The 57,671-nt window shown below is 69.9% G+C and carries 48 protein-coding genes, 2 tRNA genes and 1 pseudogene (1 of these 51 running past the window's edge); 32 read left to right on the top strand and 19 right to left on the bottom strand.

What is annotated here, in order from left to right; all coding sequences use genetic code 11:
* From ABTY98_RS21575 to ABTY98_RS21545, 7 genes are all read left to right on the top strand, one after another.
* Positions 1-1,313, top strand: partial view of a hypothetical protein gene (locus ABTY98_RS21575; RefSeq protein ID WP_352222538.1) — the 3' portion only. The gene continues 769 nt to the left of window position 1, outside the view; the window shows 1,313 of its 2,082 coding nt (coding positions 770-2,082); its start codon lies beyond the left edge, outside the window; the stop codon is at positions 1,311-1,313.
* A 190-nt stretch (positions 1,314-1,503) separates the two neighbouring features.
* Positions 1,504-2,025 (top strand): hypothetical protein, encoded by a 522-nt coding sequence (locus ABTY98_RS21570; protein WP_352222537.1) that lies wholly within the window; start codon positions 1,504-1,506, stop codon positions 2,023-2,025.
* A 166-nt stretch (positions 2,026-2,191) separates the two neighbouring features.
* Positions 2,192-2,995, top strand: a complete 804-nt coding sequence (locus tag ABTY98_RS21565) for a deazapurine DNA modification protein DpdA family protein (protein ID WP_352222536.1) — start codon at positions 2,192-2,194, stop codon at positions 2,993-2,995.
* Entirely contained in the window at positions 2,992-3,816 is an 825-nt protein-coding gene (locus tag ABTY98_RS21560; RefSeq protein WP_352222535.1) for a bifunctional DNA primase/polymerase, read from the top strand. The genes ABTY98_RS21565 and ABTY98_RS21560 overlap by 4 nt, the downstream gene beginning before the upstream one ends.
* Before the next feature lie 2 nt (positions 3,817-3,818).
* The gene (locus ABTY98_RS21555) at positions 3,819-5,294 is read left to right on the top strand and encodes an AICE element replication initiation protein (protein WP_352222534.1); all 1,476 of its coding nucleotides are present in this window, start codon (positions 3,819-3,821) and stop codon (positions 5,292-5,294) included.
* 449 nt (positions 5,295-5,743) lie between these two features.
* Complete coding sequence (locus ABTY98_RS21550; RefSeq protein WP_352222533.1) at positions 5,744-5,932, top strand: helix-turn-helix transcriptional regulator; 189 nt, start codon at positions 5,744-5,746, stop codon at positions 5,930-5,932.
* Positions 5,933-5,992: 60 nt separating this feature from the next.
* Positions 5,993-7,408: a tyrosine-type recombinase/integrase gene (locus ABTY98_RS21545; RefSeq protein ID WP_352222532.1), complete on the top strand. Its 1,416-nt coding sequence runs from the start codon at positions 5,993-5,995 to the stop codon at positions 7,406-7,408.
* Between the two features lie 137 nt (positions 7,409-7,545).
* Here the strand turns inward: ABTY98_RS21545 and ABTY98_RS21540 are convergent.
* Positions 7,546-7,630, bottom strand: a tRNA-Ser gene (locus ABTY98_RS21540).
* Positions 7,631-7,690: 60 nt separating this feature from the next.
* Complete coding sequence (locus tag ABTY98_RS21535) at positions 7,691-9,196, bottom strand: S1C family serine protease (protein WP_352222531.1); 1,506 nt, start codon at positions 9,194-9,196, stop codon at positions 7,691-7,693.
* 257 nt (positions 9,197-9,453) lie between these two features.
* Between ABTY98_RS21535 and ABTY98_RS21530 the strand changes: the two genes are divergently transcribed.
* The 3 genes from ABTY98_RS21530 (at position 9,454) to ABTY98_RS21520 (ending at position 12,458) form a co-directional block, all read left to right on the top strand.
* Complete coding sequence (locus ABTY98_RS21530) at positions 9,454-10,305, top strand: glycerophosphodiester phosphodiesterase (protein WP_352222530.1); 852 nt, start codon at positions 9,454-9,456, stop codon at positions 10,303-10,305.
* 184 nt (positions 10,306-10,489) lie between these two features.
* Positions 10,490-11,131: an ATP-binding protein gene (locus ABTY98_RS21525; protein WP_352222529.1), complete on the top strand. Its 642-nt coding sequence runs from the start codon at positions 10,490-10,492 to the stop codon at positions 11,129-11,131.
* A 337-nt stretch (positions 11,132-11,468) separates the two neighbouring features.
* Entirely contained in the window at positions 11,469-12,458 is a 990-nt protein-coding gene (locus ABTY98_RS21520; RefSeq protein ID WP_352222528.1) for a DUF5926 family protein, read from the top strand.
* Positions 12,459-12,800: 342 nt separating this feature from the next.
* Here the strand turns inward: ABTY98_RS21520 and ABTY98_RS21515 are convergent, their stop codons facing one another.
* Positions 12,801-13,361 carry a hypothetical protein gene (locus ABTY98_RS21515; protein ID WP_352222527.1) on the bottom strand — a complete coding sequence of 187 codons (561 nt, stop codon included), beginning with the start codon at positions 13,359-13,361 and terminating at the stop codon, positions 12,801-12,803.
* 54 nt (positions 13,362-13,415) lie between these two features.
* On the bottom strand, positions 13,416-14,090 hold the full coding sequence (locus tag ABTY98_RS21510) for a bifunctional DNA primase/polymerase (RefSeq protein WP_352222526.1): 675 nt from the start codon (positions 14,088-14,090) through the stop codon (positions 13,416-13,418).
* A gap of 611 nt (positions 14,091-14,701) precedes the next feature.
* On the opposite strand from ABTY98_RS21510, the gene ABTY98_RS21505 reads away from it, so the two are divergent.
* From ABTY98_RS21505 to pdxR, 3 genes are all read left to right on the top strand, one after another.
* A complete protein-coding gene (locus ABTY98_RS21505) occupies positions 14,702-16,087 on the top strand; it encodes a PP2C family protein-serine/threonine phosphatase (RefSeq protein ID WP_352222525.1) in 1,386 nt (461 codons plus the stop codon).
* 104 nt (positions 16,088-16,191) lie between these two features.
* Positions 16,192-17,685, top strand: coding sequence for an aminopeptidase P family protein (locus ABTY98_RS21500; RefSeq protein ID WP_352222524.1), 1,494 nt, complete (start codon positions 16,192-16,194; stop codon positions 17,683-17,685).
* A 122-nt stretch (positions 17,686-17,807) separates the two neighbouring features.
* Complete coding sequence (gene pdxR / locus ABTY98_RS21495; RefSeq protein ID WP_352222523.1) at positions 17,808-19,172, top strand: MocR-like pyridoxine biosynthesis transcription factor PdxR; 1,365 nt, start codon at positions 17,808-17,810, stop codon at positions 19,170-19,172.
* A gap of 1 nt (position 19,173) precedes the next feature.
* Here the strand turns inward: pdxR and ABTY98_RS21490 are convergent, their stop codons facing one another.
* From ABTY98_RS21490 to ABTY98_RS21475, 4 genes are all read right to left on the bottom strand, one after another.
* Positions 19,174-19,989, bottom strand: coding sequence for a triphosphoribosyl-dephospho-CoA synthase (locus ABTY98_RS21490; RefSeq protein ID WP_352222522.1), 816 nt, complete (start codon positions 19,987-19,989; stop codon positions 19,174-19,176).
* Positions 19,990-19,998: 9 nt separating this feature from the next.
* The gene (locus ABTY98_RS21485; protein ID WP_352222521.1) at positions 19,999-20,934 is read right to left on the bottom strand and encodes an intradiol ring-cleavage dioxygenase; all 936 of its coding nucleotides are present in this window, start codon (positions 20,932-20,934) and stop codon (positions 19,999-20,001) included.
* Positions 20,935-21,055: 121 nt separating this feature from the next.
* Positions 21,056-21,631, bottom strand: coding sequence for a GNAT family N-acetyltransferase (locus ABTY98_RS21480; RefSeq protein ID WP_352222520.1), 576 nt, complete (start codon positions 21,629-21,631; stop codon positions 21,056-21,058).
* Positions 21,632-21,669: 38 nt separating this feature from the next.
* Positions 21,670-22,119, bottom strand: coding sequence for an ATP-binding protein (locus tag ABTY98_RS21475; RefSeq protein ID WP_352222519.1), 450 nt, complete (start codon positions 22,117-22,119; stop codon positions 21,670-21,672).
* Positions 22,120-22,358: 239 nt separating this feature from the next.
* On the opposite strand from ABTY98_RS21475, the gene ABTY98_RS21470 reads away from it, so the two are divergent.
* The 9 genes from ABTY98_RS21470 to ABTY98_RS21430 all read left to right on the top strand — a co-directional run bounded on the left by ABTY98_RS21470 (position 22,359) and on the right by ABTY98_RS21430 (position 32,458).
* Positions 22,359-23,216 (top strand): hypothetical protein, encoded by an 858-nt coding sequence (locus tag ABTY98_RS21470; RefSeq protein WP_352222518.1) that lies wholly within the window; start codon positions 22,359-22,361, stop codon positions 23,214-23,216.
* A 144-nt stretch (positions 23,217-23,360) separates the two neighbouring features.
* Positions 23,361-24,095, top strand: a complete 735-nt coding sequence (locus ABTY98_RS21465; protein ID WP_352222517.1) for a YcnI family copper-binding membrane protein — start codon at positions 23,361-23,363, stop codon at positions 24,093-24,095.
* Between the two features lie 127 nt (positions 24,096-24,222).
* Positions 24,223-24,876 (top strand): SCO family protein, encoded by a 654-nt coding sequence (locus tag ABTY98_RS21460; RefSeq protein ID WP_352222516.1) that lies wholly within the window; start codon positions 24,223-24,225, stop codon positions 24,874-24,876.
* 77 nt (positions 24,877-24,953) lie between these two features.
* Positions 24,954-25,391, top strand: coding sequence for a copper chaperone PCu(A)C (locus ABTY98_RS21455; RefSeq protein WP_352222708.1), 438 nt, complete (start codon positions 24,954-24,956; stop codon positions 25,389-25,391).
* A 14-nt stretch (positions 25,392-25,405) separates the two neighbouring features.
* A complete protein-coding gene (locus tag ABTY98_RS21450; RefSeq protein ID WP_352222515.1) occupies positions 25,406-27,436 on the top strand; it encodes a copper resistance CopC/CopD family protein in 2,031 nt (676 codons plus the stop codon).
* Positions 27,437-27,444: 8 nt separating this feature from the next.
* Positions 27,445-28,728, top strand: a complete 1,284-nt coding sequence (gene efeB, locus ABTY98_RS21445) for an iron uptake transporter deferrochelatase/peroxidase subunit (protein ID WP_352222514.1) — start codon at positions 27,445-27,447, stop codon at positions 28,726-28,728.
* Positions 28,729-28,920: 192 nt separating this feature from the next.
* Positions 28,921-29,856, top strand: a complete 936-nt coding sequence (gene pheA, locus ABTY98_RS21440) for a prephenate dehydratase (RefSeq protein ID WP_352222513.1) — start codon at positions 28,921-28,923, stop codon at positions 29,854-29,856.
* 530 nt (positions 29,857-30,386) lie between these two features.
* Positions 30,387-31,664, top strand: a complete 1,278-nt coding sequence (serS, locus tag ABTY98_RS21435; RefSeq protein WP_352222512.1) for a serine--tRNA ligase — start codon at positions 30,387-30,389, stop codon at positions 31,662-31,664.
* On the top strand, positions 31,661-32,458 hold the full coding sequence (locus ABTY98_RS21430; protein WP_352222511.1) for an HAD family hydrolase: 798 nt from the start codon (positions 31,661-31,663) through the stop codon (positions 32,456-32,458). Before serS ends, ABTY98_RS21430 begins: the two co-directional genes overlap by 4 nt.
* A 47-nt stretch (positions 32,459-32,505) precedes the next feature.
* Here the strand turns inward: ABTY98_RS21430 and ABTY98_RS21425 are convergent.
* The 6 genes from ABTY98_RS21425 to ABTY98_RS21400 form a co-directional block, all read right to left on the bottom strand.
* Positions 32,506-32,611, bottom strand: a tRNA-OTHER gene (locus ABTY98_RS21425).
* Between the two features lie 203 nt (positions 32,612-32,814).
* A complete protein-coding gene (locus ABTY98_RS21420; RefSeq protein ID WP_352222510.1) occupies positions 32,815-33,027 on the bottom strand; it encodes an SGM_3592 family protein in 213 nt (70 codons plus the stop codon).
* Positions 33,028-33,106: 79 nt separating this feature from the next.
* A complete protein-coding gene (locus ABTY98_RS21415) occupies positions 33,107-33,826 on the bottom strand; it encodes an ABC transporter permease subunit (protein ID WP_351695747.1) in 720 nt (239 codons plus the stop codon).
* A gap of 10 nt (positions 33,827-33,836) precedes the next feature.
* The gene (locus ABTY98_RS21410) at positions 33,837-34,748 is read right to left on the bottom strand and encodes an ABC transporter ATP-binding protein (RefSeq protein WP_352222509.1); all 912 of its coding nucleotides are present in this window, start codon (positions 34,746-34,748) and stop codon (positions 33,837-33,839) included.
* Positions 34,745-35,653: an ABC transporter permease subunit gene (locus ABTY98_RS21405; RefSeq protein WP_352222508.1), complete on the bottom strand. Its 909-nt coding sequence runs from the start codon at positions 35,651-35,653 to the stop codon at positions 34,745-34,747. Before ABTY98_RS21405 ends, ABTY98_RS21410 begins: the two co-directional genes overlap by 4 nt.
* A complete protein-coding gene (locus ABTY98_RS21400; protein ID WP_352222707.1) occupies positions 35,643-36,608 on the bottom strand; it encodes an ABC transporter ATP-binding protein in 966 nt (321 codons plus the stop codon). The genes ABTY98_RS21405 and ABTY98_RS21400 overlap by 11 nt, the downstream gene beginning before the upstream one ends.
* Positions 36,609-36,835: 227 nt before the next feature.
* Between ABTY98_RS21400 and ABTY98_RS21395 the strand changes: the two genes are divergently transcribed.
* From ABTY98_RS21395 to ABTY98_RS21370, 6 genes are all read left to right on the top strand, one after another.
* Complete coding sequence (locus tag ABTY98_RS21395; protein WP_352222507.1) at positions 36,836-37,687, top strand: M24 family metallopeptidase; 852 nt, start codon at positions 36,836-36,838, stop codon at positions 37,685-37,687.
* Positions 37,688-37,707: 20 nt separating this feature from the next.
* Positions 37,708-39,468 carry an SDR family oxidoreductase gene (locus ABTY98_RS21390; protein ID WP_352222706.1) on the top strand — a complete coding sequence of 587 codons (1,761 nt, stop codon included), beginning with the start codon at positions 37,708-37,710 and terminating at the stop codon, positions 39,466-39,468.
* Entirely contained in the window at positions 39,465-40,415 is a 951-nt protein-coding gene (locus ABTY98_RS21385) for a MerR family transcriptional regulator (protein ID WP_352222506.1), read from the top strand. The genes ABTY98_RS21390 and ABTY98_RS21385 overlap by 4 nt, the downstream gene beginning before the upstream one ends.
* Positions 40,416-40,536: 121 nt before the next feature.
* Entirely contained in the window at positions 40,537-41,124 is a 588-nt protein-coding gene (locus tag ABTY98_RS21380; RefSeq protein ID WP_352222505.1) for an RNA 2'-phosphotransferase, read from the top strand.
* Between the two features lie 128 nt (positions 41,125-41,252).
* Entirely contained in the window at positions 41,253-42,155 is a 903-nt protein-coding gene (locus ABTY98_RS21375; protein WP_352222504.1) for an LLM class flavin-dependent oxidoreductase, read from the top strand.
* A gap of 123 nt (positions 42,156-42,278) precedes the next feature.
* Positions 42,279-43,166 carry an HAD-IIB family hydrolase gene (locus ABTY98_RS21370; protein WP_352222503.1) on the top strand — a complete coding sequence of 296 codons (888 nt, stop codon included), beginning with the start codon at positions 42,279-42,281 and terminating at the stop codon, positions 43,164-43,166.
* Between the two features lie 322 nt (positions 43,167-43,488).
* On the opposite strand, the gene cydD is transcribed toward ABTY98_RS21370, so the two are convergent.
* The 4 genes from cydD to hisC all read right to left on the bottom strand — a co-directional run bounded on the left by cydD (position 43,489) and on the right by hisC (position 50,998).
* Positions 43,489-47,055: a thiol reductant ABC exporter subunit CydD gene (cydD, locus tag ABTY98_RS21365; RefSeq protein ID WP_502994299.1), complete on the bottom strand. Its 3,567-nt coding sequence runs from the start codon at positions 47,053-47,055 to the stop codon at positions 43,489-43,491.
* Between the two features lie 60 nt (positions 47,056-47,115).
* Positions 47,116-48,123: a cytochrome d ubiquinol oxidase subunit II gene (cydB, locus tag ABTY98_RS21360; RefSeq protein ID WP_352222501.1), complete on the bottom strand. Its 1,008-nt coding sequence runs from the start codon at positions 48,121-48,123 to the stop codon at positions 47,116-47,118.
* 18 nt (positions 48,124-48,141) lie between these two features.
* Positions 48,142-49,650 (bottom strand): cytochrome ubiquinol oxidase subunit I, encoded by a 1,509-nt coding sequence (locus ABTY98_RS21355; RefSeq protein ID WP_352222500.1) that lies wholly within the window; start codon positions 49,648-49,650, stop codon positions 48,142-48,144.
* A gap of 268 nt (positions 49,651-49,918) precedes the next feature.
* Complete coding sequence (hisC, locus tag ABTY98_RS21350) at positions 49,919-50,998, bottom strand: histidinol-phosphate transaminase (protein WP_352222499.1); 1,080 nt, start codon at positions 50,996-50,998, stop codon at positions 49,919-49,921.
* Positions 50,999-51,435: 437 nt separating this feature from the next.
* Between hisC and ABTY98_RS21345 the strand changes: the two genes are divergently transcribed.
* From ABTY98_RS21345 to ABTY98_RS21335, 3 genes are all read left to right on the top strand, one after another.
* A complete protein-coding gene (locus ABTY98_RS21345; RefSeq protein ID WP_352222498.1) occupies positions 51,436-52,548 on the top strand; it encodes a LacI family DNA-binding transcriptional regulator in 1,113 nt (370 codons plus the stop codon).
* A gap of 306 nt (positions 52,549-52,854) precedes the next feature.
* Positions 52,855-53,943, top strand: coding sequence for a metallophosphoesterase family protein (locus ABTY98_RS21340; RefSeq protein ID WP_352222497.1), 1,089 nt, complete (start codon positions 52,855-52,857; stop codon positions 53,941-53,943).
* Positions 53,944-54,123: 180 nt separating this feature from the next.
* On the top strand, positions 54,124-54,993 hold the full coding sequence (locus ABTY98_RS21335) for a hypothetical protein (protein ID WP_352222496.1): 870 nt from the start codon (positions 54,124-54,126) through the stop codon (positions 54,991-54,993).
* A 161-nt stretch (positions 54,994-55,154) separates the two neighbouring features.
* Here the strand turns inward: ABTY98_RS21335 and thiC are convergent, their stop codons facing one another.
* Entirely contained in the window at positions 55,155-56,981 is a 1,827-nt protein-coding gene (gene thiC / locus ABTY98_RS21330; protein WP_352222495.1) for a phosphomethylpyrimidine synthase ThiC, read from the bottom strand.
* 241 nt (positions 56,982-57,222) lie between these two features.
* Between thiC and ABTY98_RS21325 the strand changes: the two are divergent.
* Positions 57,223-57,671 (top strand): annotated as a pseudogene (locus ABTY98_RS21325) (YibE/F family protein); the annotation flags it as partial.

Below are 57,671 nucleotides of genomic sequence, written 5' to 3'. Positions count from 1 at the left end.
TGCCGTGGGGGGTGCGTACCAACGGGGAGGTCGTCTGCGCCTACCTGCGCGAGCAGTGCGCGCTGGTGGTCGGGCCGACCGGTTCGGGCAAGACGAACATGGTCCACGACATCCTGGCCAGCTTCGCCCGCGCCGATGACGTCCTCACGTGGGTGATCGACCTCAACGCCGGATCTGCCGGTCTGCCGTGGGTGCTGCCTGCGCTCAACGGGGAGATCGAGACCGCGGACGGCAAGCCGGTCCGCCCCGGCGTCGACTGGCTGGCTGCCTCCCACGAGGAAGCCATGCTGATGCTCGATGCGGCGCTCGCCATCGGGCTGCACCGCAAGAGGGCGTATCAGGACCTGCTCGCCAAGGCGAACACCGACCTGCTGCCCATCAGCGCGAAGATTCCCCAGATCATGCTGGTCATCGATGAGGGCGCGGAGATCCTGGTCAGCACCGACCGGCAGATGAAGCAGCTCGCGAAGAAGATCCTGGAAGTCATCCGGATGCTGCGCGCCATGGGCGTGCGCACCGTGCTCACCGCGCTCGGGGCGACCGGCAGCGTGCTGGGCAACCTGATGATCCGCCGCGAGGGCAAGGTGCGTGTCGCCCTGACCGGTGGCGAGACCGAGGGCATGGACCTGAGCAAGATGTTCCCCGGCCGCCGCGGCCTGCGCGTCGAGCAGGCTCCCTACAAGGGCGCCGGGTTCATGGGCACCCCGGAGTCCCCGGCCGCGCTGTTCAAGGCGTGGCGCATCCTGCCGAACCAGATCCGCGAGATCATCGCCGCCACCTCCGACCGGCACCCGCGCCTGGACGACGTCTCCGCCAAGGCCGCAGGCGCCGCCTATGCCCGGCGCTGGGATGCCGAGCGCACCGCGTGGATGCGGGATCTCCCGGACGTGGACGACGGCTCCACCCCCGATGGGCCCGGACAGGGCCTGAACCTGTCCGCACTGCGCGAGCAGGAGCAGGGCCCGGCATCGCCGGAGGACGAGATGCTGCGTCGCTTCCGTGCGGAGATCGACGCACAGTTCGCCACCGCCCCCGACCCGCACACCCCGCAGCAGGATGACGGGCCGGACCTGCCGGCCGGGCTGAACCTGTCCGCGCTGCGGGGCGAGCAGGGGCCGGGATGGCTGCCCACTGCGCTGGAGGCGATCAAAGCCACCGGGGCGGAGGGCATGAAGCCGTCCGCGGTCGCGGAGATGGTCGGCAAGGACCGCAAGACCGTGCGGGCCGCCCTGCAAGCCGCAGTCGAACGCGGCCAGTTGGCCTACCGCGACAACGGCCCGCACTCGGTCTACGTCCACCCCGATCACGCCTGAGCGCCCGTACACAGCGCTACCGAGTAGTGGGTAGCGGGGAACGCCCCACTACCCGCTAAAGGCCCCTACTGGGGCGCGCAGGGGCTTTGAACAGGCATCCCCCACTGGGGACCCCACTACCCACTACCCAGTACGCCCCACTAGATCAATCACCCAGCGTGACAGTCATCCCGGTTGAAGGGACACCGTTGTGCACCCGACCACCCCCTCCGAGAGCACCCCCGACCCGTTCAACCCGTACGCGCGGATGAGTGACGAGGAGGCCAACGCCGAAGCACGCCGGATCATCGCCGACGCGTACCGGCCCGTCGCACAGATGCCCACCCGCTACCGCGACACCGACCCGGTGCCCGCCTACGGCACCGCCCCGCCCACCCCGCAACCCGACCACCGAATCGTGCCCGCGTGGGCCGCGGGCACCGCCGTGGCCGGTATCGGCGTCGGCGCCACCTGCATCGGCATCGGGTGCGGGATCTGGCTCGCCTGCCAGGGCTTCGCCGCCGTCACCCTGACCAGCGTCCTGTTCGTCACCCTGCCCATCGCCGCCGTGGCCGCGGTCGCCACCGCCATCGGATCCGCCCTCCGAGCCTTCAAGGCCACCCGCACCGAAACCCACCACCACTACGCCGGACCCGTCCGGCAGGAGACCAACCAGATCACCGCCCCCGCGTACGGGCTCATCGCCCGCAACCGCAACGAACTCCACCGCTGACGACGCCAAGGGCGGCCCCTACCTCTCGCCAAAGAACGCGGGGCCGCCCTTGTCCAGCCAGTCACTCATCAAGGAACTGGAGACCTCCAGCATGACCCATCCCGCAAGCCCCGAGCGAGCCTTACCGCCCGCTTCCTCGGCTCCCACACTGGGAGCTCCCGGCGCGATGCGGTTCTACCTGACCACCCACAAACGGCACTGGATCAAGCTCACCGACAAGCCGCTGTTCCTGAAGTCCGAGCACTTCGCGGCCGCCGCCAAGCTCTACCCCGCCCTGGGCCCGTACGCGGTCGACTCCGGCGGCTTCTCGGAGCTCAAGGACAAGGGCACCTGGACCCGCCCGCCCCGGCAGTACGTCGGTGACCTGCGCCGCATCTGGGAATGCGTCGGCCCCTACGACTGGGCGGCCCCACAGGACTGGATGTGCGAGGAAGCCATCATCAAGGGCGGCTGGTTCGGCGGACTGTACTTCGTCGGCACCCACCTCAGCGTGGAAGAACACCAGCGCCGCACCGTCAACAACTTCCTGGAACTGCGCTCGCTCGCCCCCGATCTGCGCATTGCCCCCGTCATCCAAGGCGACAGCGTGCCCGCGTACGAGCGGTGCGTGGAACTGTACGAGCGGGCCGGTGTCGACCTGCGGGCCGAACCGGTCGTCGGGCTGGGGTCGGTGTGCCGGTTGCAGTCCACTCGCCAGGGCGCGGCGATCGTCACCGCGATGGCCGCGCACGGCTTCAACCTGCACGGCTTCGGCTTCAAAATCCTCGGCCTGGAACGCGTCGGTCACCTACTGGCTTCCGCGGACTCGGCTGCCTGGAGCGCGCACGCCCGCCGCCGGCCGCCGCTGCCGGGCCACCCGCACAAGAACTGCGCGAACTGCATCGACTACGCCCTGCGCTGGCGTCACCGCGTGATCGACGCCATCCCCACCCACCGTCAGACGCTGCTGACTGACCGGAGCGCAGCATGAACGCACTGGCCACCGCACTGAACCTCGCCGCGAGCGGCATTCCGCCCCTGCCCCTGCGGGTGGGCAAGGTCCCGTTCGGCAACTGCCGTAGGTGCGTCAACAACGCATGCGGCGGTCGGCCCAACATGAAGATCCCAGGGCCATGCACCTGCCCCGCCCCGTGCCACGCGTGGGCCGCCGCCACCACCGATCCGGACGTCATCACCTCCGGCCCCTGGCGCCGCGCATGGCGGCAAGCCGAGGCGGTCGCCTATCACCCGGGCGGGGCGGGCCTGACGGTCGTGGACCTGGACAACGCCGACGCGATCGCGTGGGCTCGCGAGAACCTGCCGAGTACCCAGGTCGCGCTCACCACTCGGGGCGAGCACTGGCTCTACCGCGGTCGGATGCAGTCTGCCAACGCGGTCCGGCCTGGCGTGGACATCAAATCGACCATGGCCTACGCCCGCTGGCTCGGATCCGGCACCGGCACCATTGCCGCGCTGCCCGACGTCGTGCGCGCGCTCACCGCAGCCAAGCCCGCAGCCCCCGTACCCGTAAGGGTTCCCGCGCCGGTCGGGGGCGGGGAATGCCGCCACCGCACCCCCGCCTACCTCGAACGCGGGATCGCCATGGCGGAGCAGCGCATCACCGAGACGTCCAGCGGCGTGCACACGACCGTGTACCAGACGTTCCTGGCCGTGCTCTCGACGCACGGCCGGTGCGGCTGCCTCACCGAGGACCACATCGCCCGCCTGTTCACCGCCGCTCAGGCCAAGGGCGAGACCGCACGGCACTGCACGGACGCGTGGACCAACGCACGCACCACGTTGGGGCTTTGAGCATGGACGACGACGACAAGAACCCGGCCCGGAAGGTCATCGCGGATTACGCGCAAGAGCGCTTCCGCTACTTCCGCACCGCGGACGGCACCGTCTACGCACAGCGCAAGGGCCACCCCGTGGCCCGCCCGATCCGCTCCCAGGGCACCACCGGAAGCCACCGCCAAGAACTCATGGTCGGCCTGTTCAAGGATGGACTCGGCACGTTCAACGGCACCGCGATGAAGGAGGCACTCGACTTGATCGAAGCACTCGCCCTCACCGAGCAGGTCCAGCCCGTCCACATCCGCGTCGCTCCCGGCTTGGACGGGGCCACCTGGTTGGACCTGGGCCGCAACGACGGCCAGTCGGTCCGCATCCACCCCACCGGCTGGGACATCCGTACCCCCGACCCGAGTGAGGTGTGCTGGCGGCGCACCCAGCTCACCGGCGAACTGCCGCTGCCTGCCAAGGACACCAACGGCAAGGGCATCGACCTGCTGTTCAGGCTCTGCAACTTCGCCAACGCCGAGACCGAGTGCCTGGCCATGGCCTGGCTGATCGGTTGCCTGGAACCCTCCGTGCCTGTCCCCGCCCCCTTCCTCACCGGCCCCCAGGGCGCGGGGAAGTCCACCGGCGGGCGGATGCTGATCCGGCTCATCGAGGGCATGACTGGGGACCTCCGCCGCGCCCCGAAGGACGAGGACAACCTGATCGCAGCCGTGGCCGCAGGATGGGTCACGGCGCTGGACAACCTCTCCCACATGACCCCGGACCTGTCCGACGCCATGTGCTGCATCGTCACCGGAGCCGAGAGCGTCAAACGCGCCCTGTTCACCGACGGAGACGTCTTCCGCGCCCGCTACCGCCGCCCCCTGCTCCTGACCGGGATCGACGTCGGCGTCATCCGCCCCGACCTCGCCGAACGCCTCCTACCGCTCCGCCTAGAACGCCCGAAGGTGCGGCGCACCGAAGCGGAGTTGTGGGCGGAGTACGCCGAAGCCCTGCCCGTCATGCTCGGCTCCCTGCTGGACCTGACCGTCAAGGTCCGCGCCGCCACCGCTGAAACGCCGACGGACCTGCGGATGGCGGACTTCGCCCACCTGTGCGCGCAGCTCGACGCGGCGATGGGCCTCGGGGCGCTGGCGGCCTACCGGGCCGGGCTGGACGACCTCAACGACGACGTCATCGAGGGGGACCTGCTCGCGCAGACCGTGCTCCAGTACGCGGCCGACATGCAACCCGGGGCACAGGAGCGGATGACGTCCGCGGAGTGGCTGCACCTCCTCACCCGGCTCTACAGCGGCGAAGACTGCCGCCCTCTGCCCAAGGGGTGGCCGACCACCGGCAAGGTCCTCTCCGACCGGCTCAAGCGCCTTCAGCCCACCCTCGCTGCCCGCGGCCTGGTCGTGGACTGGGGACGCACCCGCGAGGCCCGTTACATCGAGCTCACCGAACCCGCGCCGGCACCCGGGCCGCAACAGGAGGCCGCGTTCTGAACGCGAGGTCACCGCACAACAGCAAGAAGAGCACCCGGGGCGACGCGGCGCTGGGTGCTCCTCTTGCTGTTCGGTGCGCAGCACCGCCCGAAGGACGTGCCGCGCAGCGGCTCCTTCTTCGCGTTCTAAGCCGCGCACAACAACAGACACCACCCCCCTCTCTTTCCTAAGTAGGGGAACGCTGCGTCACCTGCGTCACACGCAACGGAAAACGGCCCCTGACCAGCCGGAAAGAGCGTGACGCAGAGCCGATCCGTCTGCGTCATCGTGCGTCACCTGCGTCACGCCACCGTGACGCAGGTGACGCGGCAGTGACGCACCCCCGCCGTGCTGTGTCACGGATTCCCCCAGGTCAGAAGCCTGGATGACGCAGGTGACGCTGTGACGCAGAAATCCGAACCTCGGACAGGTGCCAGCCCCCCATGACCAGAGCCTCGAAGGAGTCGACTGTGGCACGCCCTCAGATACTCAAGCTCCCCGAAGTCCTCGAAGAGATCGGCATGAGCCGCGCCGCCTTCTACCGCATGCGCGCCCGCGGCCAAGCCCCCCGCCTCCGCAAGCTCCCCAACGGCCAAGTCCGCGTCAGCCGCGCCGACCTTGATGCCTGGTGGGAGCGCTGCGAGCAGCACGCTGCGTAGATCAAACCGCTTCGCCGGGGCCCGCGCTGAGCGCGGGCCCCTCGTCACGTCTGGAGAGACATGCTCACGTATGACGTCGATATCTGGTCCATCCGCAAGCGCGCCGGCCGTCCCAAGCCGTGGGAACTGCGCTGGAGGGTTGGCGAGCGACCCCACTCCCGCAGTTTCAAGCTGAAGCCGCAGGCAGATGGGCGCCGGGCCGAGTTGATGGCGGCCCTGCGGGATCAGCAGCAGTTCGACGAGGAAACGGGCCTGCCCGCACGTGAGTTGATGGCTCTGACCTCTCCGTCGTGGTACGAGCACGTGACGGAGTACGTACTCATGAAGTGGCCGCGCGCCGCCGCCAAGCACAGGGCGAGCATCGCGGAATCCCTCGCGGTCGTGACACCCTCGCTCGTCATGAACAAGCGGGGGGCGCCCCGCCCCTCAGTGCTGCGTGATGCGCTCTACCAGTGGGCATTTCGCGCAGTTCGAGGACCGGACGGCACTTGGGTCCCGCGCCACGTAGTCGAGGAACCACCGGCGGAGATCCTTACCGCGCTGGAATGGGTCGCCGCCCGCTCCATCAAAGTCAAGGACTTGGAGGACCCCGCCCTCCTCCGTCCCGCCCTTGAAGCCCTCTCCCTCCGTCTGGACGGTGGGAAAGCCGCGGAGAACACCGTCCGACGGAAGCGCATGGTGCTGAGCAACGTCCTTCGCTACACGGTCGAGGAGAAGGGCCTCCTCGCCTCCAACCCTCTCCCGCGAGTGGACTGGACCCCGCCCGAGAGTGACGACGAAATCGACTTCCGGTACGTGCCGGACCCACGGTTGGCGCGAGCCCTGCTCGGGGCAGTCCGCGACTCTGGCCCCCGCGGTCAGCACCTCCACGCGTTCTTCGGATGCCTCTACTACGCCGCCATGCGCCCTGGTGAAATCGTCGCGCTCACCAAATCCGACTGCACCTTGCCGCCTAACTCGCCCGACGCCGTTCAGGAGTGGGGCGAACTCCTGCTCGGGGAGAGCCGCCCGGAAGTCGGCGGCGGCTGGACGGATGAGGGCACGTCGTACGAAAAGCGGGGGCTCAAGCGACGTAAGCAGGGAGCGACACGGACCGTGCCCATTCCGCCCGTTCTCGTGCACCTCCTTCGTCAGCACATCGAGCGCTACGGCACGGCCGACGACGGCCGACTGTTCCGGGCCTCGCGGGGCGGGCGCGTCCCCTCCACCGAGTACTGCGACCTCTGGGAGAGAGCGCGGAAGGCGGTCCTCTCCCCCCGTGAGGTGAAGTCGGACCTTGCCGCAGTGCCGTACTCCCTCCGGCACGCGGGAGTATCCCTCTGGATCAAGTCGGGGGTGGATCCGGCGGAGGTCGCCGCGCGTGCCGGCCACAGCATCGCGGTGCTGTACCGCTTTTACGCGAAGATCCTCAAGGGCGGTCAGAAGCACTCCAACGACCTGATCTCCCGCGCGCTCGACGAGGGAGAGGCGCCGTGATCCTGGCCCACAGATGGCCCATACGCACTGGTCAAAGGTGGGATACCGGCGAGAAGGAGTGAGACAAGAGGCACGCGAAAGGGGTACTCCGGAAGCCGGGGCACCCCTTCTGACCAGCGCCTATGCTGACCTGCGTGCGGTGGGTGTGGGATTTGAACCCACGGTGACTCGCGCCACGACGGTTTTCAAGACCGTTCCCTTAGGCCGCTCGGGCAACCCACCCCGCGCCGACCGAGATCGGCGCGGGGAACAGAGTAACCGGTCCGCACGCGCGTGTGCGGGTCAGTTGTCGCCCACGCGGGAGCCCAGGGTCATTTCGACCGTGTGTTCCGTGCCGCCTCGCTTGTAGGTGACCTGGACCTTGTCGCCGGGCTTGTGGGTCCAGATCTCGCCGATCAGGGTCGGGCCGCTGTCGATCACCGAGTCGTCGAGCTTGGTGATGACATCACCGGACTTGAGGCCGGCCTTGTCGGCGGGGCCGCCCGACTCGACCGCGGCGGCGCCGCCCGAGCCGGAGTCGGTGATCTGCGCGCCGGCGCTGCTGTCCTCCAGGGACACCGACGCGCCGATCTTCGCGTAGACCGGCTTGCCGGTCTTGATCAGCTGCTGGGCCACGTACTTGGCCTGGTTGATCGGGATGGCGAAGCCCAGGCCGATCGAGCCCGACTGCCCGGTGCTGCCCAGGCCGCCACTGGAGGCGGACTGGATCGCGGAGTTGATGCCGATCACCGCACCGGAGGAGTCCAGCAGCGGGCCGCCGGAGTTCCCCGGGTTGATGGAGGCGTCGGTCTGCAGGGCGCTCATGTAGGACGCCTTGCTGGTGGAGCTGCCGTCGCTGGAGGCGACCGGGCGGTTCTTGGCGCTGATGATGCCCGTGGTGACGGTGTTGGACAGGCCGAAGGGAGCACCGATAGCGATCGTCTCGTCGCCGACCGCCACGTTGTCGGAGTTGCCCAGGGCGAGCGGCTTGAGGTCCGACGGCGGGTTCTTGAGCTTGATGACGGCGACGTCGTAGCCCTGCGCGTGGCCGACGACCTCTGCGTTGTACTTCTTGCCGTCCGGGAAGGTCGCGGTCAGCTTGCCGCCGTCGAGGGCGTCCGCGACCACGTGGTTGTTGGTCACGATGTGGCCCTGGGTGTCGAAGACGAACCCGGTGCCGGTGCCGCCCTCGCCGCTGGTCGACTCGGCCTCGATGGTGACCGTGCTGGGCAGCGCCTTGTTGGCGACCGCCGCGATGGTGCCAGCAGCGCGCTTGACCTGGGTGGCGCCGCCGTCGGCGGAGGCGGATACGGTCGTCGAGCCGGTGTCGTCGTTGTTCTTGGCCAGGGTGTAGCCGAGGCCGCCGCCGAGACCGCCCGCGACCAGTGCGGCCACCAGGACGGCGGCGATCAGACCGCCACGCCCGCTGCCCTTCTTCGGCGCGTGCTGCGGCTGCTGGAACGCCTGGTGCTGTGGGTACTGCTGGTGCTGCTGGTCGTACGGCGCGCCCCAGCCGGCCCCGGCCCCGCCAGCCGCCCCGCCAGCCGCACCCGCACCCGCGTCCGCGTAGGAAGGGGTCGCGGGGGGCGGCGGCGGCCAGGAAGCCTCGGGGGCCAGCGGCGGGGGCGCGTAAGGGTCGCCCGCGGGCGCGCCCTGGGGCGCCGCCGGCGGGGTCGGGGCGATCGGGGTGCTCGGCGCTTCCCCGCCGTCGGACGCGGCTGCCTGCGGCGAAGCAGTGGGAGACGTCGGCGGCACGGGAGGTGCGGACGGGGCCGGGGGTACCGGGTTGCCCTCGTTCTCGGTGCTCACAGCTTCTCTCCTCGGTCCACGGCTTTTCTTCTCGGTCGCACTCGGTCACGCTCTTTCACGCTTGCTGTCGGTCCGGCGCGAATCAGCTGTGCATGTGCTTTTGTATGCCGTCAGCTTTTCCCACAGGCCGTCAGAGCACCATAAGCGGTGGCTGTGGGTACACCGACAACCTTTATATAGGGCCTGTCCGACAAAAGTTCCCTTTGCTGGCATCGGGGATACCCCCACGCCCGCCCGCACGGTGGCACCATGTCGCGGTGACCCACGCACCACAGCATCGCATCCAGGTCGTCGCACACCGCGGGGCCTCCGAGGACGCCCCCGAGCACACCCTCGCCGCCTACAAGAAGGCCATCGAGGACGGCGCCGACGCCCTGGAGTGCGACGTACGGCTGACCGCGGACGGCCACCTGGTCTGTGTCCACGACCGACGCGTCAACCGTACGTCCAACGGGCGCGGGGCGGTCTCGGCCCTGGAGCTCGCGGAGCTGGCCGCCCTGGACTTCGGTTCGTGGAAGAAGGGCCCGGCCTGGCGGGGGCGGGACGAGGAGCCCGACTGGGAGTTCCGGCCGGAGGACCGCGCGGACACCTCCGTACTCACGCTGGAGCGGTTGCTGGAGCTGGTCGCGGACGCCGGGCGGCGGGTGGAGCTGGCGATCGAGACCAAGCACCCCACGCGGTGGGCGGGGCAGGTCGAGGAGCGGCTGATGCACCTGCTGAAGCGGTTCGGCCTGGACGCTCCGGCCACGGCGGCCGAGTCACAGGTGCGGGTCATGAGCTTCTCCGCGCGGTCGCTGCACCGGGTGCGGGCGGCCTCGCCGACGCTGCCGACGGTCTATCTGCTCCAGTTCCTCTCGCCCCGGCTGCGCGACGGGCGGCTGCCGGCCGGGGTGCGGATCGCGGGCCCCTCGATCCGGATCGTGCGCAACCACCCCGGGTACATCGAGCGGCTGAAGCGGAACGGCCACCAGGTGCACGTGTGGACGGTGAACGACCCGGAGGACGTGGATCTGTGCCTGGACCTCGGTATCGACGCGATCATCACCAACCGGCCGGGAGCGGTGCTGCAGCGGCTGGGACGGGGAACCGGGAACCGTTCTGCTGAGTGAGGCTCAGATAAAGAGTCGCGTAAGGAAACCCCGCACCCCTTGACCCGACAGCTCACTCACACCATCCTCACCTATCGGCCACACCATCGAAATCCAGCCACACGAAGCCATACCTGGGGGATATGGCGACGAACCCGTCACAGGGTGTGCTCCGGCGCGTTCGGTAGGTATTCGTTCGTTGCGAATGCGTCACCGGACATTCATTGGCCGGTTTCCGGTTCAGGCCAATGGGGCATCCACACCGTGGCGTGGGGCAAAGGAGGTCTCGGGGGTGGCGTTGGTGGTGGCACGGGAGGTGCCCACGTCGTCGAGCATGGCCGTACCCCATGGCCCTGCGGGCGTGGGGAAGGCGAGGCACCGTATGCGCGATCAGTTGCGCACCGGTGGCATATCGGAATCGGTCATCGACGATGCCGTACTTATCCTTTCCGAACTTTTGAGCAATGCGTGCAAACACGGGCGTCCCTTGGGGGACGACGCGCTGGCCGGCGACGGCGACGTCCGGGCCGCCTGGCAGGTGGACACGCGCGGCCGCCTGATAGTCGAGGTGACGGACGGCGGCGGACCGACCCGCCCGGCTCCGATGACCCCGTCGGTCACGGCGCACGGCGGCCGCGGGCTGAACATCATCACGGCCCTGGCGGACGACTGGGGGGTCCGGGACGACGCCCGGGGCGAGGTGACGGTCTGGGTCGTGGTGCACAAGGACGTGAGTGATCCGGATGGCACGGGCCGCCGCGACGCCTTCGCTACGCGCGTCACGGCACCCGCGGCACCGGAGATGGCCGGTCTGGACTTCGCCGACGCGTTCGACGACCTGGACTGAGCCGACCTGAGCCGACCTGAGCCGACCTGAGCCGACCTGAGCCGAGATAGTCCGGCCTGGACCGGCCCGCACCGGGCCGTACCAACCGGGACCGACCCGACCGACCTGACCGGCCCGCCTGGACCGGCTCGTACCAACCAGGACCGGCCTGGACCGGCCTGGACCGGCCCCAGTACCGACTCGGTCCGTACCGGCCCTGCCCGTACCGGCCCGGCCCGTACCGACCCGGTCCGGCGGCGCCCGCTCCCGCGGCTCTGTCCACAGGTACCCGTGGTCCAGGGCGTGAACGGCTAGGCTCCCGCCAGTACGAGACGAGCCGTAACCGGGAGACACCCAGATGGCCAAGAAGCGACCCCAGACAAAGGCCACGCGGCCGCAGCTCAGCGATGCAGCCCGCGCCGGAGGCGCTGATGGAGACTTTCCGGTTGTCGGTGCCCGTGAGCCCTGCCCCTGCGGCAGCGGCCGGCGCTACAAGGCGTGCCACGGCCGGGCGGCCGCGCACGCGGCGACCGAGCTGGTGCACCGCCCGTTCGAGGGGCTGGCGGGCGAGGGCGACTGGGTGGCGCTGCGCGAGCTGGTCCCCGCCGCCACGGTCGAGCTGACCCTGAAGGACGGCCTGCCCGCCGACGTCCCGTCGGTCACGCTCGCGACGGTGCTGCCGATGGCCTGGCCGGCGCTGCGGCGCGAAGACGGCACCGTCCTCCTCGGCCTGCAAAACGACACGGCGTCCGGTGACATCAGCCGCGACCTCGCCGACACCCTCCAGCGTGCCCTCGCCGCCGAGCCGGGCACCCCGGTGCAGGGCCGCCGCGCCCCCGCCGACAGCCCCCGGCTGCAGGATCTGCTCGACCCCGAGGGCCCGTTCGTGCCGGTCGTGCACGAGGGCTTCGAGTTCTGGGTGCAGGACGCGGAGAACGCCACCGCGGAGGTGACCGCCTCCCTGGAGCGGGCCAACGCGGCGGCCATCCCGACGGTGAAGCTGACCGGCGTCGACTCCGCCTACTGGTGCGAGACGCCCGAGAAGAACCATCTGCGGTGGGTCATGCCGTATCCCGAGGAGCAGCTTCTGGACGCTCTCGCGCGACTGCACGCGGCGGGCCGATCCAGCCTCGGTGAGGGCACCCGGCTGGTCGGTTCCTTCCGCGCCCACGGTCTCACCGTGCCGGTCTGGGACCTGCCGAGCGGGGTCGGCGCCGAGGACGTGGAGAAGCCGGCCGCCGAGTTCGCCGAGCGGCTCGCGACCGCTCTGGCCTCGGAGGCACCGCTCACTGCGGAGGAGCGCCGGGCCCGTGGCGGGCTGACCAACCGACAGGTCACGCTCAGCTGACAACCAGCACCGGCGGAGGGACGTGGCTGACCGACCGGTCAGCCGCTCCGGGCCCGTTGGCTCGGGTGACTCCTGTCACAACTTCCCTACGTGGCAAGCAAATACGTGTCCGAATAGACGAGATCGAATTTGCTAACCGCCGATCTCTTGTTACCGTCTCAGTAGCCCGGTTGCTGGTGCATCCCCCGTCGCCAGCAACCGGGCCTTTTCATGCGCGCGGCCATGCCGACGTCCGGTGTACGGACCGTAGGGGTACGTCAACTCCCGTTTGACGAATCCGAGTTGCTCCCGGACGGGTCCCCGGAGCCGTCGGCCGAGTTGCCCGCAGCGTCCCGCCCGGAGTCACTCGGGGAGTCGCTCCCCGGTCCCGGCCCCGCTCCCGGAATCACTTGCGGAGTTGCCCGCGGAATTGCTCGCACTGCGCAGCAGCAGCGGTCCGTCGCCATCCCGCGCCGCGAACTCCGTGACGGCCGTGTAGGCGTCCAGCGCGCCCCGTGTGTGCTCCCGGGGCGTCTCGCAGGTGGCGGGCTCGTCGTCGGCGTTCGCGGCGCAGTGCGTCTGCACCGTACGGCCGTGCGGGCCCATGAAGCTCAGCACGGACTCCAGGTCCGCCCCGGTGGCGTTGCGGTAGTAGGTGCGCGCCCAGGTGTCCGCTCCCTGGGCCATCACACAGGTCTGCGCCTCCACTCCGTCCGGGGAGGTGAGTTCGGGCCCGCAGCGGGCGGCCGTGGCCAGGCCGAGGCCGAGCACCAGGGGGGAGCGGACGGGCGCCGGCAGCTTCTCGTCGTCGTGCCGGGCGGGGTGTACGGCGGCGTCGCCCACCTGTCCCGCGGACGCCACGGTCAGCGGCAGCGCGACCGCGCACACCATGACGCCCGCGAGGGCGAGCAGACGTACGTTCATGTGCGGAAGATAACCAGCGAGGCGCGTAAAGCCGTGTTCTCGCGCCCGACACCCTCACAACTCGGGTGCGCTCACACCCGTACGAGTGAGGACGTCGACCACGGCGTCCACCACGGCCTCCACATCGGGCACCCAGGGCTTGGCCGAGCCGGGCAGCGGGGCACGCTCCCAGCGGATGGCGCCCTGGCCGGTCTCGGAGGGGGGCAGGGCGAGATAGCCGCCCTCCCCGTGGAAGCGGAGGGAGCCGGGGACGAAGTCCTTGGCGTACAGCAGCTCGCCCAACTGCTCCATGGAGTACGGCTTGACGAGCAGCGCCCAGCGGGTGGGCGCCGCGACCACCGGGCCGAGGCGCATGCCGCGGCGGTCGAGAAGAGTGAGGGCATGAGAGGCGGCGAGGGCGGGCAGACTGACCGCGCACGGCGCCTTTCCGCCGGAGGCTCCGGTGGCGAGGATGATCGGCGCGGCCGGCCGGTTGCCCCACCACCAGCGCACCATGCGCTCGTCGGTGGTGGCGGCGAGCAGACCGGGGTCGAAGGGGTGCGCACCTGGCACCGTGCACTCCGGGTCGGGGCAGGCACAACGGGCCCGGCCCTGCGGGTCCGGGGCCACACCCGGGAGTACGGGCCACTGCCATTCCGTCGCGAAGGTCAGGGCCGCGCCGAGAAAATCAGGCCCCTTGCCTTTCCGCTTGGACAGGAGCCTGCGTCGCCTTCCGAGGATCTCGCGCATGAGCGCTCGTTCCTTTCCGTTGCACCGCTGGCAACACCGTGGACCACATCACATCATGTGTCGATCACTTCACTGTGCGTACCTGTTGGCGCATCACACCCCTGCGCTGGCAAGGGGAACCCCAAAGGGTCGAGCAGGGGCCGCGCCCGCATCCAATACTGCGTCCATCAAAAGCACGGCCACGGCGTGGGGGTGGCGAAGTCTGGCGTTTTGCCGTTCCGAGTGTTTCTCTCCGCCGCCGCCACGGGAGGATGGGGCACGGTCGTCGGTGGTTAAGACGCCCGGGTCCGTCGCCAGGTTCCGGGTGATCCCCAACCACCCCTGGCCTTCTCCGAGTACGTACCCATCACGACCGCTGTGACGCTCCGTGGAGCAAGGCCAGTCGACCGCAGTGAACCGTTACCCGAGTCAGTTTTAAGCCAACTTTGCCTTCGCGCAAGCCGTCCGGCGAAGTCACCAGGAGACCCACGGACACCAGGAATCCCAGCAGGACAATGCTGGACATCCCCTCACGAGTGCGTGTACATGTGGAGACACTGCTAGCGGCGCAGAAAGACATGGGGGTTTGCGATGCTTTTGAGCAATACGCACAGGTCTGAAAGCCGGACACGATGAACGCCCCGCACCCTCCGAAAGTGGCTGGAATCGATTCAACGGTCCCCACGCCCGCACACACTGTCGTGCCGGTTCCCCCCGCCCCGGGCGCACCTCCGGTCCCGAAGGTCCCCGCCGCACCAGCACCGGGCACCCTCCTCCAGGACCGGCTGGCCGGCTGGGTCTCCGACCTCACCACCCTCCATGAACTGACCGAACGGCTCGCCCGCACCGACGGACTTGAGCCTGCCCTCCAGGAACTGCTGCGCGCCGGTGCCGCCCTCGTGGGCGCCCGGCGCGGACTTGTAGCGCTGGAGCCCGCCGACGGCCTCGGCCCGCACACCACGCTCGGCCTCGGCCTCGGCCGAGCGGACCTCGGCCACATGGAGACCGTCCCGCGCGGCGCGCTGCCGTACGACGCCGGCACCACCGCCGAGATCGTCCACCCCGACCTGTTCGCCGAGGACGGCCTCGACCCCCGCCACCGCGAGGTCGCCGCCCGTCTCGGCTACGCCGCCAGCTACGCGCTCCCCCTGACCACCGACGCCGCCGTCCGCCTGGGCGCGGTCCTCTGGCTGTACGACGAGCCGGCCGAGCCGAACGAGCGCCAGCGCCACCTCATCGGCCTGTACGTCCGATTCGCAGCCGAGCACCTGGCCCGGCTGCTGGAAGTCGAGCGCACGCGCGCGTGCATGGCGACCATCGCCGACGAACTGCTCCCCTCCCGGCTGCCCCGGGTGGCCGGCGTCCAGCTCGCCGCCCGGCACCGCACCGGCCCGCGCGGCGGCGGCGACTGGTACGACGCGCTGCCGCTGCCCGACGCCGCTCTCGGTCTGGCGGTCGGCTCGGTGACCGGCTCCGGACCCAGCGCGGTGGCCGCCATGGGCCGGCTGCGGGCCTCCCTGCGGGCGTACGCCGTGATGGAGGGCGAGGACCCGGTCGCGGTCCTCTCCGACCTGGAACTGCTGCTGCGGCTGACCGAACCGGCCCGCTCCGCCACCGCCCTGTTCGCCTACTGCGAGCCCGCGCTGCGCAAGGTCACCCTGGCCGGGGCCGGACACAGCCCGCCGCTGCTGATCGGCGAGCGCCGCACCGAGTTCGCGGAGACCTCGGTCTCGGCGCCGCTCGGGATGCTGGCGTGCTGGGAGGCGCCCAGCGTGGAGATCGAGGCCGAGGCCGGGGAAACCGTGCTCCTCTACACCGACGGGCTGCTGCACCGCACCGGCGACCCCATGGACCGCGCCTTCGCCCGGCTGCACACGGCCGCCGCGAGCATCCCGCGCCCGCTGCGCCGCGACCCCGGGGCCATCGCCGACCATGTGCTGCGCACGGTGCTGCCGGACGGGCTGGACTCGGCCGGCAGCGAGGAGGACGTGGTGCTGCTGGCGGCCCGTTTCGACTGATCGGTCAGTCAGAAAGGCAGGTCACCCGGTCAGGAGTCGTCCGGCCTGGGTCGCCGTTCGGTACGACCGTACGATGGACGGGATCCAGTGCAGTGTCGAGGAGGATGACCGTGGCCGACGAGCTCACACCGGCAGTACCTGATGTTGCTGCTGACGCAGAGGGCCCGGAAACCGAGCCGGAAGAGCCGATCAAGCAGCGCAAGAACGGCCTGTACCCGGGCGTGTCCGACGAGCTCGCCGACAACATGAAGTCCGGCTGGGCCGACACGGAGCTGCGCGACCTGACCCCCGTCGAGCAGGCCGAGCACACCGCTCGCCGCCGAGCCGAACTGTCCGCCCGCTTCCCGGGCGACCGCCTGGTGATCCCGGCCGGCAACCTGAAGACCCGATCGAACGACACGGACTACCCGTTCCGGGCGTCGGTCGAATACGTCTATCTCACCGGTGACCAGACCGAGGACGGCGTACTCGTCCTGGAACCCAAGGACGACGGCCATGTGGCCACCATCTACCTGCTGCCCCGCTCCGACCGTGAGAACGGCGAGTTCTGGCTCTCCGGGCAGGGCGAGCTGTGGGTGGGCCGCCGCCACTCCCTGACCGAGTCCGAGGCGCTCTACGGCATCCCCGCCGCCGACGTCCGCGAACTCGCCGACCAGCTCCGCGAGGCCACCGGCCCGGTGCGGGTCGTCCGCGGGTACGACACCGGCATCGAGGCCGCGCTGACCGACAAGATCACCGCCGAGCGCGACGAGGAACTGCGCGTCTTCCTCTCCGAGGCACGGCTGGTCAAGGACGAGTGGGAGGTCGGCGAGCTGCAGAAGGCCGTCGACTCCACGGTCCGCGGCTTCGAGGACGTGGTGAAGGTCCTCGACAAGGCCGAGGCCACGTCCGAGCGCTACATCGAGGGCACGTTCTTCCTCCGCGCGCGCGTGGAGGGCAACGACATCGGCTACGGCTCCATCTGCGCGGCCGGCCCGCACGCCTGCACCCTGCACTGGGTCCGCAACGACGGTCCGGTGCGCTCGGGCGACCTGCTCCTCCTGGACGCCGGCGTCGAGACGCACAGCCTCTACACCGCCGACGTCACGCGCACACTGCCGATCAACGGCACGTACAGCGAGCTGCAGAAGAAGATCTACAACGCGGTGTACGACGCCCAGGAGGCCGGCATCGCGGCGGTTCAGCCGGGCGCCAAGTACCGCGACTTCCACGATGCCGCGCAGCGGGTGCTGGCCGAGCGGCTCGTCGAGTGGGGGCTCGTGGAGGGACCGGTGGAGCGGGTGCTGGAGCTCGGGCTGCAGCGCCGGTGGACGCTGCACGGGACGGGGCACATGCTCGGGCTCGACGTCCACGACTGCGCCGCCGCGCGGACCGAGACATATGTGGAGGGCGTCCTTGAGCCGGGGATGGTGCTGACCGTGGAGCCTGGGTTGTACTTCCAGGCCGACGACCTGACCGTTCCCGAGGAGTACCGGGGGATCGGGGTGCGGATCGAGGACGACATCCTGGTGACGGCCGACGGGAACCGGAACCTTTCCGCGGGGCTGCCTCGGCGGTCTGACGAGGTCGAGACCTGGATGGCTTCGCTCAAGAGCTGACGTATCGGGTGAATGGCCGGGTACCTGGGTGGGTGCCCGGCCATTGTTGCGTTCTGCGGGTGAGTGGGGGCTGAGCGCAGTTCCCCGCGCTCATGGGTGGATCCGGTCAACGGGGGTGAGAAGTGGACGACTTCTGGAGTGCCGTCGTACTGCGTCTGGGAGGTGATACCGGTGACGGGCGGCGGGTCGGACTGGAGCGCATCCTGCGCGATGCCGTGCGTGATGGGCGGTTGGTGCCCGGGACGCGGCTGCCGGCCACCCGGCGGCTTGCTGCCGAGTTGGGGATTTCCCGGGGGACCGCCAAGTCCGCCTACGACCAATTGGTCGCCGAGGGGTACCTGACCGCTCGGCAGGGGTCCGGGACCCGGGTCGCCAGCCTCCCCTCCGCCGCCTCCGACGCGCCGGAAGCCGCGGCACACGCGCGTGCGCCTCTTTTCGATCTGCGGCCCGGGGGGCCGGACGTCGGGGCGTTTCCGGCGGCCGCCTGGTTGCGGGCGCTGCGGCGGGCCATCGCCGGCGCGCCCTCCCTGGCGTACGACTACGGTGATCCGCGCGGGCGGATCGAGTTGCGGACCGCGCTGTCGGGGTATCTGGTGCGGGCCCGTGGGGTGGTGGCGCCGCCTGAGCGGATCGTGGTCACCTCGGGATACGTGCAGGGGCTCGCCCTGCTCACGCGGGTGCTGGGCGGGGCCGCCGCCGTGGCCATGGAGGACCCCGGGATGCCGTTCCACCGGGAGGTGGTGCGGAAGAACGGGGGGATCGTCGTGCCGGTGCGGGTGGACGAACGAGGGGCTCGCGCGGCGGAGTCGGGGGATGCGGCGGCTGTCGTCCTCACCCCCGCCCATCAGTATCCGACCGGAGTCACCCTGCACCCGGAGCGGCGGCGGGCCGTGCTGGACTGGGCACGCGCACGTGGCGGGGTGATCGTCGAGGACGACTACGACGGGGAGTTCCGGTACGACCGGCAGCCCCTGGGCGCCTTGCAGGGGGTGGCGCCGGGGCAGGTCGTGTATCTGGGGACCGCTTCCAAGACACTGGGGCCCGCGCTGCGGCTCGGGTGGATGGTGCTGCCGCCGCATCTCGTGGACGCCGTCGCCGACGCCAAGCTGCACAGCGACCATCACACCGAGTCCATCGGGCAGTTGGCGCTCGCCGAGCTGATCGAGAGCCACGCCTACGACCGGCACGTGCGCGCGTGCCGGTTGCGTTACCGGCGGCGCCGGGACCAGTTGCTGGGGCGGCTGGGCTCCGGACGGGACGTGCGGGGGATCGCCGCCGGGCTGCACGCGCTCGTCGCCGTGGCCGACGAGAAGGAGACCCTGGCCCGTGCGGAGGCCGCGGGGCTGGCGGTGGGCGCCCTCGGGGAGCACTGGCACACGGACGGCGGTGCGGGGCGGCCGCAGGGCCTGGTCGTCGGGTACGGGACACCCCGGGAGCGGGTCTATCCGGAGGCCCTGGAGGTGCTCGCCAAGGCGCTGGACGCCTGACTCAGCGCGCCGGGAGGGCGTCCAGGAACAGGGCCCCGGCCAGCAGGCCCGCGCTGCCCCGCGGGCTCCAGCCGCGCTCGTACAGGTCGGCGTCCAGGGCTGTCAGGGCCTCCGCGCCGGTCTCCGTCGCCGTACCGCCCGCCTCCAGGACGCCGCGGGCGCCCGCCTGGACATGGCGCAGGCCCAAGGGGCCCGCGGTGTAGAGGAGTTCGGTGTCCTGGAGGGTGGACATCACGGTGAGCAGGGCGTCGAGACGGGCCTGGTTCTCGGTGGCGCCCGCCTTGCGGGCCGTCGTCAGTGCGTCCAACGCCCTTCGTACGTGCGGGAATCCGGCCCTGGCCTCGCCTCGGGCGCCGGCCGCGCCGTACTTCGCGGAGATCGACGAACCCCGTGAGGGGCGCTTGGGGGCGCCCTTGTCGTTGAAGGCGGCGATCTTGCGGGCCGTGGCGGCGATCTCGCGGGCCTTGGCCCGGGGGTCCAGGGCGGCCGCGGCGACCAATAGGCCGAGGGCCCACAGGGCGCCCTTGTGGCCGCCGCCGGCCAGGCCGACCGAGTGCTCGGTGGACCGGCCGATCGCGCCCAGCTCCGCCCGCAGCACCGGCGAGGGTTCGCCGGTACGGCGGGCGGAGGCGGCCATCGCCGCGAGGCCGGGCGCCAGCGCCCTGGCCGACCAGCGCAGACTGTCGTGCTCCCGGCGCCTGCTGCGGGCGTCCAGGTCACGCGGGTCGGGCAGCCCCGGCTTCGGGGCCAGCGCCAGCTGACCGGTGAGCGCGGCCACGGCGGCCTGCGCCAGCGCGACGTCCTCACGGCTTGTCATGTCCCTTACTTACGAGGAGGTGGAGGCCGAAGGGGAGGCGCTGTCGCTCGGCGGGGTGCCCGTCGGAGCGTCGCTCGGCGGAGTGCCTCCGCCGCCGCTGCCGGCGCCCGTGTTCTCGGCGTCCGGGTCGATGCCCAGGGTCAGGGAGCCCTTGTAGCCCTTCGACGGGTCCTTCTTGTGCACGGCCTTCAGGGACAGCAGACCGCTGGAGGCACCGCCGCCGTCGTACACCATGTCGTCGGCGAGGACGGTGTAGCTGCCGGTGTGCCGGGAGTACGGGTTGAGGGTGAAGATCTCCTCGGCGATGTCGTCGGCGAAGAAGAGCTGGCCGGTGTAGTTGACGGTGCCGCCCTCGTAGGTGCCGTCCTCCTTCTCGCCGCCCGTGTGCACCTTGACGTGGATGTGGCAGGTGCGCGGCGTGTACCAGCCGGGGAAGATCGTCTCGAACTTGACGACCCCGTTGGCGTTGGCGATCTGGTAGCCGCGCAGATAGGTGTTGTCGTCGGCGGAGTCGCCTTCCTCGCTCTCCGCGGGGGCGGAGCCGCCCGGATTGGCGGTGGTGTAACCGGAGTAGTAGCCCCAGGCGTCGCAGTGCCAGATCTCGACCGCGGCACCCTTGACCGGGGTACAGCCGTCGGTGGCGTCCACGACGGTCAGGCGCAGGGTGAGCGGAACGCCGGCCTTGCCCTCGGTGATGTCCTTGCGCACCAAGGCACCATCGAGGTAGTACGGGCCCTCCGTGACGCTGCTCATCAGCGTCATGCACTCACTGCTGGTGGAACTGGCGGAGGCCGTGGCGTCCGCTTCGGTGCCGGTCGTGTCGGTCGTGTCGGCGAAGGCCGACTGGAAGCCGGCGACCGCAAGGCCGCCGGCCGCCACCGTGCCGCCGGACACCACGAGGGCGCGGCGGCGGGTGATCGACGTGTCTTTGTGGTTTCCCGTCATGGTCGACGAAGCTAGGAACGCCGTCTGTCAGGGGCGTGGGCAGGGACTGGCAACCGGCTGTGAACGCCCAGGAAGCTGAAGTCGGCGGAAAAACGCTGGTCACAGGGGTAGGGCAGCGCTTTCACAGGGCGGGGTCGCGGTCGTGCAGAACGCGCTGGAACAACCGGCTGTCCCGCCATTCTCCATTGATGTGGAGATACTGCGGCGCATCACCGATCGTCTCGAATCCGCATTTCTTCAGCACCCGTTGCGACGTCGTGTTGTCGATCAGTGTGGACGCCTCGATCCGGTGGAGCCCCAGGTCATCCCTGGCGATCTCGCAGACCCGCTCCAGAGCGGCGCTGGCCAGACCGCGGCCCTGCTGGTCACCGGCCACCCAATAGCCGACGTACGAACTGCAGAAAGGACCCAGGGAAATTCCGGAAAGGGTGATCGCGCCGACGATCCGGCGGTCCTCCGCCGACTCCATGACCCAGGGGACCATGATCCCGTCGGCGGCCTGTCGTAGCAGGCCATCGATGCGTTCGGTCTGGCCCTCGACGGTGAAGAACGACTCGGGTCTGACCGGTTCCCAGGGCTCCAGATGCTTTCGGTTGCCGACGTACGCGGCGGACAGCGGCTTCGCGTCGCCGACGGCAATGGGACGCAATATCACGTCAGGCAGGATTGCGCTTTCTTTAATCTTTCCGAGAATCATGCGCGCACCCTAGCGCGCAGGTTATGCAGGGGGGAGAGTCATGCCGAAAGCAGAGAAGGATCTTTGGTCCACTTGAGGATCTTGTCGAAGCTGACCACCGTGCCGCCACGGCCCGGCTTGTTGCCGATGTGGACGTGATCGGCGAGTTCTCTGATCAGACAGAGCCCTCTACCGTGCTCGGCGTCGGGGCGGGCGGGTCTGATCTCCTGGGTGCGGGCGAACCCCGGGCCGAACCCCGGGCCCGAATCGGCCACTTCGATACGGCACTTCTCACCGTCCAGATAGGCGGTGACCCGGTACGCCTCCGAGGTGCGGCCCGCCCCGCCGTGCTCCACGGCGTTCGCGCAGGCCTCACTGAGGGCGACGGAGAGGTCGTAGGAGATCTCGGGGTCGACGCCCGCCGTCTCCATCGTGCCGATCAGCAGTCGCCGGGCGAGCGGGACGCTCGCGGCCTCGCGCCGCAAATGGAGTGACCACCAGATGCTCATGCTCCAGCCTCCTGGCCGCGGCTCGACATACCGATACCTATTGCCATCCGTGCCCGGGTGTAAGCACTCCGTTCATGTGAGAACGCCCATCCGGGGGATGCACCTTGGGAGGTTTCGGTGTATGAGCGGGCGGTTCATGCCAAGGACGATCTTCCGGTTCTTTCACTCCTTTCACCTTTAACCGAATCTGTGGACCTGCCGTATGGGGGGTGGGGGCCCAGTGCGATGATGAGCGCGCCATGAACGCCCCCCACCCGCGCACGGCGCGCACCGGAAGCGGACTGCGGCTCCTGCGGGCCGCGGTGTTCGCCGCGCTCTGCGTCGTACTGGCCGCGGCGGGGCACACCCTGGCCTCCTGCGCGGCCGTTCCGCTGTGGACTCTCGGCGCGGGCTTCCTGGGCACCCTGGCACTCGTCGCCCCGCTCACCGGGCGGGCCCGCACGCTGCCGGGGATCGTGGCACTGCTCGCGGTCCTGCAGACGGTGCTGCACACGCTGTTCGGGCTCGGTCAGCACGGCGGCGGGGCGATGTCGGCCGGCTCGATGTCCGGTTCCATGTCGATGTCGTCGCTGTCTTCCCTGTCGGCGACTGACGCCTCGCTGGTCGAGCGGGCCGCGCGGCTGGTGTGCGGGGCCGGGGCGGCGCAGATCAGCCCCGCCCACGCGTACAAGATCCTCTCCGACGCGCATCTCAGCACCACCGGTTCGGCCGCCGGCCTGAGCGGGACGGCCCAGGCGACGGACGCCACCGGGGCCTCCGGCTCGCTGCTGCCCTCCGTGCCCATGCTGCTCGGACACGTCCTCGCGGCCGTGGTGGCCGGATGGCTGCTGCGCCGGGGCGACCTGGCGTTGCTGCGGCTGATCGAGCTGTCGGCGCACGGGGTCGCGGAGGGGGCGCTCGTCCGTTCCCTGCGCGGTGCGCTCGCGCTGGCGTGCGCACTGTGCGCCGGGCTCGTGGTCGTACCGGAGGCGCCCGCTCACGGCCGTCGCGGCACCTGGACCGAACCGCCCGCGCCGCACACCGTCGCACTCCAGCACTCCGTGATCCGGCGCGGGCCGCCCATGGCCGCCGCCGCCGTACTCGTTCTCGCCGCCTGACGCGACGCGACCTCAGCACTCCCCTGGATCTGTCCGGATCGGGAGGGGCCGGCCGCCGTCGTGCGGCACGCGCGCGTGCGCTTCCCACTGCCCGCGCGACCCCCTCAAACGACAGAACTCACTCAGAGTGGAGTGCTCCCTGCCATGAAGGTTTCTCGTATCGCCGCCGTCGCCGTCGTCGCGGGCACGGCCGTCCTGGCCGTCTCCTCACCCGCGTTCGCACACGTCACCGTGCAGCCCGAGGGCGCCGCCGCCAAGGGCGGTTACGCGGTCATCGACTTCAAGGTCCCCAACGAACGCGACAACGCCTCGACCACCAAGCTCGAGGTCAGCTTCCCCACCGACCACCCGCTGGCCTCCGTGATGCCGCAGCCGATGGCCGGCTGGAAGATCGAGGTCACCAAGTCCAAGCTGGCCAAGCCGATGGAGATGCACGGCGAGAAGATCGACGAGGCGGTCACCAAGGTCACGTGGACCGCCGAGGACAAGGGGATCGAGCCGGGCTACTTCCAGAAGTTCCCGCTCTCCGTGGGCGCCCTGCCCGAGGACACCGACGAACTGGTCTTCAAGGCGATCCAGACGTACTCCAACAAGGAGGTCGTCCGCTGGATCGAGGTCCAGCAGAAGGGCCAGGCGGAGCCCGAGAACCCGGCCCCGGCCCTCGCGCTGTCCGCCGCCACCGACGACGAGCACGGGAGCACCGCCGCCAAGGACACCGCGGCCAAGACCGAGACCACGGCCTCCGACGGCTCCGACTCCTCCGGCGGCAGTGACACCACAGCCCGCGTCCTCGGCATCGTCGGCATCGTCGTCGGCGCGGCCGGGGTCGCCTACGGCGTCCTCGCCGGCCGCCGCCGGTCCACCGGCTCCGAGGCCTGAGCTCCCCGTCCGTAGCGCACAGGGGGCCGTGCGAGGCTGTCGGGGCTCCGACAGCACGGGTACAGCCCCGGCAGCCCTCGTACGCCCCCGGTGCGCGCCGGATCACTCACATCTGGGACATTTTCCTATGCGCAAGAAGACGTTCGCCGCGGCCGCGCTGCTCGCCGCCGCCACCCTGACCCTCTCCGCCTGCGGCAGCGGCGACGACGGCAAGTCACCCGTCACCGTGGTCGCCGGGGACACCTCGAACAAGGCCGCGACCATTCTGGACCAGCCGTTCGAGAAGCCGGATCTGGTGCTCACCGACACCCACGGCAAGAAGTACGACCTGCGCGCCGAGACCAGGGGCAGGCCGACGCTCATCTACTTCGGCTACACGCACTGCCCCGACGTCTGCCCGCTGACCATGAACAACCTCGCGGTCGCCAAGAAGGCGCTGTCCAAGGCCGACCAGGCCAAGCTGCGGGTCGTGTTCGTCACCACCGACCCCACCCGCGACACCCCGGCCGAACTCGGCAAGTGGCTCAAGGGCATCGACTCCCAGTTCATCGGCCTGACCGGCGACTTCTCCACCATCCAGGCCGGCGCCCGCACCCTCGGCATCTCCATCGAGCCGACCCACAAGGACAAGAAGACCGGCAAGACCGTCTCGGTGCACGGCACCCAGGTCATCGCCTTCTCACCGAAGACCAACGGCGGTTACGTCCTCTACGGCGAGGACGCCACCGTCTACGACTACACCAAGGACCTCCCCAAGCTGATCAAGGGGGAGAACCCGTGAGGCGTCCGGCCCCGACCCGCCCGGCCCTGAGCCTCCCGGCGCTGACCGGGCGGCGGCTCGCCCTGACCGGCGTGGCCATGACCGGCGCCGCGGTGGCTACGGCGCTGGCCCTGGCGGGCTGCGGCTCCTCGGGCTCCTCGGATGCGCAGCTGTCCGTCGGCGCCTCCTACATGCCCCAGCCGGTCTCCGCCGACATGGCCGCCGGATTCCTGACGATCACCAACAAGGGTGGGACGAAGGACGAGCTGACGTCCGTCACCAGCGACTCCGCCGGTGAGGTCACCATGCACGAGACCGACGGCGGGGCGATGGAGGAGGTCAACTCATTCGAGGTGCCCGCGCACGGTCAACTCGTCTTCAAAAGCGGTGGCAACCATCTGATGTTCGAGAACCTGAAGCACCGCCCGGAACAGGGCGACACGATCACCCTGAAGCTCAAATTTGCCAAATCCGGCCCACTCACCATCGAGATGCCGGTGAAGTCCGCCACGTACAACCCGTCGACCGGACACTGAGGGAGGGACCGACCTTGACGCGGACCATCACCCCCCGCCTGCGCACGCTGGTGCTGCTGTTCCTCGCCGTCACCGGCGCGCTGCTGGCCGGCGCCGGGCCGGCCTCCGCGCATGCCGCGCTGCTCGGCAGCGACCCCTCCCAGGGGGTGGTGGTCCCGAAGGCACCCGACCAGGTCTCGCTCACGTTCTCCGAGAACGTGTCGATGAACAGCAACTCGATCCGGGTCCTCGACCCCCAGGGCAAACGGGTCGACCTGGCCAAGCCGAACAACCTGACCGGGACGACCTACGGCGTACAGCTCAAGAGCGGGCTGGGCAAGGGCACGTACACCGTCGCCTGGCAGGTCGTCTCGGCGGACAGCCACCCCGTCGCCGGCGCCTACACCTTCTCCGTCGGGGCGCCCTCCAAGACCGTCGCCTCGGTCGGGGAGCAGGACGCCGGCGGCGGAGTCGTCGGCTGGCTCTACGGCTTCGGGCGGTACATGTCGTACGCCGGTTACATCGTGCTCGTCGGCGGCGCCGCCTTCGTCCTCGCCTGCTGGCAGCGCGGCTCCGGAGTACAGGCCTTGCAGCGGCTGGTCGTCGGCGGCTGGCTGACGCTCACCGCGTCCACCCTCTGGCTGCTGCTCCTGCGCGGCTCCTACAGCACATCCGGCAGCGTCGGCGACATCTTCGACCTCAACCTGCTCGGCCAGGTCCTCCAGACCAAGACCGGCGCGGCCCTGGTCTCCCGGCTGCTGCTGCTCGCGGCCGCCGCACTGTTCATCGCCGTCCTCTTCGGGGCCTACGACAAGCGGGAGGAGGGCGCGGAAAAGCGGGACCTGACCTTCGGGCTCGCCATCGGCGGGACCGTCGTGGCCGCCGGGCTCGCGGCGAGCTGGGCCATGGCCGAGCACGCCTCCACCGGACTCCAGCCGGGCATCGCGATGCCGGTCGACGTCATCCATCTGCTCGCCGTCGCCACCTGGCTGGGCGGCCTGACCGCCCTGCTGGTCGCCCTCTACCGGGCGCCAGCGGACACGCCTGTCGGGTCCGATGCCGTACGCCGCTTCTCCAGCGTGGCCTTCGGAAGCGTGGTGGCGCTGGTCGCCACCGGGATCTACCAGTCCTGGCGCCAGCTCGGCTCGTGGTCGGCGTTCACCGACACCGCCTACGGACAGCTGCTGCTGGTCAAGATCGCGCTGGTGGCACTGCTCGTCGGTATCGCGTCCATCTCGCGGCGGTGGACGGGACGGCTCGCGGACACGGCGGTGACGGAGGAAGTGGCCGAGGCGAAGGAGAAGAAGGAGACCGTCAAGGCGTCCGCCGCCGTGAAGAAGGCGGCCGCCAAGTCCGGCACGTCGAGCGCGTCCGGGGCATCCGGCACGTCCGGCACGTCCGGCACGTCCGGCGCGTCCGGCGACAAGGACTCCGGCAAGGGGGCGTCCGGCGGGAAGGTCTCCGGCAAGGGCACCGGGCGCGCCGCCCAACTCGCCCGGCAGCAGGCCGCCAAGGACGCCGCCCGGCAGAAACGCGTCCGGGACGCCGACCCCAACCGCTTCGGCCTGCGCCGCTCGGTGCTCGCCGAGACCGGGGTCGCCGTCGCCCTGCTCGCGGTCACGACCGTGCTGACGCAGACCGAACCCGGCCGCACCGAGCAGGACGCCAAGGCCATCGCCTCGGCGACGTCCTCCTCCTCGTCCTCGGCGTCGAACTCGTCCTCGGGCGCGCTGACCCTCGACATGTCCTTCGACACCGGCGGCAAGGACGGCAAGGGCGTCGTCCGCGTCGACATCGACCCCGCGGCCGTGGGCAGCAACGAGATGCACGTCTACGTCCAGCGCCCCAACGGCCGGGCCTTCGACATCCCCGAGGTGAAGGTCGCCTTCACCCTCGCCGCCAAGAAGATCGGGCCGCTTCCCGTCGCTCCCGACCATGTCACCACCGGCCACTGGGCCGCCAACGGAGTGCAGATCCCCATGGCCGGCGACTGGCAGATCGCCGTGACCGTGCGCACCTCCGACATCGACCAGGTAACCGTCTCCAAGAACGCGCAGATCGGCTGAACCGCACCATGGCTGAACCGTCCCAGTCCCTCCGTCCGCCGGTCACCGAGGAGAGCCCGTCGGCTCCCCCGGCCGAAGGCGTCAGCCGGCGCGCGCTGCTCGGCACCGCCGGCGCCACCGGACTCGTACTCGGCGCGGCGGGCGCGGGCATCGGCTACGCGGCCGCGCCCGCACAGGCCACCCCGCTCAGCTCGGTGGGCTCCGACCGGGCGATGTTTCACGGGAAACATCAGCCCGGCATCACCGAGGGCCTCCAGGCACGCGGCCATCTCATCGCCTTCGACCTGGCGGCGGGCGCGGGGCGGAAGGAGGCCGCCGCGCTGCTGCGTCGCTGGTCGACGACGGCCGAGCGGCTGATGGCGGGCGAGGCCATGACGCAGGACGACACGGATGTGGCCCGCGATGCCGGTCCCTCGTCGCTGACGATCACCTTCGGCTTCGGCAACAGCTTCTTCGCCCGCACGGGCCTGGAGAAGCAGCGCCCGTCCGCCCTGGACCCGCTGCCCGACTTCTCCTCCGACCACCTGGACAAGTCGCGCAGCAACGGCGACCTGTGGGTGCAGATCGGCGCCGACGACGCCCTGGTCGCCTTCCACGCGCTGCGCGCCATCCAGAAGGACGCCGGCAGCGCGGCCAAGGTCCGCTGGCAGATGAACGGCTTCAACCGCACCCCGGGCGCCACCACCCACCCCATGACGGCCCGCAACCTCATGGGCCAGCTGGACGGCACCCGCAACCCGAAGCCGACGGACTCGGACTTCGACCAGCGGATCTTCGTTCCGGCGAGCGGTTCCCACGACCCCGCGTGGATGGCGAACGGCTCCTACGCCGTCGTACGCCGGATCCGCATGCTGCTCGACGACTGGGAGAAGCTCTCGCTCGCGGCCCAGGAGAACGTGATCGGGCGCAGGAAGTCCAACGGAGCGCCCCTGTCCGGAGGCACCGAGACGACGGCCATGGACCTGGAGAAGACCAGGTCCGACGGCGACTACGTCGTCCCGATCAACGCGCACGCCCGGATCACCCGGCCCGACCAGAACGGGGGCGCGGCCATCCTGCGGCGCCCGTTCTCCTACCACGACGGCATCGACGCCGACGGGACGCCGGACGCGGGGCTGCTCTTCGTCTGCTGGCAGGCGGATCCGCTGCGCGGGTTCGTGCCGGTGCAACGGAAGCTGGACCGCGGGGACGCGCTCTCGCAGTACATCCGGCACGAGGCGAGCGGACTGTTCGCGGTGCCGGGCGGGGCGGCCGACGGGGAGTACGTGGGGCAACGGCTGCTGGAGGGCTGAGACCCGAGAGCTGGGGCCGGGCAATTGCGCGTAGTGGATTCCGCGGGCGTGCGGTGGATTGCGCGCGGTGACCGCGTTACCACGGTGGTTTCTGAACACTATTGGTGCGTTTCCGGGTTTCAAACCACCCGGTCGAGTGGATCCGATGAGACACGTGAGCCCCGCTCCCTTGCGCCCATTAGGGTGAGGGACATGCCAGCGAGCTATGCGTATCTCGGTCCCGAAGGCACCTTCACCGAAGTCGCCCTGCGCACCCTTCCGGAGGCGGCCACTCGGGAGCTGATCCCGTATGTCTCCGTGCAGTCCGCGCTGGACGCGGTGCGGGGCGGCGAGGCCGAGGCCGCGTTCGTACCGATCGAGAACTCCGTCGAGGGCGGGGTCACCACGACCCTCGACGAGCTGGTCGCGGGCGAGCCCCTGACGATCTACCGCGAGGTGCTGCTGTCGATCACCTTCGCGCTGCTGGTCCGCCCGGGCACCAAGCTCTCCGAGATCAAGACGGTGACCGCGCATCCGGTCGCCCAGCCGCAGGTCCGCAACTGGCTGCGGGCCCATCTCCCCAACGCCGTCTGGGAGTCCGCCGCCTCGAACGCGGACGGCGCCCGGCTGGTCCAGGAGGGCCGTTACGACGCCGCGTTCGCCGGTGAGTTCGCGGCCGAGCGGTACGGCCTGGAGGCCCTGGAGACCGAGATCCACGACGCGAAGAACGCGCAGACCCGGTTCGTCCTGGTCGGCCGTCCGGCCCGGCCCGCGGCCCCGACCGGCGCGGACAAGACCTCGGTCGTGCTCTGGCAGAACGACGACCACCCCGGCGGGCTGCGCGATCTGCTCGGCGAGTTCGCCACCCGGGGCATCAACCTGATGCTGCTGCAGTCCCGGCCCACCGGCGCCGGCATCGGCAACTACTGCTTCTGCATCGACGCCGAAGGTCACATCTCCGACCGCCGGGTGGCGGAGGCACTGATGGGGCTGAAGCGGATCTGCCGCCAGGTGCGGTTCCTCGGCTCGTACCCGCGGGCGGACATCAAGCCGGGCGAGACCGCGGGGCCGACACGGCCGGGGACGTCGGACGAGGAGTTCATGGCGGCGTCGGACTGGGTGGCGCGCTGCCAGGACGGCCGTTTCTAACCGGCCATACGTTCCTATCTTCGTTATCCACAGGAGTTATCCACAGGTCCGCAACTCGACCTGGGGACAAGTCGACAGCGACACCCGACTCTGTCGATAAATCGGCCTACGGTCCACAGATGGGCGGTGATCACTCACATCACCCTTCGTCCACTCGTTTCCCACGGTTCATCTCTTGGAGCGACGCCTTTCCACTCGAAAGTGGGTGTTGCCCCGGTTTGGGCGGGGAATTCCTCTCTTCGCGCAGCGACTCCGGAGCGATCAATTCCGAAGCCCACACCTCATCCACACAGCCTGTGGATAACTCTCGCGGGGGGTGTGGATCCCTGTGGACAACCGAGCCCCCAAGTCCCGCTTCCCGCAAGGAAATCGTGTCAACCAGGAGCCGCTCGCATGCCCCGTCCCGGGGAGTGAGACACTTTTTATTGACACGCTCGGCAATTCCCCCATAACGGAACGTAAGCCGCGAGTCGGAACACGGGGCAATAGTGATTCGTGGGGGACAACCCCGCACCGGTAGCCTTGGCTCCGTGATTGACCTTCGCCTGCTCCGTGAGGACCCCGACCGTGTGCGCGCGTCCCAGCGCGCCCGTGGAGAGGACGTCGCGCTCGTCGACTCCCTCCTCTCCGCCGACGAGCGGCGCAGGTCCTCCGGCGTCCGCTTCGACGAGCTGCGCAACGAGCAGAAGCAGCTCGGCAAGCTCATCCCCAAGGCCGCCGGCGACGAGAAGGCCGAGCTGCTGAAGAAGGCCGAGCAGCTGAAGGCCGACGTCAAGGCCGCCGACGCCGAGCGCGACGCGGCCGACGCCGAGGCCCATGAGCTGCTGCTCAGGCTCGGCAACCTCGTCCACCCCGACGTGCCCGTCGGCGGCGAGGAGGACTTCGTCACCCTGGAGACGCACGGCACGATCCGCGACTTCGGCGCCGAGGGCTTCGAGCCCAAGGACCACCTGGAGCTCGGCCAGCTGCTCGGCGCGATCGACGTCGAGCGCGGCGCCAAGGTGTCCGGCTCCCGCTTCTACTTCCTGACCGGTGTCGGCGCCCTTCTGGAGCTGGCGCTGGTCAACGCGGCGATCGCGCAGGCCACGGAGGCCGGCTTCACGCCGATGCTGACCCCGGCTCTGGTCCGGCCCCAGTCCATGGCGGGCACCGGCTTCCTCGGCCAGGCCGCCCAGGACGTCTACCACCTGGACAAGGACGACCTCTACCTGGTCGGCACGTCCGAGGTGCCCCTCGCCGCGTACCACATGGACGAGATCATCGACGCCGAGCGGCTCCCGCTGCGCTACGCCGGCTTCTCGCCCTGTTTCCGCCGCGAGGCCGGTTCGCACGGCAAGGACACCAAGGGCATCTTCCGCGTCCACCAGTTCGACAAGGTGGAGATGTTCTCCTATGTCGCCCCGGAGGACTCGGAGGCGGAGCACCAGCGTCTGCTGGCCTGGGAGAAGCAGTGGCTGACCTCGCTGGAGCTGCCGTTCCGCGTGATCGACGTCGCCTCCGGTGACCTCGGCGCGTCGGCCGCCCGCAAGTTCGACTGCGAGGCGTGGATCCCGACGCAGGGCAAGTACCGCGAGCTGACGTCGACGTCGGACTGCACCGAGTTCCAGTCCCGCCGGTTGTCGATCCGGGTCCGCGACGGCAAGCAGGTGAAGCCGCTGGCCACGCTGAACGGCACGCTGTGCGCGGTGCCCCGCACGATCGTGGCGATCCTGGAGAACCACCAGCTGGCCGACGGTTCGGTCCGGGTCCCCGAGGTGCTGCGCCCGTATCTGGGCGGCCGGGAGGTCCTGGCGCCGGTGGCCCGGTGAGCTTCCCCTACGGGCTGGTCGCCACCGACCTCGACGGAACGCTGCTCGGCTCTGGCGAGTCGATCTCGCAGCGCACCCGTGACGCGCTCGCCGCGGCCACCGCGGCGGGCGCCGCCCATATCGTCGTCACCGGCCGCGCCGTCCCCTGGACCCGGCCCATCCTCGACGACCTCGGCTACCACGGCCTCGCCGTGTGCGGTCAGGGGGCGCAGGTGTACGACGCCGGGTCCCACCGCCTGCTGACGTCCGTGACGCTGGACCGCCAGCTGGCCGGGGTCGCCCTGGCGAAGATCGAGGCCGAGGTCGGCCCGCTGTACCTCGCCGCGAGCCGCGACGGCCTCGACGGCGACGTGCTGGTGGGGCCGGGGTACGCGGTGACCGGGAAGCTACCGTCGACGCCGTTCACGGACGCGGCGGATCTCTGGGCGGCTCCGCTGAACAAGATCTACATCCAGCATCCCGAGCTCTCCGACGACGAGCTGGCCGAGGTGGCACGTCATACGGCCGGCGGCTTCGTCACGGTCGCCATGGCGGGCGCGGGGATCGTGGAGCTCCTGCCGCTGGGACTGTCGAAGGCGACGGGGCTCTCGCTGGCCGCGCGCCGGCTGGGTCTGAAGGCCGCCGACACGATCGCTTTCGGCGACATGCCGAACGACATCCCGATGTTCGCCTGGGCGGCTCGGGGGGTGGCCATGGCCAACGCGCATGCCGAGCTGAAGGCCGTGGCGGACGAGGTGACGTCCTCCAACGAGGAGGACGGGATCGCTGTGGTGCTGGAGCGTCTGCTGGGCTGAGCTCCGGCGTTCGCTGTGGCTTCGGTCAAGGCGTTTTCAAAGCATTGCGGAGGATGCACGGATCGAACGTGCGCGGGCTTTCCAGGCCCGACCATGACTTGCCTTGAATCAAACGCAGCGCAAGCCAGTGCCTTACCACTCGGCCAATCCTCCGGGTGGGCGGCCCACGCGAGAGCGACATCGCGTGCTCGAAGCGGCCGCCCCGGGCAGCTACATCGCGGTTTGCCGCGGGCTGCCCTGAAGGGAGCGGGACGTACTGTCGTGCATGGACATCGTCCGGCTCCTCTCCCGGTTCGTGGGCTGACACAACAACTGTGCCTGTTCGCCGAGTTGGAAGCCACCGAATTTAAAGACGCCTACCGACGCCACCACCGGCGCCGCACCTTGCTGAAGAACCACCCGGCGGGCGGCTCGTCCGACCGCCACGGCTGAGGTTCCGGCGACTTGGCCCGCCACTTCGCGGCCAGCATCCGCGCCCGCGCGGACGGCTCCGAAGTCCCCGCGGACCGTATGAAGTCCTCGTCCAGGACAACCCCGTCCCAGTCCCCGTCTCCGAAACCCTCAGCCATCCCGCGCCTCCTACGCAGTACACCCGCTTTGTCCAGTGTGCCCGGACAGAGGTGAAGCCCCCGTCAATAAGCTGGGCGTCTACTCCTCGCCCGCCAGCGTCAGCGAGCGCAGCTTCTGGCCGGCGTACCAGGTCGCCAGGACGGTCACCGCGATCAGCAGTACCGTGGCCGTCGCCAGCGACACGTCGGATGTGACCAGCTCGCCGCCGGTCACCTTGTGGGCGACCGCCAGGGACCACTGCTGGACGCTCAGCGTGCGCGCGCCCGGGACGAGGGAGCCGAACAGGGCCTCCCAGACCAGCGCGTAGACGAGCCCGAAGACCACCGCGTGCCGGGACACCGTGCCCAGCAGCAGGAACAGCGCCGCGTAGGCGATCGACGCGACCAGTGCGGCCACCGTGTAGGCGACGGCGATCTGCTGACCGTTGCCGTTGAGGATGAAGCCCGCGATCAGTGTCGGCAGGGCCGAGAACACCATCGTCACGGCGATGGCCACGATCAGCTTGGTGAGGATGATCGTCGGCCGTTTGATCGGCTTGGACAGCAGGTACACCACCGAGCCGTCGTCGATCTCCGGGCCGATCGCACCCGTGCCGGCGATGACGCCGATGATCGGCACCATGGTCGCGAGCGCGAGGCCGCCGAGCAGGTCGGAGGCCGTCTGGTCGTCGGCGCCTGCGAGGCCGCGGACGACGACGGAGATCGCGATGAGCAGCAGGGGCAGCGCCCCCAGGATGAGAGCCCGGCGGCGGCCGAGCAGGGCTCGATAAGTGAGCCGGGCGACTGTGGGGTCGTACATCTTCGGCCTCCTACGCCGCGACCAGATACGAGAACACGGATTCGAGGGACTCGTCGGACGGCGAGACCGTGAGCAGCCGGATGCCGTGGTCGCGGGCGACCCTCGGCAGCAGGGCGGTGAAGCGGCCGAAGTCGACGGCCTGGATGCGCAGCGCGCCCTCGGTGACGTCGACTTCGATGCCCGAGGTCGACGGGTCGGCGATCAGTGCGGCCGCGAGGGCGCGGTCGTCGCTGGAGCGGACCAGATAGCGGTGCGGGCGGTCGGTCATCAGGCGGCGGATCCTGCGGAAGTCGCCGCTGGCCGCGTGCCGTCCGGCGACCACGACCTCGATGTGCCAGGCGAGTTGTTCGACCTCTTCGAGGATGTGCGAGGAGAACAGCACCGTGCGGCCGTCGTCGCCCATCTTCCGCAGCAGGTCCATCAGCTGCATCCGCTGGCGCGGGTCCATGCCGTTGAAGGGCTCGTCGAGGAGGAGCAGGGAGGGGTCGTGGACCAGGGCGGACGCCATCTTCACGCGCTGGCGCATGCCCTTGGAGTACGTCGAGATCTTGCGGTCCTGCGCGTACTCCATCTCGACCGTGGCGAGGGCCTTCTGGGCGGCCTTGGCGCCGAGGCCGTGCAACTCGGCGTTGGCGACGACGAATTCGCGGCCGGTGAGGAAGTCGTACATCGCCTCGCGCTCGGGGACGATGCCGATGTGCTTGTAGATGCCCTCGTTGCGCCAGACCGGCTGTCCGTCGAGGGTGACCGTGCCGGTGGAGGGGGCCAGGAAGCCGCCCATCATGTTGATGAGGGTGGACTTGCCGGCGCCGTTGGGGCCGAGGAGGCCGGTGACGCCGGGGCCGATGGTCATGGTGATGTCGTTGACGGCGACCACGTTGCCGAACCAGCGGGAGACGTGGTCGATGGAGAGCGTGGTCACAGTCCCACCTTCTTGTAGCGGCGCACCAGCAGGCCGTAGCACGCGGCGATCAGGCCCAGGACGACCAGGACGTACACAGCGCCCTCGCCGTGGGACGGGCCGATCCCGCCCGGGAAGGCGGAGCTGCCGCCCAGGAACGCGGACTGCACGCCGTCGATCAGCGTGACCGGGGAGAACAGGCCGATCCAGGGGACGGCGCTGCCGCTGCCCTGGGCGTCGGCGATGGCCTGGAGGGTGGAGACGGCTCCATAGGAGATGGTCAGCACGGCGATCACGGCGGCGATACCGAAGCCGCGACGTGGCGTGACCGAGGCGATGACCAGGCCGATTCCGGCGAACAGGAGCGAGAGCAGGGCCACGGCGACCAGTCCCTGGGTGAATTCCTTGGTCTGGTGGGCGAAGCCCATCTTGGAGAGCAGGGCACCCACGTACATCACGACCAGTGGGGCGCCGGTCAGGACGAACATCGCCGAGGCCAGGGCCGCGAACTTGGCCTGGACGTAGTCGGCGGTCTCGATGGGCCGCGAGAAGTACAGCGGGATGGTCTTGAAGCGCAGGTCGCGGGAGACGGCCTGCGGTGCCTGCGAGGCGACGTACAGGCTGATGACGGCCTGCATGATGATCGCGTACCGCGTGTAGGACACCGGGAGTTCGTGCGCCTTGGTGGCGACGGCGACGGCCACCATGATGGCCGCGGGCACACACATCACCGCGAACAGCAGCATCGGCAGCACCTTGGACTTCACCGAGCGGCCGAGGCCGTAGGAGCCGCGCAAGGACTGCGAGTAGAGGGAACGGCGGGCGTAGGCGCGGCCCAGGCGCGGGCCGTCGTAGCCGCGGTAGCCGATGTCGTGGATACGGGACTGGTCACCCGCGGGGGTGGCCAGGGGCTGCTCAACCGCCATGGACGGCCGCCTCCTTCCGCTGCTCGTCGCTGCTGGTGAAAACCTCGGAGATGTGGTGTCTGCGCTGCTCCATGCGCACCAGGCCGAGACCGAGGTCGGCGACGACGTCACGCACCAGGTCGTACGTCTCCTCGCCCTGGGCAGTGAGCAGCAGGATGTGGCCGGCGCCGGGGAGGCCGCCGCCCTCGTGGTTCGTCTCCACCCCGCGCGCGTGCAGCGCGTCACGCACCGCGCGGGTGCCGTCGGGGTGCTCGTCGCTGTCGGTGACCTCGATCGCGAGGGTGGTCGTGGACTGGGTGAAGTCGGTGGTGGAGCTGGAGCGCAGCAGCTTGCCGCCGTCGACGACGACCACGTGGTCGCAGGTGCGCTCCAGTTCGCCGAGCAGGTGCGAGGTGACCAGGACCGAGATGCCGAAGTCGGTGTGGATACGGCGGATCAGGCCGAGCATCTCGTCGCGGCCGACCGGGTCGAGGCCGTTGGTCGGTTCGTCCAGGAAGACCAGCTGCGGGTCGTGCACCAGCGCCTGGGCGAGCTTCACACGCTGCTTCATGCCGGTCGAGTAGCCGCCGATGGGGCGGTACCGCTCCTCGTAGAGCCCTACGTGGCGCAGGGTGTCGGCGGTGCGCTCGCGGGCGGCGGCGGGCGGCAGGCCGGACATGCGGGCCATGTGCACGACGAACTCGGTGGCCGAGACGTCGGGCGGCAGGCAGTCGTGCTCCGGCATATAGCCCACCCGCTCGCGGATGGCGGCACCCTTGGTCGCCACGTCGAGGCCGAGCACCTCGGCCCGGCCCTCGGTCGCGGGGGACAGACCCAGCAGGATCTTGATCAGGGTGGACTTGCCGGCGCCGTTGGCTCCGACGAGTCCGGTCACACCGGGTCCGATGTCCACGGACAGCCGGTCGAGCGCGGTCACCCGGGGGAACCGCTTGCTCAGGCTTTCGGTCGCGATCACAGTCACGTCATCGAAGGTAGTGATGCGGGCCACGGAGGTCGTCAGACCCGAGAGCCGTCTTCGCGTCACTCTCGAGTATTACGGGACCCTAGGGGATCCCCTGCTTGAGAGCTACGCGGAGTTGTCCACAGGCCCCTTGCACCGGCTATTGACGTCGCCTCTAACAACTGTCACATTCACCAGTGTCAAGTTACGGACGCGTACCGCAGTCGATGGGGACGGGGCGGATGACGACGACAGTGCAGGACGTACTCTCCGAACGCGCCACGGAGCTCAAGGGTTTCCGGCGGGTGCAGCGACTCGCGTACGAATGCGCGGAAGCAGTCGCAGCCCGGCTGGAGCCCGGGATCACCGAGCGCGAGGCGGCCCGGATGCAGCGCGAGTGGCTCCGCGCGCGTGGCGTACGGGACTCGTTCCACCTCCCCTTCGCCTGGTTCGGCGACCGCACCGCGTTCACGGACTTCCGCATACCGCTCCAGTTCTTCCCGACCGACCGCCGGCTCGCGCCCGGAATGCCGTTCATCCTGGACCTGGCCCCGGTGTACGACGGCTACACGGCCGACATCGGCTACTCGGGCTCCCTCGGGATCAACCCCGTACAGGACCGGCTGATGGCCGACCTGGAGGCACACCGGCAGCTGATCCTGCGCGAGGTGCGCGAGCGGCGCCCGCTGCGCGAGATCTACGAGGACGTGGACCGCCTCATGGTCCGCCAGGGCTACGCCAACCGGCACCGCGCGTACCCGTTCGGCGTGATCGCCCACAAGGTGGACCGGGTGAAGCAGCGCCGCTGGTCACCTCATCTCTTCGGGTTCGGCACCCAGTCCCTGAAGGGCCTCGCGGCCGACGCCCTGCACGGCCACCGCGAGGGCTGGTCGCCCCTGTGGTCTCCGTACCGCTTCTCCGACCACCCGCCGCGGCCGGGCCTGTGGGCGGTCGAACCGCACCTCGGCTTCCGGGGCACAGGAGCCAAGTTCGAGGAGATTCTCGTGGTCACCGACTCCCGGGACCCCGAGCAGAGCGCCTTCTGGCTGGACGACGATCTGCCGCACGTGCGGCGCTGGGCGGAGGACAAGTGACGGAGCTGGGCGGCGGACAGGTGACGGCACTGAAGGGCGCGCGCGAGCGCCGGGTGCGCACCGGCGGCATCGAACTGTGCGTGGCGGAACTGGGCGATCCGGCACAGCCGACGGTCGTCCTCGTCCACGGCTACCCGGACAGCAAGGAGGTCTGGTCCGAGGTCGCGCCCCGCCTCGCCAAGCGCTTCCACGTCGTGCTGTACGACGTCCGGGGCCACGGCCGCTCGACCGCACCGCAACCGCTGCGCGGCGGCTTCACACTGGCCAAACTGACCGACGACTTCCTGGCGGTGATCGACACGGTTAGCCCGGACCGCCCGGTCCACCTCGTCGGCCACGACTGGGGCTCGGTGCAGTCCTGGGAGTTCGTCACCGTGGCGCGCACGGAGGGCCGTATCGCCTCCTTCACCTCCATGTCCGGGCCGTCCCTCGACCACTTCGGCCACTGGATCAACGCGCGCGTGAAGCGCCCGACACCCCGCCGGGTGGGCCAACTCCTCGGCCAGGGCGCCAAGTCCTGGTACGTGTACCTGCTGCACACCCCCGTCGTCCCCGAACTGGCCTGGCGCGGCCCGCTCGGCAAGGCCTGGCCGAGGCTCCTCCAGCGGGCCGAGAGGCTCCCCGCCGGGGACTACCCGACCGCCTCCCTCCCTTCCGACGCGGCGCACGGCGCCTGGCTGTACCGCGACAACGTAAGACCCCGGCTGCGCCGCCCACGCGAGGACGCGTACGCGCACGCGCCCGTGCAGCTCATCACGCCCCTGGGCGACGCGTTCCTCTCCGAGCGGCTGTACGACGACCTGGAACGCTGGGCACCACAGCTGACCCGCCGCACCCTGCCCGACAAACACTGGATCCCCCGTACCCGGCCGGACCAGGTGGCGGCCTGGATCGAGGAGTTCGTGATCTCCGTCGAGGGCAGCCGGGGCACCGAGCCGAAGCGAGCGGACCGCCACACCCAGCGGTTCGCAGGACAGTTGGTCCTGATCACCGGCGCGGGCAGCGGCATCGGCCGGGCCACGGCTTTCGCGTTCGCGGAGGCGGGCGCGCGCGTGGTGGCCGTGGACCGGGACGCGGAGGCCGCCGCCCGCACCGCCGAGCTGTCCCGGCTGGTCGGAGCGGCGGACGCCTGGGCCGAGACGGCCGACGTCTCCGACGAGCAGGCCATGGAGAAGCTCGCCGAGCGGGTCCACCGGGAGCACGGGGTCCTGGACGTGCTGGTCAACAACGCGGGCATCGGCCTGTCGGGCTCGTTCCTCACGACCACCGCGGATGACTGGCGCAAGGTCCTGGACGTCAACCTCTGGGGCGTGATCCACGGCTGCCGCCTGTTCGGCGCGCGGATGGCGGAACGCGGCCAGGGCGGCCATATCGTGAACGTCGCGTCGGCTGCCGCGTACCAGCCTTCGCGGGCGTTGCCGGCCTACAGCACCTCCAAAGCGGCGGTCCTGATGCTGTCCGAGTGCCTGCGCGCCGAACTCGCCGCTCGGCGCATCGGCGTGACCGCGATCTGCCCCGGCTTCATCAACACCAACATCACGTCGACGGCCCGCTTCACCGGAGTCGACGAGGAGGAGCAACGGCGCAGGCAGAAGCGCTCGGCCCGCCTGTACGGGATGCGGAACTACCCGCCGGAGAAGGTGGCTTCAGCGATTCTGGAGGCGGTGGAGCACAACAGGGCGGTGGTACCGGTGACCCCGGAGGCGCGGGGGGCACGGTTGCTGTCGCGGGTGGCGCCGGGGGTGCTGAGGCGGATCGCACGGATGGAGCCGAGGCTGTGACGGCCGACCCACCACCCCAAAAGACGTACCGCATCGAGGACCTGGCCCACCGTTCCCGAACCACCGTCCGAACCATCCGCGCCTACCAGGACAAAGGTCTCCTCCCCCGCCCGGAGCGCCAGGGCCGCGCCAACCTCTACTCCTACGCCCATCTCACCCGCCTCCACCAGATCGCCGACCTCCTCGCCCGCGGTTACACCCTGGCCTCCATCAAGGAACTCCTCGACGCCTGGGACACCGGCCGCGGCCTGGCCGGCGTCCTCGGCCTCGTCACCGAGGCCGAGGGCCCCTGGACCGACGAGGAACCGGCCCGCCTCTCCCGCGCCGACCTGGACGCCCGCTTCGGCGGCACCCCCGACGACACGGCCGTGGCCGAGGCGGTGGAACTCGGCATACTGGAACCGGTCGCGGGCGACCCCGACTCCTTCCTCGTCCCTAGCCCCCAAGAGCTGGCGGTGGCAGCCGAGTTGCACGCGGCCGGAGTACCGCTCACCGCGATCTCTGCCCACCTGCGGGAGTTGAGGGTCCAGGTCGAGCACATAGCTTCCCGTTTCCTGGAGTTCACCACCGAGCACGTCTTCGCCGGCTACCTCGACGACCCACACCACCGCAGCGACGCGAAAGCAGCCGAAGCGGCCTCCCTCGTACGACGTCTGCGCCCCCTCGCCCAGCAGACCGTGGACGCCGAACTGGCCCGGGCCATGCGCCTGTTCGCGACCCGCGAAGTACGCAGGCAACTTGGTGCCGGAGAACAGCCGAAGAACCGGGAGGAGACGCGTACCGTTCCTCTCCCCGCCGACACGATCCAGGCCGTAGGACGTCTCGTTGGCCCGGACCACATAGCCGAGTTCATCGCCCTGGCAGCCGAACGGGAGGTGCGGGCACGCTACTTGGACACTCTGACCGCACGTCACGACTCTATTAACGATCTTGACGAAACACCCTGAATCGCCCAGCAGTTGTCCACAGTCCAGCCAATTGACCTGTGGATAACCGGACTTGGTTGTGGATCAAACCTCCGGCAAAAAATATCTGCGTGATCCGCGTCTCTCCCGGCACGCTGGTGGCGTGAACGACAAACCGGACATCGGACAGAACGACAAAGTGCGGGACGAGCGGCGCACCGTGAAGGTGTCGAAGTACCTCTCGAAACACCTGCGCCACCAGCCCGAACGCATCGGCCTCACGCTCGACGAGGCCGGCTGGGTGGAGATCGACACACTGCTCGCGGCGGCAGCGGCGCACGGCTTCCCGGTCGCCCGCGAGGAACTCGACCATGTCGTCGCCGCCAACGACAAGCAGCGCTTCGCGATCGAAGGCCCCCGGATCCGCGCCAGCCAGGGCCACAGCATCGACGTCGAACTCGGACTGCCGCCGGCGACCCCGCCGCCGTACCTCTACCACGGGACTGTGGCACGGAACCTGGACGCGATCCGGACGGCGGGTCTCCGTCCGATGAGCAGGCACGATGTGCATCTGTCGGCCGACCGCGAGACCGCGACCCGGGTCGGCGCCCGGCGCGGCCGCCCGGTCGTGCTGTCGGTCGACGCGGGCGCGATGCACCGGGCCGGCCATGTCTTCCACATCAGTGCGAACGGGGTGTGGCTGACGAAGGCGGTACCGCCGGAATACCTGCGGTTCCCCGAGCCGCACTGACCCTCTGCACATCGCTGGTACGGACCAAGCCCTTCCGAAGAGGGGGCCGCCTCCTCACGGTGTGGCTGAGCGGCCGCATACGGTGACCGTTTCGTCCGTTGTCAGTGAGTCCCCTTAGTCTCGGACGCATGAGTCTGCGTCTGAGCACCGTGATCCTGCCGTACCGTCGCTGGAGCGAGGGCGGTCGTGCCGCGTGGACGCGGGCCGAGGAGCTGGGCTTCCACACCGCGTACACCTACGACCACCTGTCGTGGCGCAGTTTCCGGGACGGCCCGTGGTTCGGTGCGATTCCGACGCTGACCGCCGCCGCGTCCGTCACGGACCGGGTGCGTCTGGGCACGCTCGTCACCTCGCCGAACTTCCGGCATCCGGTGACGCTCGCCAAGGAGCTGATCTCCCTGGACGACATCTCCGGCGGCCGGGTGACGCTCGGTATCGGTGCCGGCGGGACCGGCTTCGACGCCACCGTGCTGGGCCGGGAGCCGTGGACCGCACGCGAGCGCGCCGACCGGTTCGCCGAGTTCGTGCCGCTGCTCGACAGGCTGCTGAGCGAGGACTCCGTCACGTACGAGGGCGAGTTCTACTCGGCCCACGAGGCGCGCAACATCCCAGGCTGTGTGCAGCGGCCCCGGCTGCCCTTCGCGGTCGCGGCCACCGGCCCGCGCGGGCTGAAGCTGACCGCGCGGTACGGACAGGCGTGGGTGACCACCGGCGACCCGAAGCTGTACGAGAACGGCACGCCGGAGCAGTCCGTCGAGGCGCTGCGCGGTCAGACGGTGAAGCTCGGCGAGGCCTGTGCGGCGGTCGGCCGGGACGCGTCTGAGCTGGACAAGGTCCTGCTCACGGGGTTCACCCCGGACCGCGCCCGTCCGCTGGAGTCCCTGGACGCCTTCGTGGACTTCGCCGGCCGTCACCAGGAGCTGGGCTTCACCGAGCTGGTGATCCACTGGCCCATCCCCGACTCGGACTTCGCGGCCGACGAGAAGGTCTTCGAGCAGATCGCCATGGAGGCCCCGGCCCAGCTGGCCTGAGGCCGGCGGCAGGATTCGGGTGCCACTGGGCAGGAGTCCGAGGGGTGCTGGGCAGGGCCCGGGGATGCTTCGGGAGTCATCTGTGTCTCATCTGTGCGCAGCATCGCACTTGCGTGCGGGCATATGCGTGAGAATGGCTCGGTGACCTCAGCGACCCGACAGCCCGAGACCTCCGCCTTCGCGACCCCACCCCGGCTGATCGCCACCGATCTCGACGGCACCCTGCTGCGCGACGACAAGTCGGTCTCCCCGAGGACGGTCGCCGCGCTGGCCGCCGCCGAGGAGGCAGGCGTCGAGGTCTTCTTCGTCACGGGCCGCCCTGCCCGCTGGATGGACGTCGTCAGCGACCACGTCCACGGCCACGGCCTGGCGATCTGCGGCAACGGCGCGGCCGTGGTCGACCTGCACGGCGGCCCCGGCGCCCACCGCTTCGTGAAGGTGCGCGAGCTGGCCAGGGAGAACGCGCTGGACGCCGTACGGCTGCTGCGCGACGCCGCGCCCGGCACGGTGTACGCGATCGAGCAGACGTACGGCTTCCACCAGGAGCCGGCCTATCCCAAGCTGCATCTGGAGACACCGGACCATCTGCTGTCCGCGGAGGAGATCCTCGCGGTCGACGGTCCGAGCGCCGGCGAGCCCGTGCTCAAGATCCTCGCCTACCACCCCGACCTCGACCCCGACGCGTTCCTCACCCTCGCCCGCCTCGCCTTCGGCGACCGCGCCAACGTCACCCGCTCCAGCCCGAGCGCCCTGCTGGAGATCAGCGGTCCGGGGGTCTCCAAGGCCAGCACGCTGGCCCTGGAGTGCGCCGAGCGCGGCATCTCGCACGAGGAGGTCGTGGCCTTCGGCGACATGCCCAACGACGTCGAGATGCTGACCTGGGCCGGGCAGTCGTACGCCATGGGCAACGCCCACCCCGACGTCATCGCCGCCGCCTCCGGCCGCACGGTCGCCAACAACGACGACGGCGTGGCGGTCGTGATCGAGCAGCTGCTGGCCGCGCGCCTCTAAAGGCTGCCGGACTCGGTACCGCGCTCGCCGCCGCTTCCAGCACGGCGCCTGCAGCCGCTTGCTGTCCGGCACGGCTCTCCGATTCCAGTTCAGTACGGCGTTCCTGCCGCCGCTTGCTGTCCGGCACGGGCTTTCCGTTTCCGGTCCAGTACGGCGCCTGCCAGACCACCGTCGTCCCGCCCGCCGTCCGGGCCGACGCCGGGTCCGTGCCGGCTGTCGCCGCCCAGCGACTCCGCGCGCCGCTTGCGTTCCTGAGCCGCTGCGGCGGCCGCCTTCGGGGACGCCGACCCCGTCGTCGGCGTCCAGGCTCCCCCGCCAGGCCCTAAGGCGCCCCCACCAGGCCTTGAGGTTCTCCCAACAGCGACTCCGCCGCCGCCTCCCGCTCCGCCATCCCCCGCAACGGTCCCGCCACGGCGGCCAGCTCCGCGTACGGCCCGCGCTGCACCACCCGGCCCTCGTCGAGCACGATTACCTCGTCCACGGCCTCCAGGCCTGCCAGCCGGTGGGTGATGAGCACCGTCGTACGGCCCTCGGTGGCGGCCAGCAGATCCGCGGTGAGCGCGTCCGCCGTGGGCAGGTCGAGATGCTCGGCGGGCTCGTCCAGGACGAGGACCGGAAAGTCCGCCAGCAGCGCCCGGGCGAGCGCCAGCCGCTGCCGCTGCCCGCCGGACAACCGAGCCCCGTGCTCGCCGACGAGGGTGTCCAGCCCGTCGGGCAGCCCGTCCACCCAGGCCAGCAGCCGGGCCCGGCCCAGCGCGTCCCGCAGGTCCTTCTCGGTGGCGTCCTTACGGGCGAGCAGCAGGTTCTCCCGTACGGAACTGTCGAAGAGGTGGGCGTCCTGGGCGCACAGCCCGACGAGCCGGCGCACGTCGTCGCTGTCCATGCCGTACGCGTCCACGCCGGCGAGCGTGTAGGAGCCCGCGTCCGGGTCGAGGAACCGCAGCAGGACCTGGGCGAGGGTCGTCTTGCCCGAGCCGGAGGGACCGACCACGGCGACTCGGCGCCCCTCGTGGAGGGTGAGGTCGAGCCCGGTGATCGCGTCCCGACGCTGGCCCTCGTGGCGGGCGGACAGGCCCTTCAGCACGACGGGGAAGGGCGTGACGGGCGCCTGGCGCGGCCGCTCGGGTTCCCTCACCGGCTCGGGCGCGTCCAGCACTTCGTAGATGCGTTCGGCGCTCTTGCGCACCCGCTGCCGGTGCCGCACGGCGAGCGGCAGCCCCAGTACGGCCTCGAAGGCGGCCAGTGGAGTGAGTACGACGACCGCCATCGCCACCCCGTTCAGCCGGCCGTCGGCGACCCCCTGGGCGCCCAGCAGCGCCGTGGCTGCGACGGTCAGGCCCGTCAGCAGAGCGGTCAGTCCGTCACCGAGCGCGGTGGCGGTGGCGGCCCGCGAGGCGATCCGGGTGAGCGTGCCGTCGGCCCGCCGGGCCTCGTCGCTACGGGCGGGCAGCGCGCCTGCGACGGTCAGCTCGGCGGTGCCGGTGAGCAGGTCGGTCACCCGGGTCGCGAGCAAGCCGCGGGCGGGCGCCAGCCGCTGCTCGGCGTGCCGGGCCACGGCGGAGGTCACCAGCGGAACACCGACACCGGCGGCCAACAGCCCGACGGCCAGGGCGGCCCCCGCCTCGGGCAACAGCCAGGCCGTGAACCCCACGGCCCCGGCGGACACGGCCACCGCGACGCCGGCGGGCAGCAGCCACCGCAGCCAGTAGTCCTGCATGGTGTCCACGTCGGCGACCAGCCGGCTGAGCAGATCCCCGCGCCTGGTCGCCCGGAGCCCGGCAGGTGCGAGCCGCTCAAGCCGCCGATACACGGCGACCCGGGTGTCGGCCAGCATCCGCAGCACGGCGTCGTGCGACACAAGCCGCTCGCTGTACCGGAACACGGCCCGACCGATCCCGAAGGCCCGCGTGGCCGTCACGGCGACCATCAGATACAGCACCGGCGGCTGCTGCGAGGCCCGCGAGATCAGCCACCCGGAGGTCGCCATCAGCCCGACGGCGCTGCCGAGCGCGAGAGCCCCGAGCAGGAGAGCCAGCAACAATCGTCCTCGCCGGGCCCCAGAGGCCGCCCGAACCCGAGCCAGAACACGCTGGCGACGCACGGCCGCAGACTCCACAGGGCCACGTGCAGACAGACCGGGCTGCTCCACCGAGCCACTCCCCGACCGACCGAGCTCCTCGCTCACCTCTTGACCAAGTCGGGTGATGGGTGGGTGAAGGCGCTGGGAATCCAGGGGGCGGAGCCCACTGGGGGCCTCGCTGCCGGAGAGCCTCACCACCCGGTCCGCCGCCGAGAGCAACGCCGGCCGGTGCACCACCAGCAACACCGTCCGCCCCGCGGCAAGCCGCCGTACCGCCGCCACGACCTCCGCCTCGGTCGCCCCGTCCAGCGCAGCCGTCGGCTCATCGAGCAACAGCACAGGCCGGTCAGCCAGGAAGGCCCGCGCCAGCGCCAGACGCTGCCGCTGCCCGGCGGACAGTCCGGCCCCGTCCTCGCCGAGCACGGTCCCGGCGCCCTCCGGCAACGCGTCCACGAACTCCAGCGCCCCCGCGTCCCCCAACGCCCGTCGTACCGCGTCGTCGTCCGCGGCGGGACGCGCGAGCCGTACGTTCTCGGCGATCGTTCCGGCGTACAGATGCGGCCGCTGCGGCACCCACGCGATCCGCGACCGCCACGCCTCCAGATCCACCTCACCCAGCTCGGCTCCCCCGATCAGCAGCCGGCCCGCCACCGGCTGCACGAACCCCAGCAGCACGTTCAGCAGCGTCGACTTGCCCACTCCACTCGGGCCGACCAGCGCGACGGTCTCGCCGGGTTCCACGGTGAACGACACATCGGTCACCGCGTCCGCCGAACGACCCGGATAGCGGACAGTCACTCCCTCGAAGGCCAGAGAAGCCTCAGAAGGGACGTGCCCCGTCCCGGACAGCGGCACCGGCGTCTCCAGCACCGCGAAGATCTCCTCCGCCGCCGCGAGCCCCTCCGCCGCCGCGTGGAACTGGGCACCCACCTGCCGCAGCGGGAGGTATGCCTCGGGCGCCAGCACCAGGATGACCAGCCCGATGTAGAGGTCCATGTCGCCGTGTACCAGCCGCATACCGATGGTCACGGCGACCAGCGCCACCGACAGCGTGGCGAGCAGTTCCAGTGCGAAGGAGGAGAGGAAGGCGATCCGCAGGGTGCGCATGGTCGCCTGCCGGTACTCACCGGTGATCCGGCGGATGGACTCGGCCTGCGCCTTGGCCCGCCCGAACACCTTCAGCGTGGGTAGCCCGGCGACCACATCCAGGAAGTGGCCGGACAGCCGGGACAGCAGCCGCCACTGACGCTCCGTACGGGACTGCGTGGCCCAGCCGATCAACACCATGAAGAGCGGGATGAGGGGCAGGGTCCCGACGATGATCGCCGCGGAGACCCAGTCCTCGGTGACGATCCGGGCCAGCACCGCGACCGGTACGACCACCGCGAGCCCCAACTGGGGCAGGTAGCGGGAGAAGTAGTCGTCGAGGGCGTCGACTCCGCGCGTGGCGAGGGTGACCAGCGCCCCGGTCCGCTGACCGCTCAGCCAGCCGGGACCGAGTGCTACAGCACGGCCGAGAAGCCGCCCCCGCAGTTCCGACTTGACCGCCGCGCTCGCCCGGTGCGCGGCCAGCTCGGTCAGCCAGGAGACCAGCGCCCTGCCGATGGCGACGGCCACCAACAGCAGCAGGGGAGTGCGGAGTTCGGATACCGAGTCGCCGTGCTGGAAGGCGCCGACCACCACTTCGGCGATGAGCATCGCCTGGGCGATGACCAGCCCGGCGCCGAGGGCACCCAGACCGACCACCGCCACCAGGAAGAGGCGGGTGGCACGGGCGTAGCGGAGGAGACGTGGGTCGATTGGTTTCACGTGAAACATGCCCCTTCGGTCCCAAGAGGGTGTTTCACGTGAAACACCCTCTCTTCGGACTCAGTGCGCGGCTTCGGCTGCGATGTGCTGCGTACCGATCCGCTTGCGGAACACCCAGTACGTCCACCCCTGGTAGAGCATGACGATCGGCGTGGCGATCGCCGCGAGCCACGTCATGATCTTCAGGGTGTACGGGCTCGACGAGGCGTTGGTGACCGTGAGGTTCCAGTCCGCGTTGAGCGACGACGGCATGACGTTCGGGAAGAGCGACAGGAAGAGCATCGCCACGGTGGCCACGATGGTGATGCCGGACAGAGCGAACGCCCATCCCTCACGGCCCCGCAAGTTGGCACCGAGGGCGGCGACCAGCGCGACGACCGCCACGACCAGGGCCACCAGACTCTTGCCGTCACCGCTGTCGACCTGGGTCCACAGCAGGAAGACCAGCGCCAGCGCGGCGACGAGCAGACCGGCCTTGCTCGCCAGCTTCCGCGCCCGTACCCGGATGTCACCGACGGTCTTGAGCGCGGTGAACACCGCCCCGTGGAAGGTGAACAGGGTCAGCGTCACCAGTCCGCCGAGCAGGGCGTACGGGTTGAGCAGGTCCCAGACGTTGCCGACGTAGTTGAAGTTCTGGTCGATCTTCACGCCCCGCACGATGTTCCCGAAGGCCACGCCCCACAGGAACGCCGGGATGAGCGAGGTCCAGAAGATCGCGGTCTCCCAGTTGCGCTGCCAGTTCTCCTCGGGCCGCTTCGCCCGGTACTCGAAGGCGACACCCCGGATGATCAGGCAGACCAGGATGACCAGCAGGGGCAGGTAGAAGCCGGAGAAGAGCGTGGCGTACCACTCGGGGAAGGCGGCGAAGGTCGCGCCGCCCGCGGTGAGCAGCCACACCTCGTTGCCGTCCCAGACCGGGCCGATCGTGTTGATCAGCACCCGCTTCTCCATCCGGTCGCGGGCGAGCAGCTTGGTGAGGATGCCGACCCCGAAGTCGAAGCCCTCCAGGAAGAAGTAGCCGGTCCACAGGACGGCGATCAGGACGAACCAGACGTCGTGAAGTTCCATGACTGCGTCTCCCTCGACCTAGTACGAGAAGGCCATCGGCTTGTCGGCGTCACGGGCCTCGCCGCCGATCTTCGTGGGCGGGTTGAGGTCGTCCTCGGTGAGCTCGGGCGGCCCGGCCTTGATGTACTTCACGAGCAGCTTGACCTCGATGACGGCGAGGACGGCGTAGAGCGCGGTGAAGGTGATCATCGAGATGAGGATCTCGGCCTGGGAGACACCGGGGGAGACGGCGTGACGGGTCTGCAGGACGCCGTAGACGACCCACGGCTGCCGGCCCATCTCGGTGAAGATCCAGCCCCAGGAGCTGGCTATCAGCGGGAAGCCCAGCGTCCAGATCGCCACCAGCCAGTACAGCCTGCCGAGCTTCGGGCTCAGGGCCTTGTTCTTGAAGAGGACCAGATGCGGCACCTCGTCCTCGCCGACCCGCAGATGCTGCGGCAGCATGAACTTCTTGCGGGTCAGCCAGAGTCCGACCAGGCCGATGGCGAAGGACGCCATGCCGAAGCCGATCATCCAGCGGAACGCCCAGAAGGTGACGGGGATGATCGGGCGGTAGTCGCCCGGACCGTATTTCTGCTGCTCGGCCTTGTTGGTGTCGTTGATGCCGGGGACGTACGAGTTGAAGTCGTCGTCGGCGAGGAACGACAGGATGCCGGGGACCGACAGCTCGACGCTGTTGTGGCCCTTGCTCACGTCGCCGTAGGCGAAGACCGAGAACGGTGCCGAGTTCTGGCCGTCCCACAGGGCCTCGGCGGCGGCCATCTTCATCGGCTGCTGCTTGAACATGACCTTGCCGAGGGTGTCACCGCTGATCGCGGTGAGCAGGCCGGCGATGACGACGGTGACCAGGCCCAGCCGCAGCGAGGTCTTCATCACGATGATGTGCTTCCTGCGGAACAGGTGGAAGGCGGCGATGCCGACCATGAAGGCGCCGCCGGTCAGGAAGGACGCGGTCAGCGTGTGGAAGGCCTGGGCCAGTGCGGTGTTCTGGGTCAGGACGGCCCAGAAGTCCGTCAGCTCGGCGCGTCCCTTCGCCTTGTCGATCTTGTAGCCGACGGGATGCTGCATCCAGGAGTTGGCCGCGAGGATGAAGTAGGCGGACAGGATCGTGCCGATGGAGACCATCCAGATACAGGCCAGATGGATCTTCTTGGGCAGCTTGTCCCAACCGAAGATCCACAGTCCTATGAAGGTGGACTCGAAGAAGAACGCGATCAGCGCCTCGAAGGCGAGCGGGGCGCCGAAGATGTCACCGACGAACCGCGAGTAGTCCGACCAGTTCATGCCGAACTGGAACTCCTGCACGATGCCGGTGACGACGCCCATCGCGATGTTGATCAGGAAGAGCTTGCCCCAGAACTTGGTCGCCCTGAGGTACTTCTCCTTCTCCGTGCGCACCCAGGCGGTCTGCAGACCGGCCGTGAGGGCGGCCAGCGAGATCGTCAGCGGGACGAACAGGAAGTGGTAGACGGTGGTGATGCCGAACTGCCAACGCGCCAATGTCTCCGGCGCCAGGGCCAGGTCCACGTCGTCAGTCTCCTTACGTCGCCGTGATGAAGCGGCAGTTTGCCCCCTTTGTCGCGTACATCACGGACCAAACGGGGGGCGCTTGTGAATGCATTCACATTCACAAGCCATTATGACGCACCGATTTTCGACGTAGGCAGGGGGGTCCTGTCTTCTCCGTCACGTCGCCCACGGCCCTCGGTTTCACGTGAAACCCATACGACAACGGGGCCGCCTCAACGGCGACCCCGTACCCGTGGAACTGGCCGACTGCTGGAGCTCCTTGCGGCTAGAGCTCCTTACGGAAGTTCTCCGCCGCCTTCAGGAAGATGTCGTTGGCCTCGGTCTCCCCGACCGTCACCCGGACGCCCTCGCCCGGGAACGGCCGGATGACCGCGCCGTGCTCCTCGCAGAGCTGCGCGAAGGCCGTCGTACGCTCCCCCAGCCGCAGCCACACGAAGTTGGCCTGGGTCTCGGGCACCGTCCAGCCCTGAGCGCGGAGCGACCCGACCACGCGCTGCCGCTCGCACACCAGCGAGCCGACCCGGCCAAGCAGCTCGTCCTCCGCCCGCAGCGAGGCGATCGCCGCCTCCTGGGCGAGCTGGCTCACGCCGAACGGCACCGCCGTCTTGCGCAGCGCCGCCGCCACCGGCTCATGGGCGATCGCGAAGCCGACGCGCAGTCCGGCGAGGCCGTACGCCTTGGAGAAGGTCCGCAGGACACAGACGTTCGGCCGTTCCCGGTAGATCTCGACGCCGTCGGGCACCTCGGGGTCGCGGATGAACTCCCGGTAGGCCTCGTCAAGGACCACCAGCACATCACCCGGCACACGGTCCAGGAACCGCTCCAGCTCGGCCCGCTTCACGACCGTGCCCGTCGGGTTGTTGGGGTTGCAGACGAAGATCAGCCGGGTGCGGTCGGTGATAGCGTCGGCCATCGCGTCCAGGTCGTGCACATCGCCGGGCGTGAGCGGCACCTGGACCGGGCGGGCACCGCTGATCTGCGTGATGATCGGGTACGCCTCGAAGGACCGCCAGGCGTAGATCACCTCGTCGCCGGCGCCGCTGGTGGCCTGGACCAGCTGCTGGGCCACGCCGACCGAGCCGGTGCCGGTGGCCAGATGGCCGAGCGGGACGCCGAAGCGGTCCGACAGCTCGTTCATCAGCCCCGTGCACGCCATGTCCGGGTAGCGGTTGAAGGCGGCAGCGGCCGTGGTCACGGACTCCATCACGCCGGGCAGCGGAGGGTACGGGTTCTCGTTGGAGGAGAGCTTGTAGGCGACGGGGCCGTCGGCCGCGGCAGGCTTGCCCGGCTTGTAGGTGGGGATACCCTCCAGCTCGGCGCGCAGCTTGGGGCTCGTCTCGCTCACCGCAGTCCTCCTCGCGACCACCGGCGGACCGTCCGCGCCGCCGGCATCCAATACTGCTCACCTTATGAGGATTCGGCCCCGCTGCGTACAGCGGCGGAGCGAGCAAGCAGCCGAGGATCTGACCTCATCCGTCCCACCGGCATCACGGGCATCACCGCACGAAGGCGCATTTTTCGGGGGCGCGCCCTACATATATCTACGCGCCGGTGGCTCGCGCCGTGGCGCGCATCACCCGTGAAGGTGAGTTGAGACCTCTTCGAGACATCGGGCAGTCGGCAGGCCCATGCGTGCCGACAAGTCACGTCTCACCATTGGATCGTTCAACTGACTTTGTTTCTAATGTAGTTGACCCAATTTGACCTTGCAGAAACGTGCCTGTCAACGCGTGCATATGCGTCCGCACTACCCCACCGCATGAGCCCTACTATCGGCTCGCCATGACAGCAGCAGGGAAGCACCAGGTGAGCCGCGCGGAAACCTCTCGGCGAGGCAGCCGGCCGGGCCGGGCGGGCATCAGAGACGTGGCCGCCGCCGCCGGAGTCTCCATCACGACCGTATCCGACGCCCTGAACGGCAAGGGCCGGCTCCCGGATGCCACCCGGCGCCACGTTCGCGAGGTAGCCGACCGGCTGGGGTACCGCCCCTCGGCCGCCGCCCGCACCCTCCGTACCGGCAAGTCGGGACTGATCGGCCTGACCGTGACGACGTACGGGGATGAACCTTTCACCTTCACCGAGTTCGCGTACTTCGCCGAGATGGCACGGGCCGCCACCTCGGCAGCGCTCGCCCGCGGCTACGCCCTGGTGATCCTGCCCGCGACCTCGCGCCACGACGTGTGGTCGAACGTCGCCCTGGACGGCACGGTCGTCATCGACCCCTCCGATCAGGACCCGGTGGTCAGTGAGCTGGTCCGGCAGGGGCTGCCGGTGGTCTCCGACGGCCGCCCGGCCGGCTCGCTCCCGGTCACCGCCTGGGTGGACAACGACCACGAAGCCGCCGTCCTCGGCATCCTCGACCATCTCGCCGACGCGGGCGCCCGCCGGATCGGCCTGCTCACCGGCACCACGACGGACACGTACACCCATCTGTCCACCACCGCCTACCTGCGATGGTGCGAACGCGTCGGCCAGGACCCGGTCTACGAGGCCTACCCGGCGCACGACCCTTGCGCGGGCGCCGTCGCCGCCGACCGGCTGCTGGCCCGCCCGGACCGCCCCGACGCCGTATACGGCCTCTTCGACCCCAACGGCACCGACCTGCTCGCCGCCGCCCGCCGCTACGGGCTGCGCGTCCCCGACGACCTGCTGCTGGTGTGCTGCAGTGAGTCGACCGTCTACGCCAACACCGAGCCGCCCATCACCACACTCTCCCTGAAGCCGCGCCGTATCGGCACGGCGGTGGTACAGCTCCTCATCGACGCGATCGAGGGGGTGGAGTCGGACCGGCCGGTCGAGCAGGTGATACCGACCGAACTGATCGTGCGTACCTCGTCCCAGCGACGCCCGCAGCGCACCACGGTCAGCCCGCCGCGGGCACCGGAGGAGGAGTAGCACGGACGGCCCGTACGCACACACGGCCACCCCATGTGAACGTATGGACGGCCCATACGCACACGGAGGCGGCCGACGCGCCTGCCCGGCGCCGTCGAAAGACAGCCGGCAGGTTGACGGCGGGTGGTCGAACCCCTGCCCAACCGGGGCGAAAGCCACGCTGAACTGGAGTCCTGCTCCGATTCACCACCCCTGGGTCATCACACGGCGCGACGGGCATTCCTATGATGGGGCCACGACACCGCGGGCCGCTGCGACCAGGCAGTCCGAAGCGGTGCAGATGCGGCGCGATGGTGGAGGGGTCTGATGACTCAGGGGGCCGGTCAGGGACCCGAGGCGGAACGGACAGCGACGTTGCGCGACTTCCGGGTGCCCGCGTACGTCAACGAGACCGGTCCGTACGTCCAGAGCACCCACCCCGGCGACCTCGCCCCGCCGCTCGACGAGCCGTACCCCGACGGATATCCCGAGGGGTACACGCCCACCCAGCGCGACCTGCCCGTCATCAACCGCGGCGACACGCTCCAGATGCCCGTCGACCCGGCCGCCGCCCCGGCCGCCCAGCTCGCGGCCGGTCCCGGCCCGCTCTACGTCGTCGGAGACGTGCACGGCTACTTCGACGAGCTGGTCGCCGCGCTCCGGGAGCAGGGGCTGATCGACGAGGACGGGCAGTGGTGTGCGGGCACCGCCCGGCTCTGGTTCCTGGGCGACTTCACCGACCGGGGTCCCGACGGCATCGGCGTCATCGACCTGGTGATGCGGCTGTCCGCCGAGGCGGCCGCGGCCGGCGGCTACTGCAAGGCCCTCATGGGCAACCACGAGCTGCTGCTGCTCGGCGCCAAGCGGTTCGGCGACACCCCCGTCAACTCCGGCGCGGGCACCGCCACCTTCCAGGCAGCCTGGCTGCTCAACGGCGGGCAGAAGACCGACATGGACCGGCTCCAGGACCACCACCTCCAGTGGATGGCCCGCCTCGACGCGATCGAGGAGGTCGACGGCTATCTGCTCGTCCACTCCGACACCACCGCCTACCTCGACTACGGCGACTCGATCGAGGCGGTCAACGACACGATCCGCGAGACGATCACCCGAAACGACGCGGACGAGGTCTGGGACCTGTTCCGTAAGTTCACCAAGCGCTTCTCCTTCCGCGACGAGGGGGGTGCAGACGCCGTCCGTTCCCTTCTCGATACGTACGGCGGCACCCGCATCGTTCACGGACACAGCCCGATTCCCTATCTGCTGGGGGAAGTCGGCTCCGAGGACGGTGAGGAGAACACCGGCCCCGTGGTGGAGGGACCGCACGTCTACGCGGACGGGCTCGCCATCGCCATGGACGGCGGAGTGACCATGGCCGGAAAGCTGCTGGTCAGGCAACTTCCGCTGGACGCCTGAGCGTTCGGCACGCTGTTCTGTCCCCCGATGTCACACGCGGGCCATCCCCAATTTCCGGCAACCCCCTGTCACCGCGTGCCTTAACGGCTCTACCATCGGTTTATCCGTAGCAGGCTCCCCTCCGTTTCTGCCCGACGGCTCGCCGGCGTGCGAGCCCCAAGCCCTACGGAGCATCGGGGGATGCACATGAACAGCGTTCCGCAGCACCTGCACAGCGAGGACCGCCAGGAATACGAGCGGATCCTCGATGAGGCGCTGCGCTCCGCCCCTCACCGTCCCGAACTGGCCGGTGTCGGCCAGCGTTTGAACACCGAACAGCTGCGCACCATGGCGCTCAACGCCACCGCACTGATAGCGGCGGCCGCGGCGACCGAGTACCAGCACTATGTGAAGGTCCGCGAGGAACTGCGCAATCCGGCGCGGTCCACCCCGGCCACCGTCCAGGAGTCCGACTCGGCAGAGTCGGCCACGGGCGGTGCGATGGGGCTCGCCACCACCCTCGGCGAGGCCGCCGAGACCACGGGCGCCGGCGGCTTCGCCGTCGCCCTGGTCCTGGCGCCCGTGCTCGCCGGTACCGCCGCCGCGATCTTCCTGCTCGTCGGCTACGTCCTGAAGATGCTGGACCCGGCCCCGGCGTTCGCCCAGACCATGCTCACCGCCGGCTGGGTCTTCGGCGTGGTGACCGCGGCCGCCATCCTCATGGCCGGCGCGGGGCTGCTTCTCACCGCACTGCGCAACAGCCCCTCACTGGAGGCCGGAGCCTACGGCGAACCCGGTGGGGAGGTGGCCAAGGCAAGGGATGCCTGGCGGGACGCCCTGCTGGAACGCGGCATCCTGCCCTTCCTGCGGGAAGCGCTGGCCACCGAACCCGGCACAGCCGGACTGCGCCGTACGACCCCGTCGGGCCCGGGCAACCGGATGCCGCGCCTCGGCTACGACCGCCCTGGTTTCAGCACCGACGACCGCACCGCACCGGCCCCCCGCCCGAGCTTCACCAGCCCGGACTACACCAGCCCGGACTTCGGAGGCCCGGAACACCAGCCGGAATAACCCGGCTTGCGCCCCCGCCCGGGGGCGCAAGCCGGACACCCGGTGTCTAAGAGACAGAGCCGGGGAGCCGGGCGGAGCGCTCGTCGAACTCCTCCCGTGCCGCCCGGACGGCGGCGCTGTTCGCCTGCGCCCCGTCGGTGATGGCCTTCACCTGTGTGGGGTTACGACTCCTCTGCCAGTGGCAGGTACACCCTGTTCCCGCTCGCCGCGAACTCCTTCGACTTCTGCAGCATCCCCTCCGCGACCTCCTCCGGAGACGCCCCCTCAGCCGCAGCACCACCGAACCGCTCTGTGATGCTTTGGCTAATCTTCATCGAGCAGAACTTCGGCCCGCACATCGAGCAGAAGTGGGCCGTCTTCGCCGGCTCGGCCGGAAGCGTCTCGTCGTGGAACTCGCGGGCCGTGTCCGGGTCGAGGGCGAGGTTGAACTGGTCCTCCCACCGGAACTCGAAGCGGGCGTCGGACAGCGCGTCGTCCCACTCCTGCGCGCCCGGGTGGCCCTTGGCGAGGTCGGCCGCATGGGCGGCGATCTTGTAGGTGATCACGCCGGTCTTGACGTCGTCCCGGTTGGGCAGGCCCAGGTGCTCCTTTGGGGTGACGTAGCACAGCATCGCCGTCCCCCACCAAGCGATCATCGCGGCGCCGATGCCGGAGGTGATGTGGTCGTACGCCGGTGCGACGTCCGTGGTCAGCGGGCCGAGCGTATAGAACGGAGCTTCATCGCAGATCTCCTGCTGAAGGTCGATGTTCTCCTTGATCTTGTGCATCGGGACATGGCCCGGGCCCTCGATCATCGTCTGTACATGGAAACGCTTGGCGATCCGGTTGAGTTCCCCGAGCGTGCGCAACTCCGCGAACTGAGCCTCGTCGTTGGCGTCCGCGATGGAGCCGGGGCGCAGGCCGTCACCCAGCGAGTACGTGACGTCGTAGGCGGCGAGGATCTCGCAGAGTTCCTCGAAGTTCTCGTACAGGAACGATTCCTTGTGGTGTGCGAGGCACCAGGCCGCCATGATCGAGCCGCCGCGCGAGACGATGCCGGTCTTGCGGTTGGCGGTGAGCGGCACGTACGGCAGGCGTACACCCGCGTGGACGGTCATGTAGTCCACACCCTGCTCGGCCTGTTCGATGACCGTGTCCTTGTAGATCTCCCAGGTCAGCTCCTCGGCCCTGCCGTCAACCTTCTCCAGGGCCTGGTAGAGCGGAACGGTGCCGATGGGGACGGGGGAGTTGCGCAGCACCCACTCGCGGGTGGTGTGGATGTTGCGCCCGGTGGACAGATCCATGACCGTGTCGGCGCCCCAGCGGGTAGCCCAGGTCATCTTCTCCACCTCCTCCTCGATGGAGGAGGTCACCGCGGAGTTGCCGATGTTGGCGTTGACCTTCACCAGGAACCGCTTGCCGATGATCATCGGCTCGATCTCCGGGTGGTTGACGTTGGCCGGTAGCACGGCCCGTCCCGCCGCGATCTCCTCACGGACGATCTCGGCAGAGACGTTTTCACGGATGGCCACGTACTCCATCTCCGGGGTGATCTCGCCCCTGAGGGCATACGCCAGCTGGGTGACCGCCTCACCGTCCCGGCTGCGGCGTGGCTGGCGCGGGCGGCCCGGGAAGACCGCGTCCAGGTTGCGCAGCCCGCCACGCGGCGAGGTGTGCTTGAGCCCGTCGTCCTCGGGACGGACGGGACGGCCCGCGTACTCGGCGGTGTCACCGCGGGCGATGATCCAGTTCTCCCGCAGTGGAGGCAGGCCCCTGCGGACGTCGGTCTCGACGGTCGGATCGGTGTACGGGCCGGAGGTGTCGTAGAGCGTGACCGACTGCCCATTGGTGAGATGCACCTGACGGACCGGCACCCGGAGGTCGGGGCGCGAGCCCTCGACATACCCCTTGTGCCAGCCGATGGACTTCCCGGCCTCCTGGGACGGTTCGCCCGCGATGGGCTGTTCGTCCTGACTGAAGGCAGGCGTGCGTGCGTCCTTGTTGGTCATTTGACCTACTCCCTACGCCGGCATTACCCGGTAACAGGTTCGGCGGTCGACGCAGCGGCTTCCGTTGGGCGGCGCTTCATGTGAAACATCACTCGTTCCACGTGAAACATCGCGAATACGGAGGTCAGCGCCCTCTCAGCCCGGTGCTCCGAGCTCCCGCGTGTGCAAAGGTGCCTCCACGCTAGCGTCAATTCGGGCGCGGTGAACAGAGGGCCCCTGCCCTTCTTGCGATGATCGGGCGGTGACCACGACACAGCAGCCCCCCTACCCGCCCCCCGAGCCGAGGCGCGGCAACAGCACCGCCCAGGGTGGCGGAACCGGCCACGGGGGCCATGGTGCCGGTGACGGACACGACCACGGACAGGGTCGGCACTACGACCAGAAGCCTGCCCACAGTCGCGACAACGGCCATGCCCACGGGCACCCGCCCGCTCAGGGACCCGGTCAGGGCGGCTCCGGTGCAGGCGGCGGGCACGGTCACTCGCACAGCCACAGCCACGGACCCGCCGCGCCGGTCTCCAAGCACCTGCGCAAGGTCATCGCGGCCATCCTCATCCCCTTCACCGCCGCCGTCATCGCCGGCCTCGTGATCCTGTGGCCCGGCGGCGCACCACCCCACGAACGCACCGGCGTCGGCTTCGACCGCCAGACCCAAGCCGCCACCGTCAGCAAAGTCGACTCCGTCAGCTG

The sequence above is a fragment of the Streptomyces sp. NPDC096040 genome (genome assembly GCF_040303265.1).
Lineage (GTDB): Bacteria > Actinomycetota > Actinomycetes > Streptomycetales > Streptomycetaceae > Streptomyces.
Note: the sequence above shows the minus strand (reverse complement) of the source record. Positions and strands in the feature narration are given on the sequence as shown.

Excerpts from the sequence above, each read along its gene's own strand:
- ABTY98_RS21565 (WP_352222536.1), top strand. The coding sequence starts at position 2,192 with ATGCGGTTCTACCTGACCACCCACAAACGGCACTGGATCAAGCTCACC.
- ABTY98_RS21560 (WP_352222535.1), top strand. The coding sequence starts at position 2,992 with ATGAACGCACTGGCCACCGCACTGAACCTCGCCGCGAGCGGCATTCCG.
- ABTY98_RS21345 (WP_352222498.1), top strand. The coding sequence starts at position 51,436 with ATGACAGCAGCAGGGAAGCACCAGGTGAGCCGCGCGGAAACCTCTCGG.
- ABTY98_RS21515 (WP_352222527.1), bottom strand. The coding sequence starts at position 13,361 with ATGAACGTACGTCTGCTCGCCCTCGCGGGCGTCATGGTGTGCGCGGTC.
- cydB (WP_352222501.1), bottom strand. The coding sequence starts at position 48,123 with ATGGAACTTCACGACGTCTGGTTCGTCCTGATCGCCGTCCTGTGGACC.
- ABTY98_RS21375 (WP_352222504.1), top strand. The coding sequence starts at position 41,253 with ATGAGTCTGCGTCTGAGCACCGTGATCCTGCCGTACCGTCGCTGGAGC.
- ABTY98_RS21405 (WP_352222508.1), bottom strand. The coding sequence starts at position 35,653 with ATGGCGGTTGAGCAGCCCCTGGCCACCCCCGCGGGTGACCAGTCCCGT.
- ABTY98_RS21545 (WP_352222532.1), top strand. The coding sequence starts at position 5,993 with ATGCTCACGTATGACGTCGATATCTGGTCCATCCGCAAGCGCGCCGGC.
- efeB (WP_352222514.1), top strand. The coding sequence starts at position 27,445 with ATGGCTGAACCGTCCCAGTCCCTCCGTCCGCCGGTCACCGAGGAGAGC.
- ABTY98_RS21480 (WP_352222520.1), bottom strand. The coding sequence starts at position 21,631 with ATGATTCTCGGAAAGATTAAAGAAAGCGCAATCCTGCCTGACGTGATA.
- ABTY98_RS21395 (WP_352222507.1), top strand. The coding sequence starts at position 36,836 with ATGACGACGACAGTGCAGGACGTACTCTCCGAACGCGCCACGGAGCTC.
- thiC (WP_352222495.1), bottom strand. The coding sequence starts at position 56,981 with ATGACCAACAAGGACGCACGCACGCCTGCCTTCAGTCAGGACGAACAG.
- ABTY98_RS21520 (WP_352222528.1), top strand. The coding sequence starts at position 11,469 with ATGGCCAAGAAGCGACCCCAGACAAAGGCCACGCGGCCGCAGCTCAGC.
- ABTY98_RS21420 (WP_352222510.1), bottom strand. The coding sequence starts at position 33,027 with ATGGCTGAGGGTTTCGGAGACGGGGACTGGGACGGGGTTGTCCTGGAC.
- ABTY98_RS21490 (WP_352222522.1), bottom strand. The coding sequence starts at position 19,989 with ATGACAAGCCGTGAGGACGTCGCGCTGGCGCAGGCCGCCGTGGCCGCG.
- ABTY98_RS21335 (WP_352222496.1), top strand. The coding sequence starts at position 54,124 with ATGCACATGAACAGCGTTCCGCAGCACCTGCACAGCGAGGACCGCCAG.
- ABTY98_RS21500 (WP_352222524.1), top strand. The coding sequence starts at position 16,192 with ATGACCGTGGCCGACGAGCTCACACCGGCAGTACCTGATGTTGCTGCT.
- ABTY98_RS21475 (WP_352222519.1), bottom strand. The coding sequence starts at position 22,119 with ATGAGCATCTGGTGGTCACTCCATTTGCGGCGCGAGGCCGCGAGCGTC.
- ABTY98_RS21370 (WP_352222503.1), top strand. The coding sequence starts at position 42,279 with ATGCGTGAGAATGGCTCGGTGACCTCAGCGACCCGACAGCCCGAGACC.
- ABTY98_RS21555 (WP_352222534.1), top strand. The coding sequence starts at position 3,819 with ATGGACGACGACGACAAGAACCCGGCCCGGAAGGTCATCGCGGATTAC.
- ABTY98_RS21415 (WP_351695747.1), bottom strand. The coding sequence starts at position 33,826 with ATGTACGACCCCACAGTCGCCCGGCTCACTTATCGAGCCCTGCTCGGC.
- ABTY98_RS21485 (WP_352222521.1), bottom strand. The coding sequence starts at position 20,934 with ATGACGGGAAACCACAAAGACACGTCGATCACCCGCCGCCGCGCCCTC.
- ABTY98_RS21455 (WP_352222708.1), top strand. The coding sequence starts at position 24,954 with ATGACCGGCGCCGCGGTGGCTACGGCGCTGGCCCTGGCGGGCTGCGGC.
- ABTY98_RS21465 (WP_352222517.1), top strand. The coding sequence starts at position 23,361 with ATGAAGGTTTCTCGTATCGCCGCCGTCGCCGTCGTCGCGGGCACGGCC.
- ABTY98_RS21460 (WP_352222516.1), top strand. The coding sequence starts at position 24,223 with ATGCGCAAGAAGACGTTCGCCGCGGCCGCGCTGCTCGCCGCCGCCACC.
- ABTY98_RS21340 (WP_352222497.1), top strand. The coding sequence starts at position 52,855 with ATGACTCAGGGGGCCGGTCAGGGACCCGAGGCGGAACGGACAGCGACG.
- ABTY98_RS21510 (WP_352222526.1), bottom strand. The coding sequence starts at position 14,090 with ATGCGCGAGATCCTCGGAAGGCGACGCAGGCTCCTGTCCAAGCGGAAA.
- ABTY98_RS21505 (WP_352222525.1), top strand. The coding sequence starts at position 14,702 with ATGAACGCCCCGCACCCTCCGAAAGTGGCTGGAATCGATTCAACGGTC.
- ABTY98_RS21525 (WP_352222529.1), top strand. The coding sequence starts at position 10,490 with ATGCGTCACCGGACATTCATTGGCCGGTTTCCGGTTCAGGCCAATGGG.
- ABTY98_RS21470 (WP_352222518.1), top strand. The coding sequence starts at position 22,359 with ATGAACGCCCCCCACCCGCGCACGGCGCGCACCGGAAGCGGACTGCGG.
- pheA (WP_352222513.1), top strand. The coding sequence starts at position 28,921 with ATGCCAGCGAGCTATGCGTATCTCGGTCCCGAAGGCACCTTCACCGAA.